The sequence below is a fragment of the Huintestinicola sp. genome (assembly GCF_051882455.1).
Taxonomy (GTDB): Bacteria; Bacillota; Clostridia; order Oscillospirales; family Ruminococcaceae; genus Huintestinicola.
Genome location: NZ_JBJERV010000014.1, coordinates 57,672 through 115,342, shown reverse-complemented (window position 1 = coordinate 115,342; position 57,671 = coordinate 57,672). Strand labels below are relative to the sequence as shown.

Sequence of the window (57,671 nt, the reverse complement as noted above, 5' to 3'; positions counted from 1 at the left end):
TCTATCAGTATCTGAAGCGCTTTGGAGTCTATCCCGTGATAGGTATGGTGGCGTCCTATCATATTGCAGACTTTATGGATATATTCCTCGTCCGCACCCAATGCAGACAGAATATCTGCGGCTATTGCAGGCCCTTCAAGCTCCTGATACTTGCCGTCCGAAGAACCGTGGAGCATTTCGGCATTATGTATACCGATATCGTGAAGCACCGCCGCCGCTTCAAGTATATCCTGCTCACGGTCGTCAAGCCCCTCACGTTCACCGATAAGGTGAGCATATGCATATACCTTCATAAAATGGTTTATCCGTTTCGGGTCTCCCCTGTCATAGCTCACAGCACTGTCAATAATATCGCATATTTTCATAAAAAAGCTCCTTTCATCTCTCAACAAATGATTTTGAGTGCATAAAATATTATCATCGACGGCTTTTTTGCAGTCATTATTGATTTGGAGGGATATTATGTCACACGAACATTACTTTTTAGGCTCGTCTACGTCCTCGGGCTTTGAAACGCCCATAGGCGAAATGCTCAAAGATACCGACAATACGGTCTATATCTTCAAGGGCACGGCAGGCAGCGGCAAATCCACCCTTATGAAAAAAATATGCGAAGCCTTTACCGACAAGCCCCAGGAAATATATCATTGCTCCGCCGACCCTTATTCCCTTGACGCAGTATACCTTCCCGAAAGCAAGGCTCTGATAATTGACGGAACTGCTCCACATTGCATCGACCCCGTTTATCCCAAGGCTGTGGAAAGCATTGTGGATCTGGGCGCATACATCGAGACCTCAAAGCTCCGCTCAGCCAAAAAGGAGATAGTCAGCCTCACCGATGAATACAGCGGCTGTCACAAACGCTGCCGTCTGTGCCTCGGGGCTGTATCGTCGGTTATAGAGGATATAGAGGTTTCTGCAAGATCGGCGCTCAACACCGAAAAGCTGTTCTCATTTACCGAGAAATTCATCAAGCGGATAATACCCAAAAAGGATATAAAGTCCGAGGGCAGGATATTCAGAAAGCAACGTGCAGCCATTACTATGAACGGATATGCTTCATATATCCCCGAAGGCGGAAGGATCTATCTTCTTACCGATGATAATATCGCTGCCGCAGCAGCATTTTTAAGCGATGCAGCAGCGAGGATAACCCGAAAGGGCTATGATGTTTTCATCAGCGAATGTTATCTCAGCGCCGACCGCTTTATTGAGCATTTAAGCATTCCCGAGCTTGATATCTCATTCATTACCTCAAACTGCATAAACAGCCTGAGCCTTGAAAGCTTTGAAAAGCATATAAGCTTCAGACGCTTTTACCGTGCCGATATCCTTACGGGCAATGCCGCTCTGAGACAGCGGATAAAATTCGGAAAAAAGGCTTGCGCCGAATTTCTGAAGGAGGCTGCCGCAGCACTTATCGATGCCAAAACTATCCATGACAAGATCGAGGAGCATTACATTGCCGCCGCTGATTTTGACGGACTGAACAGGCTTGCCTACAAGCTTATCTCGGATATCAGAAGCTTAGGCTGACTTTTCTTCCTTTACGCCCTCGGTACTCTCGGGAACAAAAAGGATTTTTATTGTCATAAGTATCAGCTTGAGGTCCAGCAGGAAGGAATACTGCTCAATGTACATCAGGTCGAGCCTCAGCTTGTCATATGGAGTGGTGTTGTACTTTCCGAGGACCTGTGCATAGCCTGTGAGACCTGCCTTCACCTTGAGCCTGTAGCGGAATTCGGGCATTACCTTTTCGTTTTCTGCGGCAAGCTCAGGGCGCTCGGGGCGGGGTCCCACAATAGACATATCCCCCTTGAGGATATTAAGTATCTGAGGCAGCTCGTCTATCCTTACCTTACGAATTATCTTTCCGACGGGAGTTATCCTGTCATCGTTTTCACCCGCAAGGCGGGCTACCCCGTCGCTTTCTGCGTCGGTCCGCATACTGCGGAACTTGTAGACCTTGAATACCCTGCCGTCCTTGGTAAGTCTTTCCTGGGTATAGAAAACCGGACCGCCATCGTAAAGCTTGATACAAATCGCAGTTATAAGCATAATGGGCAGCGTAACGATCAAACCGATAACCGATACTGCCAGATCCAGTGCCCTTTTCATAATAAGCTCCTCGGCGGACAATCCCGAATTTCTGCATACAAGAAGGGGCGTATCAAAAAGATGTATCTGCTCCGCGCCGCGGATTATAATATCCGAAAGCTTGGGAGTAATGTATGTGCGCTTGGACTGATCGAAGCATACTTTCAGGATATCGTTCTTTTTCTCGCTCGGAACATCGCAGATGATGACGGCGTCAAATTCGGTTATAAGCTCGGTGATAGTATCAAAATCCTCGTCACAGCTTACCGCACGGCATATCATGAACCTGTCCTCGCGTCTGCTCATCTTTTCGACCAGAGGAACTGCCTGTCTGCTGCCGTAGATTATCACCATTTTTCGCGGAGCATAAAGCTTTGAATATATCCTGTTGCCTGCAAGCGCCCAGATAAATATAAAAACAATATCTATAAGGGTCTTTATCAGTATCGGCAGCACATCGGCAACCGAACGCTCGATCAGACATATCTGTACGTAGGTCAGAGCGTTGATAAAAAGCACCGACAGTGACTGAGAATAAATTATATCCGATACCCTCAGAAGTCCTATTCTGAAACCGTTATATATACGTGAAAACAGAAATATCAGCAGAAGGTAGACTCCGAATATCAGCAGATTTCCCTTCCAGCCGAAATAATCTGCCTGTATTCGGGAGCTGTCAAGACTGATATTGTAATGGGTGAGCCATACATAAGCATAAGAACCTAACAGAAAGGCGATAAGCACCCCTGAGATAAGTCCCATAATAAAACGTTTATATTTGTCACGCTTTTTAACATTCATTTAAAGAGAACATTCCTTTCAAAGCCACTGCTTTTTGTCATCATACTATTATATTATTATAGCATACTGCTCCGCCAAAAGCAAGCCCTATTCCCGATTATTGCCGAAAACAGCCGAAATAAGCTCTTTTGCTCCGATGACAAGAATAAAGACAGCAAATATTTTCCCAAGCAGCTCCGAACCCATCAGCTTTGCCGCAAATGAGCCTGCTGCCGCTCCCAATATTCCCGTCAGAACAGACGGTACAAGCTCTTTGAAGCTTATTAGCCCGTTTTTTCTGTGTATAATAACCGCCAGAAGTGCTATGGGAAGAAAGAAAAGCAGATTTATTCCCTGAGTCTCCAGCTGAGACATTCCCATTACCGCCGTAAGCCATACGATCAGCACCATTCCTCCCCCAACTCCAAGAGAGGCAAGCAGTCCCGTAAGAAATGCTGCTATCCATGTAAGCGCCGTCATAGAAACAAATTCCTCACACCTGCGATTATAAGCAGCAGTCCGAATATGCCCGAGAGAAGTCTTACGGATATCCTTTTCATCAGAAAGGTCCCTATGACCGCGCCTGCAAGACCGAAGGGTATCAGTTTAACTGCGCTCATATAATCAAAGCTGCCGTTTCCGAGATAAAAAAGCGCAGATACGGCTGAAAGGGGCAGGGTCAGGGCAAGAGAGCCTGCGTGGGCTTTCTTCGGCTCAAAGCCTGCCTTTTTGAGCATTGGTACGGCAATTATCCCTCCGCCGGAACCGAAAAATCCGTTTGCAAGCCCTGTCAGAGCGCCGAGAAGTCCCATTTTTGTTTTGTCCTTCAAAAAAAATCACCTCAAGGCTATTGTTAACACGTTTGCCGAAAATATAACATTTACATTCGGCCGATTTTGCGGTATAATATATTTATCAGCAAATCAGGAAGTGATAATTTGAAAAAGATAAAATGGCTCGCCACAGGCGGAACGATATCCTGTATTTCAACCGAAAACGGTCTCTCCCCTGCCGCCGCCGATGAGCAGATGAAGGATATGCTCTTTCACATTCCCAAAACGGGAGCGGAAATTTTCCCCGAATGTATTATGAACCTCGACAGCTCGGACATATGCTGCGATGACATTCGGAAAATCGGTATCTCTGCAAATAAAGCTATAAAAGAGGGCTTTGACGGCATTGTCATCACCCACGGCACGGACACTATGGCATACACCTCGGCAATGCTTCGGAAAATGCTCTGCTTGCCTCCCATACCCGTTATCATCACAGGTGCTCAGAGACCCTTTTATGCGGGAAAATCCGACGGTAAGACAAATCTCTCCAATTCCTTTAAAGCCGCAATGAACGACCGGCTGAGCGATGTTTATCTACTGTTCGGAGACAAGCTTATCCGGGGTGATATGGCGCACAAGGAATATACACAAAGTGACAATGCCTTTATCAGCTCAGGAGGATATGCGGGTACGATAAAGGACGGAGCTATCTTGCTGAATGATATTCCTCATAATTCGGGCAGCTACACATTCAATGCCGATTTTGATGAAAATGTTATGCTCATAAAGCTCACTCCCGTGACAGACATCAGCATATTTTTCTATGCCGCAGACAGAGGTGTGCGGGGCATCGTTATTGAGGGCTACGGAACCGGCGGTATTCCTCACAGGCTCCTTGACGGTATCGCATATGCCGCAGGGAAGGGCATAAAAATAATGCTCATATCACAATGCCTTCATGAGGGCGTTGATATGAGCATTTACGAGGTGGGTGTAAGCGCCGCAAGGCTTGGCGTTATTTCCGGGGGCGAAATGACCGCAGAGGCTGCGGTAGCTGAGATGATGTTTATGCTTGGGAAAGAGCCGCTTCCATAAGGGATAAAATATATTCTCCGAATTTTTCGCCGGCAGGCAGCTCTTCGGTCAAAGTAAGCTCCCTGCGGCAAAAGGTCACATGCTCTCCCGTTTTTTGGTTTATCGCCGTTTTTTCGGTTCGTTCATAATGCAGGACTGCACCATATTTCTGCCATGACGGGAGCGCATTATAATCAATTCCGTATGAAGACAGCAGCTCTGTTTTAAAAGGAACGTCCCGCCCCTCAAGCTTTTTTGTGGCGGAAAGATAATCCATACCGTCGGAAAGCAGGGCATAATAACAGCAGGAGTCAAGAGAATTTCTCAGAAGATCGGTCTGTCTCCATGAAAAATAATCCTTGACAGCCTTTTGATTTTCCAAAGGTATCAGACGGCAGTCAAACGCTGCGGGAGCTCCCAGCTTTAAGGAGAAAAAGCCGCTTGCCTCCCCGGCCAGAACGGATATGAGCTTTCTTGTCTTGTGATTATAGGTGTTGTCGGCAGGGTGAAAAAGCAGGGATATCTCATCGCTCTGAGTATAGCCTGCAATGATATTGAAGCCGCAGTTCATAAGGTGTCTGACAGTTTCTGTCATATATCTGTAAAATCGCTCATCATAGGGCTTTTTGAAATTTCTTTCGGTTAGATTTGAAAATCCGCGACCGTCAAGTCTTGCGCATAAAAACAGCTTGGGGTCAATATAGCTGTCGAGAGCCTTTTCGCAGGCTCTCATTTTTCTGTCAAAAGCTTCAAACTCCATCGTTTTCCCTCCATTCCTCGGTAATAAAGCCGTTTTCTGTCAGCCTGACATAATAAAGCCTGTCGAAGCCCTCTAACATTGACGGTATCACAAGCTTTCTGTGAGTGGCTGCAACAGCCACATCGGGAACACGGCTTTTACCGGCTCTTTCTCTGTTTCGTGCAATGCATTTTTCTATCTCGGAGCAGAAATAATAGCCCGTTATCTCATATCCTGCCGATGAAGCCATATCAATGTATCTTTTTCTGTCCTCGGGAAGCGGATTTGTATTATCGGAAACAAAATCTCTGCCGGAAGCAATGCAGTCCTGCAGAAGCTTGTATTCCTTATTACGAGTTTTCAGCTCGTCAAGGCTAATATGCTCATATTCTCTGAAAAAGCTGTTGTAATAGCTTGTCTTGCCGCTTGCCTGCACGCCTATAAATATTACAGCCTTTGGCATTTTTCCACTTCCTTACATCTCAATTTAAAACAAGCTGCTCCCGAATATTTGCGGAAGCAGCTTGGATTTTTATCAGGATATTTTTACTATCTTTGCGAAATTCGCCATAATTTTCTTGGTGCCCACCGTATCAAAAGCGATCTCAAGCAGGTGGTCATTGCCCATAGGCTTCATCGAGACAATGGTCCCCTCGCCAAAGGTATTGTGCTTAACTCTGTCGCCCACACCATACGAAACTGCGGCGCTTTTCTTTGCCTCTTCGATTTTCTTGCTGGCAAGCTGGCTCTGAAGAGTGTAGGCGTGAACGGGAGCGGTGATGCCGTCATCGACCTTCTTGGTGGTCTTGACCGTTCCGTCAATGCGCTCGATGCAGTCCTTGTCTATCTCCTTGATGAATTTGGACTGGAAATTGCGCTGAGTAGAGCCGAATAACATTCTCTGCTGAGCGTGGGTGATGTACAGCTTTTCCTTGGCACGGGTTATGCCAACATATGCAAGACGGCGTTCTTCTTCAAGATCCTCGGGATTGTCAAGACTGCGAAGTCCCGGGAATATGCCATCCTCCATTCCTACGATGAAAACAACAGGGAACTCAAGTCCCTTTGCGGAATGCATAGTCATCATACATACGGCGTCTGCGTCTGCGGCAAGCTTATCCACATCGGTATAAAGGGAAATTTCCTCAAGGAAATCCGAAAGCTCCGCAGGCTCTCCCGATTCCTCCTTTGCCTCCATAAAGGAAACAATGTTTGATTTAAGCTCCTCGATATTCTCCAGACGTGCAAGCCCCTCGTCGCCCTGAGTCCTGAGCATTGCGCCGTAGCCTGTTTTCTCCACGACTGTATCGAAAAGCTCATCAAGAGGCTGTTCCTTTGCGGCTTCGGCAAGAGAAATGAACATATCGGCGGTCTTTACAAGTGAAGCGGATTTTTTGCTGAGGGGCGCATAAGTCTCCGAATCCTTCATGACCTCAACGGGAGGACGCTTAAGATCTATGGATATCTGCTCGATCATGGAAAGAGTGCTGTCGCCGATACCTCTCTTTGGCTCGTTTACGATTCTCTTAAATCTGAGCATATCGTTAGGGTTGTTGATAACAGAAAGATATGCAACTATATCCTTTATTTCCTTGCGGTCATAAAATCTCATACCGCCGATGACTCTGTAAGGTATAGCGCTTGCTGTAAAGGCTTTTTCAAGAGAGTTTGACTGGGCATTCATTCGGTACAAAATAGCATAGTCCTTGTATGACCTGCCGTCCTTTACTCCGTCAAGGATAATATTTGCCACATATTTTGACTCTGCCGCTTCATCGGAAGCCTTGTAAACGGTGATCTTTTCACCTTCCTTAACGTCCGTCCAGAGTGCCTTGGGCTTTCTGCCCGTATTGTTTGCAATAACTGAATTTGCAGCGTCAAGTATCACCTGTGTGGAGCGGTAATTCTGCTCAAGCTTTATTACCTTGCAGCCTTCGAACTGCTCCTCAAAGGAAAGGATATTCTCAATGGTAGCACCTCTGAATCGATAGATAGACTGATCGTCATCGCCTACAACGCACAGATTTTTATATTTATCCGCAAGCAGCGAAACAAGGCGGTACTGTGCCATATTGGTATCCTGATACTCGTCCACCATAATATATTTGTAAAGATTGCGGTAATGCTCAAGAACATCGGGCTCCTGCTCAAAAAGCTGGACGGTGAGCATAATGATATCGTCAAAATCCAGAGCGTCGGCACTGCGGAGACGGGACTGATACTCCTTATATATCTTTGAGACCGTAAGCTTCTTGTAATCCCCTGCTGCTTCCTCCTCAAACTGCTGAGGAGTGATGAGCTTATCCTTGCAGGCTGAAATAACGGCAGCCACCGCTTTTGGATGGATAGCCTTATCCGATATATCAAGAGCGTCCATACTGGTCTTGATGAGCCGCTGGCTGTCATCGCTGTCATAGATGGTAAAGCTGCTTGAATAACCCAGCTTTTCGATCTCCCTGCGGAGAATACGGACACAGGCGGAGTGGAATGTTGACGCGTTTATCCTGCTTCCCGTTTCTTCACCAAGCATATCCGAAAGTCTCTGCTTCAGCTCATTTGCCGCTTTGTTTGTAAAGGTTATGGCAAGAATATTCCATGGCTTTACGGGATCGACGGAAATAATATCCGCAAGACGTGAAACGGTCTCCTCGGAACGGTCGCCGTTATAATTCTCAAGGAAAGCCACATCATCATCTGAAAGTGCCGCATAGCTGCTTTCATCCGCATAAGCATTTCCGAAAAGTATCATATTTGCAATACGGTTTACCAGAACGGTGGTTTTTCCGCTTCCTGCGCCTGCAAGTATAAGCACAGGACCGTTCAGCGAAAAAACTGCCTCCCGCTGCATATCGTTCATACGTTCAAAATACTTGTTCAAAACGGCTCTCTTAGCCTTAATGAAATCACTCATTACCTTCAAGCTCTCCTATTTTTCAAATGCTAAAAATGTTTTTTTCTCACGCCGAAGCCCCTTAGCGCAGCAAGACAGCAAATCTGTCCTTTCAGTAAAATTCCCTCCGACGTATTTAATCTATATTATAGCACATTTTCATATTCTTAGGAATAGGAAAAACTTATTTTTAACACTTTTATAATAATTATTTTAATTTAATTTCAGTATAAAAACTGTTGTTTGCTTATTGTCTCTGCTTTGCTATTTTTTGCACAAAGCAGAGACGAGTACTTTTATCAATTATTTTTCTTGTGCATTTCCTCATATTTATGCTTCGTTGCCATTCCGCCACGGATATGCCGCTCTCTTTTATTGGTTTCCAAAATCTTTTTTGCCTCCTTATAAATTCCGGAATTTATGTGAGGCAGCTTTTCTGTGATGTCTTTATGTACGGTAGACTTGCTTATCCCGAAAGCCTTTGCAGCAGCACGTACTGTAGCTTTTCTTTCAATTATGTACTCCCCTAATATTACTGCCCTTTCCTTTTTGTCGTCAAATGAAAGTTCGCTCATAATTCTCCCCCGTTAACACTTAGAATTATGATATTTTATGCGGGGTAAGGGCGGATAATTCCATTATTTCAGAAAAGTGCGGATACAACAAAAAAGAAAATCATCTCATAAATTTTATTTGATCGGATTTATACCAAAAATTCTACAGCTGACAGCTGAATTATTCTGTTTTCAAAACTGCTTATATCTCAATGAAGAAAATTATTTTCATCGTGTGCAATCAGATTTTTATGCGATGAGTGATTTACATTTAACATTCTTTCAAACTGATATAGTTTATGGATCAACTTTAATTAGCCTCCGATTTGACCGCCATGGGCACTTTTTTGTCTGAAATTAGCTTTCGAAGCAAATCGGAAAAATAATAATTTTCGTAAAAAAGTCCGCAAGTTTTTTGTTTAATATATCAAAATGAATGTGATTGTTTTGTGAAAGAAATAGATTTTTTAAAATTATTTACAAAAAGACTTGTAATTTTGATTAAAATGTAGTTTAATAATAAGCAGTAAAGTTAAGCTAAATTAGCTTAGCTTTAAAAGCATAATATTTGGCATATAATTAGGAGGAAGAAAGTTATGAAGGCAAAGAAGATCATGTCAGTTGCAATGTGCATGGCGCTTGCATCAAGCGTATTTGCAGCATGCGGCGGCTCGGGAAACACAGGAAACAGCGGTGCGGATAACGGCGGAGAAAATGCTTCTGCTGACGGAAAGATCATGAAGTCAATCGCAGACATTGACGCAGAAGCTCTTAAAGGCACAACAGTAACGCTCTACACCCACATGGGCAACAGAGTTCTCGGCGAGGAAAAGAAGGACGAAAACGGAAATACTTACCGTGACGAGAATTATGCATATTTAAAGCACCTTGCAGAAAGATTCGAGAGCGAGTACGGAATCCACATTGATCTTCAGGTCAACTCCACAGAAGACGATATCCGTCCTCTCCTCCAGACCGCAGATCCTTCAATTGATATCTACACTTCTCCCAACTGGAGCATCGAGGAGTGGCAGCAGTACGCAGAGCCTTACTGCACTCTTGACGAGGCAAAGGAGCTTTACGGCGACTATGCTTCCACAATGTACAACGACGGTACATACATCTACGCTCTTATGCCTGCAAAGACTTATAACAACGCAGTAGTTTACAATGAGGAGACTCTCAAGAAGGTAGGCTATGACGCTGTTCCCACCACACAGGCAGAGTTTGAGACAATGTGTGCAAAGCTCAGAGAAGCAGGCATTGACCCCATTGCTATGCACAGAGTTGAGAACTGGCCTCTTGCAACACTTCAGGATTTCGCAAACTATGTTGCCGGCAGAAATGACGCATATCCTTCAATGCTCAAGAGCGATACACCCTTCAGCGACAGCGAGCCTATGGGCAAGACCATTAAAATGTATACCGACTGGAAATCCAAGGGCTTCTTCGAGGCTGATATCTACACCGACTTCGGCGTAGCAATGGACGTTGTAGGAAACGGCAAGGCAGCAATGATGCTCTTCGGCGCATGGGTAGTTCCTCAGATCCAGGGACGCTGCCCCGAGGGAACAGATCCTTCCGTTATCAAGTTTGCACCTGCACCCGACTTCGGCAACGGTCAGTATGTAATGGCAGCAGCCTGCGACAGCTACGCTATCAACAAGGGCTCTGACAATAAGGACGGCGCAAGACTCTTCATCGAGTACATCTCCGAGGACGCTCAGTATTTTGCAGACAGCGGCTTCATCGCAAATAAGAAGGGCGTAACACCTGTCGTTCCCGACCTCTACAAGATCATCGACGATGCAGTAAACGCAGGCACCTGCAAGGTCCTCTACTCCTTCGCAACCAACCAGAACTCTATGAACAATGAGGCTGTTCTTACCGAAGCAGGCCTTCTCGCAGATTACAAGTATGTCGGCAACCTCTTTGACGTTATCGACGTAACAAAGGAACCCGACTGGGCAGCATATGATGCACAGGTCGAGACTCAGAACAAGGCTTACGTTCAGGCAAGAGAAGATCTCGGCGTTAAGTGGGATGACACTCTTAACTGATCCCTTTGAAAAAGGATAAGAAAAAACAAATTATATGAAGTTCGGGCGGTATTTATTACCGCCCGAATTTATAAAGCACAGAGGTGATCGTATGAAGTCAAAGAGCAGGACCGGTTTTATAATTCTGTTTCTCGCACTGCCCCTAATCCATCTGATAATATTCTCCTACGTTCCCATCATCGGCAACTTTGTAATGAGCCTTACGAACTGGAAAGGCTTCGGAGAGTTTGAGTTCATAGGTCTCAGGAACTATCGCAAGATATTCACCAATCCCGAATATATCTCCATGTTCAAAAACTGCGGCTGGTATTTCCTTATGGCGATACCCCAGCTTATTTTCGCATTCTTCCTTGCAGTGGTGGTAAACGGAAAATTCAGAGGACTGAATATATTCAAGGGAATACTCATTATCCCCTATCTTCTGAACGGCGTTATCATCTCCACCATATTCATAATCTTCTTTAACAATAACGGTACTCTCAATACCATACTTGAGTGGCTCGGACTTAAAGCGCTGCAGCATCAGTGGCTTCAGGACTTAAAGCTTGTAAATCCCGTTATCGCATCTATAAGTATCTGGCGCTATTACGGAATGAACTTCATAATGTTCTTCGGAGCGCTGCAGTCGATACCGTCTGATCTTTATGAGGCAGCTACTCTTGACGGCTGCACGAAAATGCAGGAGATCAGATATATCTCTGTACCCTTTATCAGAAAGGTGCTTTTCATAAATATTCTTCTCAGCGTATCAGGCTCAATACAGGTATTTGAGATACCCTATATCATGCTCAATGGAAGCAACGGTACAAGCACACCTGTTATAATGATACAGCAGAGTATGTCTGAAAACAGGGCAGGCTTTGCAGCAGCTCTGTCGGTTCTGGTATTTGTAATAGTTCTCATTGTAGTGGGACTTCAGAAGCTGCTTGTTAAGGAGGAATGACATATGTCAAATGAAACTACTGTTTATAAAATAGTCAGATATGTTTTTCTTGTTCTGGCAAGCATATTTGTGTTAATACCTCTTATCCCGCTGATTTTCATGGCATTCAAAACAGGAGCGGAGTATTCTTCCACAAGTGTCCTTGAGGCACCGAAAAGCTTTCTGAATTTCTATAATTTCGCATATGCTATCCGTGTGGGAAATCTGGGAAAGGCATTTCTGAATACTGCTATTATCCTTACAATTTCCCTTGCCCTGCAGGTAACGGGAACAGCTATGGTAGCATATGTCCTCAGCCGCTTTGATTTCTTCGGAAAAAAGGTGGTAAAGATGCTTTTCACCCTGACCATGTTTATCCCCGTAGTAGCAACGCAGAACCTTATTTTCAGAATGATGTATGCGGTAAAGCTTGTTAACACCATGTGGAGCGTAATAATCCTCTACTCGGGAGTAGGCATCGTGGGAATTTACATAATGCTCAATCAGCTCGACAGCATTTCCAAGGAGATCGACGAGGCAGCACTTATTGACGGAGCCGGATTTTTCAGGACGTTCGTGCAGATAGTCTTCCCTCTTATGAAGCCTGCCTGCACCACTCTTGTTATCATCAACGGAATTGGTCTCTACAACGATTTCTATATCCCTAACCTCTATCTTAACAGGGACGTGCAGACCTTTACAGTGGCTCTTTACAAATTCTTCGGCTCTATGGCAACACCCTTCGAGATAGTATCCGCAGCGATAATTATCGGAATGATACCTATAATGATCGTTTTCATTTTCCTTCAGAAGTACATTTACAATGGCCTTGCAGGCTCAGTCAAGATGTGATGTTACTATGAAAAAAAAGCTTGATCTGAGTACCTTTATGGCGGCGATACATCTTACAGTCGTGTTAAGTGCAGTATGCTTCGGGACGATATATCTGTCTCTCAGCATACTGACTATACCGGCTCTGACTGCCGCTTTCGTTATCGGTAAGGACGTTATCTATAAGCAGTTTGATGTGCATGACGGGCTTTTGAAAAGATTTTTCAAGGAGCTGAGAGCATCGCTTGGAATGATGAAGTATTTTCCGCTCCAGCTCCTTGTTCTGCTCCAGACAGCGGGAATGTACGGTGCTGAAAAAACGGGACTGACCTATCTGTCCTATCCTATGCTCATATGCATATCCTTTGTCTGTGCGCTGATAGTGTATGTAATATCCTTTCATGTGTTTTACATGCCCAAACCCGCAGTCACCACAGTTATCATTGCTATGATGTACAGAGTGCATTATTTCATAATAGTATGGCTTCTGACACTGCTTGTCACGGTGCTTTTCGGTATAAAGCTGATGGGCATATTCCTTATTGCAGGAGCTGTTCTTATCCTCGGTACGGAGGTATGTGCATTTCTCGGGATAATGGGCTATAAAAAGCTCAGAAAAGAGCTGACCGACGAGGAGAAAAATTTTTTCGGGGAGGAAATGTTGAAAAAGCTCTGATATTTTTATATAAATGTATTTATTGTAAAATATGTGTATCATTGTGACTCGCTATTGACATGATGATTTTTTGTGTGTATAATTGAACTGAAAGTTATACCTATGGGAAAAGAGATGAGAAAAATGCCGAAAAAGCAAGTCACACTTGCCGATATTGCAAATGCCTGCGGTACAAGCAGCGTAACTGTGTCCAAGGCACTTAGCGGCAAGGACGGCGTGAGTGAGGAACTGAGGGAGCGTATCAGAGACGCTGCCAGAACAATGGGATATATTCCCCGAATGGGCAGACAGTCCGAGCTTATCGGCAACATCGGCGTGATCATTCCCGATAAGTTTCTTACATCGATCGGGACATTTTACTGGATGCTTTTTAATACCATCGTACAGCGCCTCAAGCAGGAGAATTTAAGCTGTATCCAGGAGAATATCGGATCAGATGAGGAAACAAATCTCAGCGTACCGAATATTCTCGCCAATGACAGGATCTCAGGGCTGATATCTTTAGGGCAGCTAAGTCCCGAATATGTTGAAATGCTCAGAAAGCATACGGATAATATCGTGCTGCTTGATTATCATCTTCCCGAAGCGGATATCGACTCAGTTATCTCCGATGGATTCGGCGGCGGATATAAGCTGACCTCACATCTTATCCAATGCGGACATAAGGATATCGGATTTATTGGCAACCGTCTCGCCACCTCAAGTATATTTGACAGATATATGGGCTTTGTCCGCGCTATGCTTGAGCATGGTCTCACAGTCAGAGAAGAATGGATACTTGATGACAGACGGCGTGACAACAACAATTTCGGCATAATCGAATATCCCTCTTCAATGCCCACAGCCTTTGTCTGCAACTGTGACGAGATCGCATACAAGGTGGTAAAGGATCTGAAAAATCTGGGCTACAGCGTCCCCGAGGATATCTCGGTGGCAGGCTATGATAATTACGTGTTTTCCCAGATGAGCGAGCCGCCCATTACGACCATTGATGTAGATACCCATAAAATGGCGGATAAGGCAGTGCAGCTTCTTATTGAAAGGATATGCGGCATAAGAAGCGGTCATGAGATCATCACCATAAGCGGCGAACTGATCCTCAAAGGCTCAGTGAAAAATATTTTGATCCATTGAAAAACTCCCGGCACATTCACAGAAAATGTGTCGGGAGCTTTTTATTTTTCTGCCTTTCCGGCAGCATTTGTATTTTTATTATCGAGCAAATAACATCGGCAGGAGGCTGTGAGAATATGATCTTCACCTCCTATCGGCATTAAAGGCAGCTCTGCCGTTATTGTCGAGAGTTACCGAGATCATCTTTATAAAAAACGAAAAAAAGAAAAGCGAATAGAATTATATCTCAAAACAGCGCACAAGGCGGAAAAATTAACCGCTTTGTGCATTTTTATTCTGCCGTTTCGTCAAAATTCGCTTGATAAGGGCGGTAAAATATGAAACGTAACGAACAAAAGAAAGGACTGCTGCAAAATGGGAGTAAGAATAGAAAAAGCCGAAAGCACGGTCAAAGCATTTTTAAGCGGAGAGATAGATCACCACTGCGCCCCGGGGATACGAAATGAAATTGACCTTGCCGTTGACGAGAGTCACCCCGAAAATCTTATCATAGATTTCGGCGAGGTGACATTTATGGACAGCTCGGGTATCGGACTTGTTATGGGTCGGTATCAGACTATGAAAAATATCGGCGGCAGAGTAACTCTGGAAAATACTCCTGCCCACATAAAAAAGGTGATGCGGCTGGCAGGGCTGGACAGATTTGCAAATATAATATGATGTGAAAGGATAGATGATATGTCTCAGGTAAAAAACGAAATGCGGGTCATTCTTTCCCCGAAAAGCTGCAATGAAGCGGTTGCAAGAAGCGTTGTGACGGCTTTTGTCATGCAGATGGACCCCTCGGTAAGCGAGCTTGCAGATATCAAGACCGCCGTTTCTGAGGCGGTTACGAACTCCATCGTTCACGGCTACAGAAGCTGTAACGGAAATATCGAGCTGGTGTGCAGGATACTCGAGGGAGATGTCCTGTACATAAAGGTAAAGGACAGGGGGTGTGGAATTGCAGACGTAAAGCGCGCTATGGAGCCGCTTTTCACCACTGCTCCCCAGGAGGAACGGGCAGGTCTGGGATTTGCGGTTATGGAAAGCTTTATGGACAGCGTCAGCGTTAAAAGCTCGGTGGGAAAAGGCACCTCGGTCATTATGAAAAAACGTATTTTCTCAACAAGTCTTGTAAGGACGGGGGCTGCGGAAAATGAACGCTGCTGAGATATCCGTCAGGGAAAGCAGAGACAGGCTTGTAACGGAAAATCTCGGACTTGTCCACCTATGCGCCAACCGTTTCAGAAACCGCGGCATCGAGTACGAGGAGCTTTACAGCTCAGGCTGCGTAGGGCTTGTAAAGGCAGCAAATTCCTTTGACGAAGACCGGGGCGTCAAATTTTCCACCTATGCAGTTCCCGTAATACTTGGCGAGATAAAACGAATTTTCCGTGACGGCGGAACGGTAAAGGTGAGCCGAAGCCTCAAGGAGCTGTCCTTAAAGGCTGTACGTGAAAAAAACAGCTTTATTTCCCGAAACGGCAGAGAGCCTTCCATTGCAGAGCTTGCGCTGGAAATGAACTGCTCGCCCGATGAGATAGCGGAAGCGCTGTCGGCGGCACAGCCCTGTCTGTCTCTCACAAGATACGGAGAAAGCGACGAAAGTGAGGAGCAGGATATCCCCTCCCCTTTCAGGGAATCGGACATATATGAGGGAATTGCTCTCAGGCAAGCCATGGACAGGCTTGACGCCAAGGACAGAAAGCTTATATTTCTTCGGTATTTCCGCTCATTTACCCAGAGCCGTGCCGCCGAAGCTCTGGGAATGACCCAGGTGCAGGTCTCACGTCGGGAAAAAAAGATCCTTTCGGAGCTGAGAAAGGATCTGCTTTAGTCATAAAACGGCTTCGGAACTATGATGCTCCGAAGCCGTTTTCATTTATTCTCAGCCGAGATCAACTATATCCGAAAGATCTACTCCGCTTTCAAGCTGAGATGTAACATCATCTGAGAATACCATTGTCATAACCATTTCATCATTGCAGAAAATTCCGCCTAAGCTGTCATCCTTGGAATATTCGTATGTATACTCAGCGCCGTCTTTGGTTGACCTTTCAAACTTCCAGCCAGCTTTTTTGAAATAGCTCTTAAATGTGTCAAGATATTTTGTTCCCTCATAAGAAACATATCCAACACAGACAAGCTTGTCGTTTTTATCGAAAATATAATACTTATACGGATCGGAATCCTGAACAACAAGGACCGAGTCGGCATTTACATACTTATTGAAATTTCCCTTTTTGATAACATCGCTCCGGCTCATTCCCCACTTGAGACCGTCAAGAGGAGCCATAAGCTTTGAAGAGCTGTCCGCAGAGGCTCCGCTCTTTAATACGCCGTCATTGCCGAAATCATAAACCTTTCCGTTTATCTTCAGCTTTCCCGTTCTCATCTTGCCGTCTTTGCCGAAATAATATGTCTTTCCGCTGAGCTTGACAAAGCCCGTTCTCATTTTTCCGTCCTTGCCGAAATAATATCTGCTGCCGCCTATCTTGCTCCAGCCTGTAATCATTTTTCCTTTTTTGGAAGCGTTGAAATAATACTTGTTATCCCCTATCTTCTTCCAGCCGGTAACAGCATAGCCATTTTTGTCAAAATAATACTTATTGCCGTCGATGGTCTGCCAGCCTGTAAGCTTTTTGCCTGTTTCATCGTCCTTATAGCTGTAGCCGCTTTCGGATTTTACCCAGGCTGCGGAAGCCGTTGCAGACATTGTGGGAATCGCTGAAGCTGCAAGGACTGCTGCCAGAAAAACAGAAGCTATTCTGCGCTTTATCATAGAAAACATTCTCCTTTTATTAAAAAAATCTGTATATTTATTATAGCACGGGCGGTAAAATATGTCAATAAGATTTATTTTTTTTAATCAAAGCTTAATACAATGCAAAATAATGACATTTATTCATCAAATCTGAGGTTGAATTTTGTAAAAAATAACAAATCGTATAGAAAGCTATTGACAGATATGTCGCGGCGTGATATACTCAAATCATGATATATATCACACCGTGACATATCAAGGTTCGATATGTCACAGCGAAATGTATTTTTACCGAAAGGACAGCGATCGATTTGAATTCCGGCACATATTTCATTTTCATTGTAGTATTTATCATTATCGCAATGTCCATAAGGCAGCGGCGGACAGCAGCAGCTGTTCATATGCGGCATTTGAGGAAAAAGAAAGGAAAGATCATTATGACAGAGCTTGTAAAAAAATTCATCGGCAAGGAGTGCATTATCTACACAATGAATTCCTCTACCGAACAGATCTCGGGAACTATCGGCGAGATAGACGGCGAATGGATAACCATTGAAAATATGAACGGCGGACAGGAGATAATCAATCTTGAATACGTCACACGCATAAGGGAATACCCGAGGAATAAGAACGGAAAGAAAAAATCCGTCGTTCTTGACTGAGGTATAGGAGAGGAGAATATGAAGAATGGATAAAGAAAAGCTGTTCAGATCATATCTTCCTATGACAGAGACCGCGTTTTACATTCTTCTTTCAATGAGCGAACCGAGGCACGGCTACGGCATTGCCAAATTCGTATCGGAGCTGACTCATGACCGTATAAAGCTTGGGTCGGGAACAATATACGGAACGCTGACCAAAATGCAGCGCGACGGTATAATCTCGGTTTACGATGACAGTGACAAGCGCATAATCTATGAGATAACGGATATTGGCAAAGAGCTTCTGAGAGCTGAAATGAAGCGCATCAAGCAGGTATGCGAGGATATGAGGACTATGGAGGACTATTTTAAGGAGGACAACAGCGTATGAAAAAATTCATGCCATTCTGGTTTTGGGACGTTACCGTGACAGAAAAAAAGCTGGCATCGCTTCACAGCTCGGGATATCATCTTTCAGCCTTTTCTCCCCTGTCCGGAATGTTCACCTTTGAGGAGGGTGACAAAACCGATGTGATATACCGCATATGCAGGCTGAAAAACTGCGGCGGCAAGGCTCCGAAAGGAGTTTCGGAAAACGGCTGGGTATCGGTCTGCGGCAGCAGGAATATATACATAGCCTATAATCCCGATACCGAAACAAAGAATATCCCATCATACAAATTCTGGCAGACAGCTAACAGAATTTCAATACTTCTTATCGTATTCTTATTCTGTCATTTCCTGGGATTTCTGTCGGGCTTCGGAGGCTCGGCGGTAGAGGGCGGACGTTTCGTACTAAAAAATCTGCATTTTATTTCTGCCGCTGCACTGGAGATACTCCTGCTTATACTTCTTATAAGCGGCTGGAAGGCAAACAAAAACCTTTCAAAGACAAGCGCAGACCTTGGACTTACAGGCTTTGTAAAAACTATCCCGCAGGAGAATTTCATCTATTCCAAAGAGGAAGAAAAGCAGATGCTCAAAAGCGGTCAGATGATAAAGCGCAATCCTCTCGGCTGGTTTTATGCCCCCGACAAAGCGGAGAAAATGGTAGAGGAAATGGCTCTGAAGGGCTGGAAATTCTACCGATTTGATGAAATGGGAGTCACCTTTTACTTTATCAAATCACAGCCCTGCCATATGAAATTTGTGGTTGATTATCAGGGTGAAGCCTCTGACGACTACTATCTCCAAGGCAAGGATGACGGCTGGAAGCTGGAATTTACTTCCATAATGAGGACAATGTGCTTTGTAGTATGGTCAAAGGAATATTCCGATGATGAAGAATGTCCCGAATTTTACACCGACGGCGCCACAATGCTCAAGAGGGCGCAGAGAATGGCGCTTACTCTGGGTATACCGATGATGCTTTTTGCCATATTCTCATTAGTATTCAGCGTTATTCTGAGCATAAATGAACCGGAGCTGATATGGATCGTGCCCATATATCTGCTGGTCGTCGTTGAATTTGTTTTTTTCGGCAGCAAATCGATCGGCTTCTATTTACGAATGAGAAAAAAGCATAATCAAAACAAATAACAATATTTCAGAAAGAGGTAATTTTTTATGGAAAAGAAAATTCATATCCCCAGTCTCGTTTTAATGATAATCGGTGCTGTATTTGCGCTTCTGCTCCCCATCGTAACATACCCGTGCAGTATAATAAGCCTTGTATTCAGCATAAAAAATCGTGAGACCCACAAAACAGGCTTTATTATCGCAATAAATATTATTGCCCTGATACTTGCTCTTGCAAATTCCGTTTTAGGCGTTATGCTGCAGACGGGAGCAATAGTTTTAGGCTGATAACAATTTGTTTCATAAAAGGAGAATGACTTATGAGTGATATCAACGAAAACACTAACACCACGCTGAACAAAACAGAAAGCGAAGCTTCTGCCCCGGAATATTCCTGGGGACAGCAAGCCATACCCGAGGAAGGCGAAAATCCTGTAATGCTCCGCAGGAAGATAAAAAGCGGCTACAACTGGGCAGGCTCGCTCATTATCTGGCAGCAGGTGATTGCGATGGTCATAATGATGGTCATAACCTCTGTTATGTCTGCAAGTATGGTACCGCAGATAATTGCGGAACACCCCGATTATAACACTCAGCAGCTCAGCGAAGCACTTTCAGCTCAGCTTATGTCGGGAAACGAGATGGTATACATTAACGCAGTCACAATGGTTGCTGCAAATATCATATCCCTTATCATTATATGTGTTGGAAAAAAGCAGTTTAAGCTCAAAAGCGTCCTCGGCAGGATACAGTCCCCTGCTTCATCGGTCGTACTTGCCTGTGTAGGGATACTTGGCATTCAGGGAGCATCGATTTTGATCCAGAATCTGGTGATGGGACTTACCGGATATTCGGGAATAAATGAAACCGTGACCTCCGCAATGAGCTTTTCGGACGATGTTGTAACGAATATCATGCTCTTTATTTATATGGTCATTGCAGCGCCCGTGCTTGAAGAGCTGATGTTCAGAGGAGCGGTGATGAATCTTCTCGCTCCCGTGAACCGCACCTTTGCGCTTCTTGCCTCGGCAATGTTCTTCGGACTTATGCACTGCAACTTCAATCAGATGTTCAACGGCTTCCTGCTTGGTCTCGTATTCGGATATATCGCCCTCAAGAGCGGTTCGGTCATTTCGTCTGTCATTTGTCATATGACTGCAAATCTGAATGCATTTATCATAGGCTATATCTTCGAATACAAGCTTGCCCCCTCTATCGGAGCAGAAGCGGCAGCGACCGGAGAAATGATCGTATTCGCAATTGAAATGGTCATCGGTATAATCGCTCTGGTGCTTCTTTGGAAAAAACAGGGAAAGCTTACAAACAGCGACATTATCGTTACAGATTACTCCTACACATTTGATGACAGCGAAGAAAAGAAGCTTTGCTGGCAGGCATTGTTAAAATGCCCCACCTTCTGGGTATCGGCAGTTTTATGCGTCGGAACAGCCTGCACTCTTGTAACGGCTCTGTAAAAAAAATAAAGCCTCGGGAATTTATGCTTGCCTGCATTTTCCCGAGGCATTTTTGTTATCTTATTTTCCCGAAGCGATATCGGATATGACCTTGTTGATAAGCTTGCCGTCTGCCTTGCCTTTAAGCTCAGCCATAACAGCCTTCATATATGCGCCCTTGTTTCCCGAAGCAATAAGCTCACCGAATTTTTCCTTAATGAGGGGATAAAGCTCCTCTTCGGACATCTGAGCAGGGGCAAAGCTTTTGATTATATCGTACTTGAGCCTGTATTCCTCAAGCTGGCTCTCGCACTCGGGAGGACAGGTATCCACCTGCTCCTTTGCGACCTTAAGCTCCTTTAGGATAACGCTGTCAACCAGCTCCGAGGAAATATTATCCCTTGTTCCGCCGTCTATGGCAGCTTTTTTAACAGCTGCAATAAGCGTCTGCACAGCCTCCTTTTTCATAGTATCCTTCGCTTTCATAGCGTCCTTCAGCGCATTCTGAAGCTCGGTAAATTCCATAAAAAGCACCTCTTTTGACAACAGGCAGTTACGCCTTGAATTTAAATCTGTTGATATGACTGCTGAGCACCTCAAACTGGTCTGAAAGCTCCTGAGATACCTCTGCATTCTTTTCCGCAGTAACGGAATTGTCCCTGATACTTCCGTTTATCGACTCCATTCCGTTATTTATCTGTGCAACGGACTCAGCCTGATCTGCGGCTGAAACGGCGATCCTGTCCATAATATCGGAAACCGAGGAAACCATTTCCACCACCTTGTCAAGCGACCTTGCTGTAGCGTCGGCAAGCTCTGTTCCGTTTCTGACGGACTCGATGGAATTTCCGATAAGCACACCTGTCTGAGCGGCAGCCTCGGCGGATTTGTTTGCAAGGTTCCTTACCTCGTCGGCAACAACGGCAAAGCCCTTGCCTGCGTCTCCTGCACGGGCAGCCTCAACAGCGGCGTTAAGAGCAAGGATATTGGTCTGGAAGGCAATGTCGTCAATAACGTTTATTATCTTTTCGATCTCCGAAGCTGAGGTCTCTATCTCCTTGATAGCTTCGATCATACGGCGCATATTACCGCTTCCCTGCTCGGCTGCCTCATCGGCGGAAGCAGTGAGCCTGCGGGCATTTTCAGCCTCTCTGGCATTTTCGTTTATCTTTTCATTTATCTGAGCTATGGAAGCAGTGAGCTGCTGCATAGTGCCTGCCTCGTCGGAGGTGTTCTTTGAAAGGACAGCAGTTCCGTCGGAAACATGGACCGAACATTCCTTAACGGAAAGAGCAGCCTTATGCACCTCGCTGAATGTGCCGTTAAGAGACGCTCTTATCTTGTCGAGAGCGTTTTTGATAGTCTCAAAATCACCCGTGTAGACTGTATCGGAGCAGACAAGAAGGTCACCGTCGGCAACAGCGGAGAGAACGTTTCTGATATCTGAAATATATGCGTTGAGCGACGTAATCGTATCATTTAAAGAAGAAAGAAGCACAAAGGTCTCATCGTTTCTGTCAGTAACGGGAGAGGGCGACTCAAGATCTCCTTTGGAAAGGGCTGTCAGGCGGTCGATGGCGTCGGTTATGGGCTTTGTTATCTTCTGCGCGGCACTAAGCGAAACTGCCACAGAAGCAGCGATAAATATCACAGCAATGGAAAGGGCTATCACTGCGGAAACAGTAAATGGCTTCATTATGCTGTTGTAAGGGAGCAGGATAAAGGTGTAGCAGGTATCGAAATTGTCAATATTAGACCAGCCTGCAAGATACTTATCTCCGCAAAGAGTAATGACCTTCTGACCCTGCTTAACAATTTTGTCATAGTCATAATTATTGCGGTTAAGGGTGTCCACCAGAGCAGCAAGCTCGCTGTAGCCCGTATCCTCCACAGCCTTGTCATTAAGATTATCGCCTTTATTTAAAAGCTCGCTGGAGGTCTGGGAAATAATACCGCCCGCCTCGGTAACAACAAAGCCGAAGCCGCCGTATGTATTTACATCGTCAAAGCTTGTAAAAATATCGTTGAGATAATTCTTGTTCTTGGAAACATCTGCATTGGATATGGCAGACGAATATGATATCGTAAGCAGTTCTATCTCGCTTTTGGACGAAGCGGAAACGCTGCTGTACATCATTATAAGATTAAATGCGGTAAGTGTGATTATCGCTGCAAGGACACCGATGACCGAAAGCCTTACGATACGTCCGCGTATCGTAGTTTTTTTACCGATCACAAGCGTTTTTCCGCCCGTAAATAATTTTTTTCCTTCTTTAGCCGTTTTAGATCCTGCCTTTTTTCCAAAAGCTGCTGCCATATGAAAAACCCATCTTTCCAAATAAAGTGTACGTTATTTTAACCGCAAAAAGCGACATTATATTTACTTTATTATACCATATTTGTTAACTGCTATTGTTAATTTTCTTGCGATATTTCATTTCAGTGGTATATATTTTCTGTAGTATCGACATTATCTATATAAAAATCTGCTTACATTATGTTCAAAACCACTAAGTTGAAAGGCAAATCGGATATTTTTTGCGTAAACTATAGAAATCCGGCGAAAAATGTAGTATAATAAAAATAATTATGCACCGTACAATGCTGAAAGGATGATATTATGCCTGCATATCTTGACAATGCCGCTACCACAAAGCCCTGCGAAGAAGCAGTAAGCGCCTGCATTGCGGCTATGACCGAGAATTACGGAAATCCGTCGTCTTTACATAAAGTCGGACTCAGTGCCGAGCTTGCCGTTACCGACGCAAGAAAATCCATTGCTGCCGCCCTTGTATGTCAGCCCGAATGCATCACCTTTACATCGGGTGCTACAGAGGCAAACAACACTCTTATCCTGGGTGCAGCCGAGAATTACGGCAGAAGGAAAAAGAAGATAGTTGTTTCGGCGGTGGAACATCCTTCTGTTGAGGAAACTGTCAAGCTTCTTGAAAAAAACGGCTTTGAAGCAGTCCGCATAAAGCCTCAGAGGGACGGCTCTGTGGACGCAGACGAATTTGTGGCGGCAGTTGATAACAACACCTGTCTTGCCTCCTGTATGTACGTCAACAATGAAACGGGAGCAATTATGCCCGTAAAGCGGATATTCACTCAGATAAAACGTCTTTATCCCGATTGTATCACTCATTGCGACGCTGTCCAGGCATTTATGAAGCTCCCCATCAAGACCGCCGACCTGAACGCCGACCTTATCACGGTAAGCGGTCACAAGGTACACGCTCCCAAGGGAGTGGGAGCTATGTATATTCGCAAGGGCATACGAATAGCTCCGAGAATGATAGGCGGCGGACAGGAAAAGGGTCTGCGCTCGGGTACGGAATCCGTCCCCCTTATCAGTGCATTCGGAGCGGCTGTACGTTCTCAGCTCCCCACCATCGCCACCGCATATTCCAATGCAGAGGAGCTTAGCGGCAGACTCAGAAAAAAGCTTTCCGCTCTAAATTACATCACCATCAATTCCAATGCTGAGGAGCAGTGCCCCTATATTCTTAATTTTTCCGTAAGCGGTATACGTTCGGAAATAATGCTTCATTTTCTGGAAAGCAAGAATATTTATGTCTCAAGCGGCTCAGCCTGCTCCAAAGGGGGGCACAGCAGCGTCCTCACCGCTATGGGCATTCCCGACAAGACAGCCGATTCCGCAATAAGAGTTTCACTCAGCAGAATGTCCTCCTGCGGCGAGGTGGAGGCTCTTGTCACCGCCATTCAGGAAGGATATCTCAGTCTCGCAAAAAGATGATAAAGGAATGATAATATGTCTGTTTTTCTTGTAGATTTCGAAAACGTGACCTCTGCAGGGCTTGCAGGTATCGAAAAGCTTACCGAAAGCGATACCGTTTATATCTTTTATACCCTGAGCGCCGCAAGCCTCAGCTTTGACGCTCACAGGAACGTAATGTCGTCAAAGGCAAAGGTAAACTATATCAGCGTAACGGCAGGAGCAAAAAATGCCCTCGATTTTCAGCTTGACTCTTTTCTCGGCTATCTTGCGGCGGTCAGCAGGGACAGGAAATTTTTCATAGTAAGCGCCGACAACGGCTACCTTGCAGTAAAATCCTTCTGGGAAAAGACAATGGGCATAAGCGATCTGGAAATAAAGCTGATACCGAATATCCGCCATGTTTTCAGACAGACGCTCGTTGACCCTGCAATGCTGCCGATGAAAGCAGACGAGAATATCTCTGTATCAGATACCGCTCTGTCATCCGAAGCACCGGTTCCCGAGAATAAGCCCTCTCCCCTTTCCGAAAAAGATTCCGACGAGAAGTCAGTTCCGGAAAACAAGCCTTCAGATGATATTTCAGGCGATAAAGATAATACGTCTCCCGAAGCTGTAAGAATTATGGGTATATTCAGCGCCGAGGGAATAGGCGGAGATGCGGTAAAGGCAATAATCGACCTTGCCAGATCCTCTTCGGACAAGCAGCATTTCTATACGGGTATGACAAAGAAATTCGGTATGGAAGAGGGTCTGCGCTTCTACAAGGCACTGCGCCCCGAATACTCAAATATAAGAAAGCTTTCAAAGAAAGCCGTAAGCAGCATACATAACTGATTTGAAAGGATAACATTCTCTATGAAAGAAATCATTCTGCTCAAAGAGGGCGAGATCGCACTCAAGGGCTTAAACAAAAGAAATTTTGAGGAAGCGTTCATAAAAAATCTCCGCCACCGCCTCAAGCCCCTCGGCAAATTCATCTACACACGTTCACAGTCAATGATATACTGCGAGCCTGCGGACGACAGCATAGATATGGACGAGGCTGTTTCGCGCGCTTCAAAGGTATTCGGCGCAGCAGCCATATGCCGTGCAATGATAACCGAGAAGGATTTTGAAGTCATCTGCCGTGATGTTCTCGAATACTGCGGCGAGGAGCTTTCCTGCGCGCGCACATTCAAGGTACAGGCTAAGCGTTCGGACAAACGGTTCCCAATGAGGTCACCCGAAATATGCGCCGAGCTTGGCGGACGGATACTTGACAAATTTCCCCGTCTTGAGGTGGACGTTAAAAATCCCGATGTCACCGTCAACGTGGAGATAAGGGACACAAACGCATATATCCACACAGGCAACAGAGAAGCGGCAGGCGGTATTCCCGTAGGAACATCGGGCAAGGCTATGCTCCTGCTCTCGGGCGGCATTGACAGCCCCGTTGCGGGATATATGATGGCAAAGCGGGGCATCGACATCTCGGCTATCCACTATGTTTCTCCTCCATACACTTCCGACAGAGCACGTCTCAAGGTGGAAAGGCTCTGCGAGAAGATCGCTCCCTGGTGCGGAGATACCACGTTTTACTGCGTTCCCTTCACCGAGATACAGGAGGCTCTCAGGGATAACTGCCCCGAGGAGCTGTTCACCATTATTATGCGCCGCCTTATGATGGAGATAGCCCAGCGTATCTGCGAGAAAAACGACATCACTGCCCTTATCACAGGCGAAAGCGTGGGACAGGTGGCAAGCCAGACCATGGGCGCTATCGTATGCACCGACAACGCCTGCCGTATGCCCGTTTTCCGTCCCGTTATCGGTATGGATAAGACCGAGATAATCGCCATAGCCCGTAAGATAGACACTTTTGACATATCCATCGAGCCCTACGAGGACTGCTGCACCGTTTTCACTCCCAAGCACCCCAAGACCCGTCCCACACTTGAAGAGGTCACTCAAGCACAGAACTCCTTTGATTTTGAGCCTCTTATCCAAAAAGCCGTAGAAGAGACCGAGGTAAAGCATTTCAGGATAGGATAATTTGACAGAGCTGTGTAAATAAAGTGAAATATCACCCCTATTCGTAAAAAAGTGCAGGCAGTATTTGATATATGTCACAAACTTTATGCCGTTTTCTTGACATTGAGACCGAAAAAGTGTATTATAGAATTATATAGACGTTATACAGGGGTAAATCTTCAATACGTCTGTGCCCGCCACAAAGCAGGCAGGGAGAAACTTTAAAATGGCAATGTCAAAAAGCGCTAAAAAAGCGTACAAAAAAGCCGTTAAGGCAAAGAAAAAAGCAAAACGAGGCCATTGGCTTCTTATACAAAAGGGCGACAGTGCAAAGGAAATATTGTCCAAGCTGTTTACTCAGTTTGCGGTGCTGGTGCTTATCGCCTGCGGTCTGATACTGGCAAACGAGTTCAGACTGTCATTTTCCGCAAAGCAGTTAAACGACTCGCTCAAAAGTATCTATCAGTCGGTAATAGCTCACGCTTCGGACGGACAGACTCTGGCGGGAGCGGAGGAAATGCTGAAGATAAATCCCGATACTGTAGGATATATCTGCATTGAAGGCACCGAGGTGGACTTCCCCGTTGTTCAGACGGGCAATAACGAGGATTATCTCAAAACTGCGTTTGACGGCAGCAGCAACAAGGCAGGAACGGTTTTCCTCGATTACCGAAATGTCCTCACAGCTTCAAAGAGGTCGGACAATCTTGTTCTTTACGGTCACAACCAGAAGGACAGAACGATGTTCGGCAGCCTCAAGGATTACAAGAAAAATCTTAATCACTACATTCAGCACCCGACTATTACATTCAACTCCAATTACCGTTCCGACGTTTACAAGATTTTTGCGTATTTTGTAACGGAGGTAAAGCCCGAGCAGACTTCGGACGGCGTGGTCTTTGATTATCATAATTATCTTGACCTCTCCGACAAGGCTGTATATAACGAGTTTATCGAAAATATCACCGAGCGTTCTCAGATCGTTACTTCTGTTGATGTTAAGTACGGAGACGAGTTCCTTACACTTTCCACCTGCAGCAACGAGTTTGAGCCCTCAAGATTTGTGATATTTGCAAGAAAGACCCGAAAGGGCGAGGATACTGCGGTTGACACATCGTCCGCATATCTTAACCCCAACGCAAAGGAACCCGACTGGACAGTTATATTTAAATAACATAATAAAAATATAAATTTTGAGGTAGAACAGATGAACAACAAAGAGCAAAAATCAAGAACGGTCATAATAATCGTTGCTTCAATCATACTGGTTATTTCTCTCGGTTATCTTGCATATTATCTTATTCAGGAGAAGCGTGCTGAAAACCTTAACAATGAGCTTGCCGACCGCCACACCGATACCGTAATGATAACCCAGGAGACCACCGTTCCCGAGACCACCACAGTTTCCGAAACAACTACAACAGAAGCTACAACCGTTCTCGAGCCTCTTGTGGAGCTTGACTCTATGAAAAGCTTCATTGCCGATAATCCCGACACCGCAGGCTGGATAACAGTCGGCGGAACGTCCATCAACAATGTTGTGGTACAGTGCGGCGACAATGATTATTATCTTAACCACGATTTCAACGGCAGAAGCTCCCAGCCGGGAACCGTATTTGCGGATTTCCGCTGTGTTGTAAACGACTACGGCTTCAGACAGAGCGACAACATTATCCTTTACGGTCATAATCAAGCCAACGGTACAATGTTCGGCACCCTCCAGAAGTACAAGATCACCAAGCAGAATACAAGCAAGTTTGACTTCTATCTCCAGCACCCCACGTTCACATTCTCCAATCTCTATGAGGAGTATACATATAAGATCATTGCTCTTTTCGTGTGCGAGGTCAATCCCGACCAGACAAGAGACGGTGTTGTTTTCGATTATCAGAATTATATCCGCTTCGGCTCAAAGGAGTACACCTACGAGCAGTTTATGAAGAATGTGACAGAGCGCTCCGAGATAATCACAGGCGTTGACGTACAGGAGGGCGACCAGTTTATGACCCTTTCCACCTGCAGCAACGAGTTTGAGCCTTCAAGGTTCATTGTTATCGGCAGAAAGGTCCGGGACGGCGAAAGCCCCGAGGTAGACACTTCGCTTGCCAAGCTCAACCCCGACGCCAAGGAGCCTGACTGGAATTTTATTTACGGAAACTGATCCATATAAATTATTGAGGTAATGATATATGTCAGAAGAAAAAAAGGCCACTGAAAATGAAGCGGCCGTATCGGGCTTTTTCGACAGTCTCATTGAGGATTTTATCCCCGATGACATCAAAAGCGACCCAAAGCCCGATGTAAACATAGATACCGAAAATCCCCCCAGAGATATCAGGGATTTTTCCAAGTTTTTTGAAGATGCAGCTGCATTCGGCAGCGGTTTTCAGAGCACTATCGACAAGCCCCCCGTTGAGATCTCGGACGGTCCCGAGGAGAACGTAAGCTTCTCCGAAAGCAAAGCGCCGAATACTGCGGAAGCTGAACAGCAAAAAGAGATAATCACCGAACCCGTTACAGACGAGGACGGAATGATAGTTATTTTCGATGAGGAAGCAGGAATTGACGCTACCTCTGCCAAGCTTTCCGAGGAGACTCCCGTATCCGAGAGCTTCCCCGACAACGCTTCCGATGCAAATTTTGAGCCTGACAGCAATATTTCCGATGAGAATGATGCTGCTAAAAACAATGCCGAAAAAGCAGCTTCAGTGACGAAAAACACCGGCAATGAGACGGAAACGCCCAAAGCTTCGGATAATGAAAATCAGCAAAAGCGTCCCTTCATACAAGGAATTATCCCCTGGAAGGGCGACAGTGCGGCAGAAATAATCCGAAAGATCGTTTTTATCGCCTCGACAGGAGTGTTCATCGCAGCGGGAATTATGCTTATCAGCACCCTGGTGCAGTCCGAGGAAGCTCAGGAGGAAGCGGAAAGCATTGCCGAAATGGTTACAACGACTGTAGCCACTACGATAAACGAAGCAGGCGAGGTCGAGACTATCCCCCCCACCACCGAGGAGCGTATTGAGCATAACGAAAGCGTTATGGACAGCTTTATCGAGCTTTCCGACAACGTTAAGGGATTTATTGAGATCGACGGCTGCGGAATAAGACTGCCCGTTGTTCAGGGAACGGATAACATCTATTATCTCACCCATACCTATAACGACAGGAAAAATAAGGCAGGCTCCATTTTTATGGATTACCGCTGCACCGTCAGCGAGGAGTACACTTCTCCCAACATCGTTCTCTATGGTCATAACCAGGAGGACGGCACAATGTTCGGAAATCTCAAATACTATAAAAACAATGTTGACTTTTACAAGAAAAATCCGATAGTTGTATTCAACACCGAATACGGTATCGGCGACTATATCATTTTCGGATATTTCGTAACAAATGTCTACGAAAAGCAGGATTCCGCAGGCGAGGTATTCCATTATCACGATTATATCGAAACTCTGAATAATGAGAGCACCTTTAATTGGTATATGTCTCAGGTAAATGAGAGAAACCAGATCATTCCGCCTATTGACGTAGCTTACGGGGACAAGCTCCTTGTGCTTTCCACCTGCAGCAACGAATATTCCGATTCACGATTTGTCGTTATGGCAAGAAAGGTACGTGAGGGCGAGGATATTTCGGCGATAGACTTTTCCTCTGCAAGGCTCAATCCCAATGCAAAGCAGATAGACTGGGATGCGATACTGAGCCGCAGCGAGTCCGAAACATCATCTGAGACAACAGTATCCGAAACAGTCACCGAAACGACCGTTGAGACCACTGTTGAAACTACTACAGAGCCTATTACCGAAACCACCGAAGAAACCACCACCACTCCCCGTACACTAAAAATAGACCACGAGGAAAGATCAAGACTGGGACTGGCTCCCATATACGAAAACGGAACAAAAGCTCCCTGTTATACCGATCCCACATCGGAAACATCAGAAGAAGAGACTGAAGTTCCCGAAAGCTCCGAAGGCGATACAACTACCAAGCTGTCTCTTGCTCCGATCGTTCAGAACGGCACCACCGCCCCTGTTACCGAGCAGACCACCGCTTCGGCAAGCTCCGATGGCAATTAAACTGCCGAAGAAAAAGCGCATAAAATATTTTTAAGAGGTTATATCATATGTCAATGAGCGATGAAGCAAGAGGCTCCACCCCAAGAAGGGCCTCAAAACCCAAGGTAAAAAAAAGCTTTAAGGAATCCTTTATTCCTCAGAAGGGCGACAGCTCCTCCGAGATCATAAACAAGCTTATAGTGATCTTGTCAATAATTGTGCTTATTGTATGTGCTGTAATTCTCGGAAACTACTTTTATGAGATGTACGAGGCAAAGCAAAATCACAATACCCTGAAAGTCATTTACCAGAAAGCACAGCAGTCTGTCATCACTCAGGAAGCTCCTGCTGAAACAGAAATACAACCCGAAAGCAACGGAGAGCTTGCTCCCGAGGAAAGACCTCCCCTGACAGTTCTTCCTGCCGCTCAGGAGCTGCTTACCATAAATGCGGACACAATAGGATATGTCCGTATCCCCAACTGTGTTGACGAGCCTGTGGTAAAGGGAAAGGACAATGAATACTACCTTAACCATAATTTCTATGACAACCAGAGGCAATGCGGCACCTGCTTTGCCGATTACAGAAACGTTGCAGACGGCTATGAGCGTTCGGACAACATTATCCTGTATGCCCATAATCAGAAGGACGGCACAATGTTCGGAAACCTCGACTACTACCGCTGGGACCCCGCATATTGGCTCAAGAACCCCTTCATCTACTTTAACACCAATTATTCCGAAGATACCTATGTAATAATCTCCTCCTTTGTTATAAATACAAAGCCGGAGCATGACGACAACAGACCCCTTTTCGATTATCAGAATTACATTGATTTCAATGATAATTATACCTATGAGAAGTTTATGGACGAGATCACCAAGCGAAGCACCATCATTTCAGGCGTAGACTGCAATGAGAATGACGCATATCTCACCCTTTCCACCTGCTCCACCGAATGGGACGACTCCCGTCACGTTCTTGTCGCAAGAAAGCTGAGAGACGGAGAGACCGCCGAAAACTTTGATACAACAAAATTCAGCAAAAATCCTAACCCGAAATGGCCCGCTATCTATTATAAATATAACGGCGGTACATATATAGACGAGTGATTGTCAAAGGAGATCTGCACTTGTCCTTAAAAAAGAGAGAAAAAAACAAACGAGAAAGGATAATACTATGAAAGTGAGAGCTGTCCTCAACGGAATTGCGGCATTATGCGCCATCGGAGCATTTTACACGTTCGCCTTCTGTATGGTAGACGATGCCAGCGATGCTGAAATATCCAAGGAATATTACTTTAACACCGCCACCGAGCAGACTGAGCAGGAAACAGAAGCATCTGTTTTAAAAGCGGAAATGCCGGTGAATATATCAGGCATATTGGGAAATGATAGAAACGGAGCATATCTCCCCGACAGTTCGGATAATGAAAGGGTGAGCAGCCATATAAGCAATACCCCCGGCTATCAGGCTTCCCCCGATAATTCTTCCGAAGATACCGCTCCTGCTGCAACACCAATATACACAGCACCCGAAGCAACGACCGAAGTACCTGTTTCCGCCGAGGATACTGCCGCCACAGAAAGTGCGGGAGCCGATACAGAAGCTTCCAAGGCCGAGCCCGCTGACGATACCGAATATGATATGGTCCCCGAGGATACCGACCTGGATATTGTAATATCGGAAAATACACTCGGTGAAGCTGTGATAGAAAATAACAGCGCATTTGCAGACGAGGAGCAGACTTCCCCCGATCTTCTTTCTGAGCTTGACAAGGGACCAACTCAGGAAGAAATAATGCAGAAGCTTGGTGAAATGCAGTCTGAATACAATAGCCAGACTGAGCCTGCTCCCGAAAGTACAGTAGATTTCTGGAGCAGCTACTACCCTGACGAGACCACCACAGTTTCATCAACAGGCACATATTTTGAAACTATCCCCAGCTTTTCCGAACCCGTTCCTTCGGAGACCGAGCTTACCACCACAACTCCCGAAGGCACAGAGATAGTCACCGCAAGATTTGACGGCAGCGTTCAGGAAATAAACGCATACGATCTTGTTTGTATGATAGTTTCCACAGAGATGTCACCCTCTTTCGATCAAGAGGCACTCAAGGCTCAGGCAGTTGCCGCTTATTCATATGTAAAATACCACAATGTAAACGGTCTTATCCCTTCGGTGCTTGTAAAGCACGATATTCCCGATGAAGTAAGACAAGCCGTTGACGCAGTATTCGGAAAATGCTGCTATTATAACGGAACGCCCGCCCAGACCGTTTATACCGCTTCCTCAGCGGGTACAACAGCCTCCGCGGAAAACGTGTGGGGAGGCAATCCCGTCCCCTATCTTACCAGCGTTTCAACCCCCTTTGATATTGCTTCCGACCCGAATTACGGTGTAATTACCACATTCTCCGAGAGCTATATCAGAAGTGCCTTTGAAAGCTACCTGGGAATTACCCTTTCCGACGATCCTGCAAACTGGCTTACCGTTACGGGAAGAATAGACGGAAACTATGTAAGCAGCGTTAACGTTGACGGACAGGTCACTATCTCGGGAAGAAAGATCCGTGAAAATGTCCTCAAATTCGGAATAAAGAGCTGGTGCTTTGATGTCAGCTACGCAGACGGCGAATTTACCTTTGTTACATACGGCTACGGCCACGGCGTGGGAATGAGCCAGAACGGCGCAAATATCCTTGCAAAGCAGGGCTATACCTACGATCAGATACTTCAGTATTATTTCCCGGGAATTACGATAAGCTGAGATAGAAGGATAAAAAACTATGACCGCTTATGACATTATAATGAAAAAACGCCGAGGCAGCGAGCTTTCGAACGATGAGATCGAATGGATAACAAAGGGCTTTGTCAGCGGAGATATCCCCGATTATCAGATGTCGGCGCTGCTTATGGCAATATGCTTTAACGGTATGAGCCCCGAGGAGACCTCCGCGCTTACATCAGCAATGATAAATTCGGGCGATACCTATGCTCCCTCAAAAGAACTGGGACAGATATGCATTGACAAGCACAGCACAGGCGGTATAGGAGATAAAACGACCCTCATAGCTGCACCTATCTGCGCAGCCTGCGGAGTTTACGTTCCGAAAATGTCAGGAAGAGGCTTAGGTCATACGGGCGGTACCATAGATAAGCTTGAAGCGATCCCCGGTCTCAGAACATCTCTGACACACAGCGAATTTATATCCATAATACGTGAAGCGGGATTTGCGATCTCGGGTCAGACAGGCTCACTTGTTCCCGCCGATAAAAAGATATACGCCCTCAGAAACGCTACAGCCACAGTTGACAGTATACCTCTTATCTGTTCAAGCATAATGAGCAAAAAGCTGGCAACAGGAGCTGACGGAATAGTCCTTGACGTTAAGGTCGGCGACGGCGCGTTTATGAAAAATTACGGCGATGCCGAAAAGCTTGCAGAAGCTATGATAAGAGTCGGAAAGCTCGCAGGCAGAAAATGCACAGCAGTTCTGACCAATATGGAAAAGCCCCTCGGAATGGCAGTAGGAAATGCCGTTGAAGTAGTTGAGGCGATAGAAGCCCTCAAGGGAAACTGCCCCGAAGATCTTTATGAAATATCCATCACTCTTGCAGCGGAAATGCTCTTCCTTGCAGGACTCGGCTCACCCGAAAAATGCAGAGAGCTTGCATCGGAAGCTCTTTCATCTGGAAAAGCATTAAAGTCTCTTGAAAAAATGGCAGAGCTCCAGGGCGGAGACCCAAAAGCTCTTTATGACTATACTCTCCTTGGCATCCCAACGCATACAAAAGAAGTCATATCGGACAGAGACGGCTATATTTCAGGCATATCCTGTGAAAAAACGGGACTTATCTCACTCAGCCTGGGCGCAGGACGAAAGGTCAAAGGCGGAGATATAGACCCCACAGCCGGAATAATATTTAACAAAACAGTCGGTGATTATGTTAAAAAGGGAGAGTCTCTGGGAAAGCTTGTTACCTCGTCAAGCTGTGATATCGATGCTGCTGCCGAAGAATTTATAAGATTATTCCGTTTCAGCGATGCAGCACCCGAAAAAGCCCCCTCAGTAATAAAAATAATCAGAAACTAACAAATTCGCTCCGTATACGGGGCGTTTTTGGCATATAAAGAAAGGCAATTTTATGACATATCAAAACACCTATTCACTCCCGGACGCCGAAGAACACAAGCTTCTGAGAAAGCATTATTTCCGTCTTGCGTGGATAATGATAGTTCTCGTGCTGGTATTCAGCGGACTCAATACCCTTATAATGACCATATCCTCGGGAATTATGGGCGGAAGCTTCACAGAAGAAGGTATCAAAGCAGGCAAGCAAATTCTCCGTGCCACCCCCGTAATGTACGCCATCTATTCCTATGGCTTTCCTATTGCCGCAGATATCGCCGCTTTGGGAATAGGTCTGCTTATCACCAAGGCAGATCTTAAAAGCAGGCTGAAAACTGCGGGACTGAGCGGAAAAGGCTTTCTCGGAGCAACAGCAATGACCTTCAGTGTGGCAACCATAGCAGCCTTTGTTAATTTAATTCTTATCTTTGCCCTTATGGCTGCAATGGGAAAGCTGTCAGATTTCAGCATTGAAAATACCACATCAGTAAGCATTGCTCCAAAAGGCAATCCCCTTTGGCTCGATGTGCTGATATACATCTACATCTGTCTGCTCGGACCGATACTTGAGGAGCTTATTTTCCGCGGAGTTCTTCTTGAGGGTCTGCGAAAATACGGAAATCTTTTCGGAATAATAATGTCGGCAGTTATGTTCGGACTTATGCATCAGAACATAGCACAGTGTCTGCCTGCAGTTTCAATAGGTCTTGTCTGGGGATATATTGCCGTAAAAAGCGGCTCACTGCTCCCCTCCATCTTACTTCATATACTGAATAATACAATGTCGGCAGTGCTGCTGGTGGTAATACAGTCAGTTAACATAAACGATCTCAGCAATATGGCAGCCCTGCTGAATGTGTCAGTTTCCTTGATGCTGATCTCTTCGCTTATATCGCTTTTCAGGCTTGCCTGCGTTGTGGGTTCAATAATCATCATCGTCAGATATACCTCATCTGCCCACGGAAAGCTTGTTGAAACAAACGGATATACAAAAGCCAGGACCTGGAAATATCTTTTCACGTCACTTCCCTGGCTTGTTATCATGGGTTATCTGCTTGTTACCACCGTAACATCGATATCCCACCTTGCATAAAATAATAAGGGGCATATTTCCGCCGTTCCCCCATGATACCGACGGAGATATGCCCTTATTTTTTTGCGAAAATTTCTCGCTCTATGATTATTTTTCTTTCAGGCGGTAAAAATATAAACAGACAGAAAAAATCTCCTACAAAACAAGGAAAGGATGATACTAAAATGTCTGTAAAAAGAGGAGAAATATATTATGCGGATCTCAGCCCCGTAGTCGGCTCGGAGCAGGGAGGAATAAGACCGGTCCTGATAGTCCAGAACGATGTAGGAAACCGTCACAGTCCGACAGTAATAGCCGCAGCAATTACAAGCCAGCGTGAAAAGGCAAAGCTTCCGACTCATATTGAGCTTAATGCAGACAAATGCGGACTTTCAAAGGACAGTGTGGTTCTCCTTGAGCAGATCCGTACAATAGACAAAAAAAGGCTCAAGGAACGAATGGGAGAGCTTGACACTCCCTCCATGAATGAGGTAAACAACGCTCTTTCGATCAGTTTCGGTCTTGGTACAGGCGGGGCTACATAAGGTTCCGCATAAAACAGCCGCATTTTTCGGTTACGAAAAATGCGGCTGAAACATTATACTCTTACAATGGAAGGCTTTAAGATACGGCCGTTTCTGAGATTTTTAAATCCGTGGAGAACGACCTCCTTGACAGGACCCTCCGAAGCACTGCCCTTCTTCTTGTTATCAAAGAACGCAGCCTTTCGTTCCTCTCTTGTCATGATCTTAGTGTGCTGCTCCTCATCAAAAGCATCGCCGGGCTTAGTATCAAGCAGCTCGTAAAGAGGAGTGGGATAGCTGCTGTTGTGGAAGTCTAAGAAGTAAACAAATATCTGATTGAGGGTGTCGATATCGGAGAAATCCTCGTTGTTGATCTTCTGCTGTGCAAATTCCCAGAGAGCCTGGATATGACCCCACTGAGCGCCGCTGGAAAGGAAGCTTCTGACGGTAAGTTCCTCGTTGAATACATCTGAAAGACCCTTTTTGGTAGCAGGAGTAAGATTTTGATACTTCTGAAATACCTGTGTAAGATCGCCGAATGTTGAATTATATGCCTTGATATCCTTCTGAAGCTGAGCGATCTCATTGCTCTTTGCAGATAGCTCAGCATTTCTCTCGCCCACCTGAGCAGTAAGCTCCTCAGCGTGAGACTTGAGAGACTCAGCATATTTACCGATCTCCTCGATCTGGGAATTTTTAGTATTGATAGCTTCGGAGTACTGTTCAATTTTGGCGTTAAGCTCGCCTTCCTTGCCGGATATTTCTTCAATACGTGCATTGAGCGAATTGATAGTGCTGTCTCTTTCAGCAAGAATATTTCTTGCGTTCTCAACCTCCTCAGCATAAGCATTGGCAGTCTCGGCATATTCGTTGATCTTCTGTCTGAGAATGAGCATACCCTGGAGCTGAGTGTTTATCTGAGAAATAGTACTATCCTTGCGCTCGATATCCTCCTGAGCGGCAGCAAGCTTCTGCTCGATCTCCGCAGTCTTTGAAGCAGCAGAATCAGCAGCAGCCTTATATGTATCGACCTCAGCGGAAAGCTTTTCATATCTTCCCTTGAACTCAGCAAGCTCAGTCTCAAGAGCAGCCTTCTCGGAAGCAATACCTGCGGAACGGGACTCTGCGCTGTCTTTCAGATCGGCAATAAGCTTATCCTTCTGCTCTGCGTCAGCCTTGAGCTTGTCGATCTCGGAAACATAACCAACTATCTTAACGTCCATATCAGCTATGGTCTTCTGCAGCTCAGCAGTCTTTGCGGAGGAAGCGGCAGCCATAGAATCAGCCTGCGAGGAAGCGTCCGAAAGCTTTGCCTCCAGCTCTGCCTTTTCTTTTTTGAGCGCTTCTGTCTGAGCATTCTTAGCCTTTTCGGTCTCAAGCTCGGCAGTGAGTGCAGTAACCTTTTCGGTAAGGCGCGCTATCTCGGAATTTTTCTCAGAGCCTGAGGATTCAAGCTGCTTCTTCATATCGTCTCCTGCAGCTGTAAGAGAGTCGATCTGAGCCTTGAGAGCAGTTTCGGAAGCAGTAAGCTCGGAAACCTTTGCGTCCTTTGCAGAAACAGCAGCCTTAAGCTCATCGACCTCAGAGGTAAGACGTGCGATACGGTCGGCAGAGATCTTCTCAGCGTCGCTCTCGCCCGATTTAAGCTTCTCAATAGTCTCGTTAAGCTCGGCGATCTTCTTGTCCTTGCCTTCCGCTTCAAGCTTGACAGCGGCAGATGTACCCGACAAATCATTATAATCCGAAAGAAGATTCTTGTATTTTTCCTCTGCCGATTTAGCCGACTCCTCAAGCGCCTTGATCTTATCCTCATAAGCTTTAAGCTGTTCGGAAACGTTATCATCACTCAGAAGCTTTAACAGTTCTGATTTGATATCTTTATCCTTGAGACTTTCAATCAGCAGACTGCGAAACTCAACAACATCCATCAATACACAACCACCGTTTCTAAATATAATTTTTTGTGTTCGATTACACAAATTTCTTTATAGATATTATAACACAAAAAATCAAGCTTGTCAAATAATTCTTTGTAGAATTTGTGCAGTATTTTTTGTTATATAATACATAATGTTAACGAAAAATGCAGATACGGTAAATTATGCCGATAAAAAAAGGTCTGTATCACCAAAAAACTCAGTGATACAGACCAAATAAAACTTATTCGCCGGGGCGGCTCGCAATGATAAAGCTGTCAAAAAGCTCGTTGTAGCGAATATTTCCGCTTTCCGGAATAACAACAAATCCCGCTCTCATGGAGACCTCAAATTCCTTGTCACCGCATTTTACAGTTCCGCCGTTGCTTTCAAGCACCTTCTGTGCAGCCTTCTCAGCATCGGATCTGTCAGAAAGATCGGTAATAAGAACAAACTCATCTCCTCCGACTCTGACAAGCAGCATATCCTCGCCTGCCGCCTTGTCAATGCGCCTCAGACATTCGGCTATGGCAGCGTCGCCTGCCGCACTGCCGAATGTGTCATTTATGTACATAAGATGGCACATATCAAAGCAGACCGCATATTTTCCTCTGCGCTCTTTAATAAAATCATAAAGGTGAGAAACGTCAAATCTAATCTTACTGCTCATAATTTCATTCCCCTTCCCGTCAAACAGACGATCGTTCCTGCCAAGCTTGGGAAATATCTCGGAAAATCCGCTGCTTTTGCGAAAGCTTGCGGGAGTAACGCCCCAGAGCCTCGTAAATGCACGGGTAAACACCTCGTGGGAGTTGTAGCCGTATTTCACCGCAATATCAAGCACCGTGCTGTCGGTCTCGATAAGCTCCCTCGCCGCCATAGTAATGCGCCGGCGTGAAATGTAGTCGCTTATGCCGATGTGAAACACACAGCGGAACATTTTCTGCATATTTGAAAGGCTGTAGCAGCATTTTGCGGCACATTCCTCGGGGGTGACTCCCCTGCCGAGATTTTCTTCGATATAGTCAAGGGCTTCGGACAGAATTTCAAATTTTTCCATATTTATCACCGGTAATAAATTTAATGAAAGAAGCACGTCTGCCCCTCTGATAATATAATAACATAAAGGGAAAATGATTTCTTGATGTTTTGAGCAAAAAAGGGCTGTATCATTTCCGCCGGGGTAAATGATACAGCCCGAAAATTATTCAGTCTCAGGAGGAAGTGCCGTCACAAGCATCTTTTCACCGTCGCTGTCCACTCTGATGACCGTATCGGGCTCCAGATCCTCAGCGATCATAGTGCGTGCGATAAGAGTCTCAAGCTTGCTCTGGATATATCTCTTGAGAGGTCTTGCACCGTAAACAGGGTCATAGCCCTCCTTGACAATAAGCTCCTTAGCGCTGTCAGTGACCTCAAGCTCAAGCTGCTTGTCTGCAAGACGCTGTCTGAGCTTTTCCAGCATAAGGTCGATGATAGGATATATTTCCTTCTTGGAAAGAGGCTTGTAGAATACTATCTCGTCCAGACGATTGAGGAACTCGGGACGGAAATGGGTCTTGAGCAGCTTATCGACCTGTGCCCTTGCCTCGGGAGTTATCTCGTTATTTTCGTCAATGCCGTCAAGGATATAATCCGAACCAAGGTTAGAGGTCAGGATAATAATTGTGTTCTTGAAATCCACAGTCCTGCCCTGAGAATCGGTCACACGTCCGTCATCGAGCACCTGGAGCAGAATGTTGAACACATCAGGGTGAGCCTTCTCCACCTCATCGAAAAGAACAACGGCATAAGGCTTGCGGCGCACAGCCTCGGTAAGCTGACCGCCCTCCTCGTAGCCCACATAACCCGGAGGCGCTCCGATAAGACGGCTCACAGAGTGCTTCTCCATATACTCGGTCATATCGATACGGACAATGTTCTTCTCGTCGTCAAAAAGCGCCTGAGCAAGAGCCTTTGCAAGCTCTGTCTTACCAACACCCGTAGGACCCATAAACATAAAGGAGCCTAAAGGACGATTGGGGTCCTGAATACCTGCTCTTGAGCGGAGAATAGCCTCGCTGACTTTTTCTACAGCCTCGTCCTGACCGATGACCCTCTTGTGAAGGATATCTTCCAGACGAAGAAGCTTTTCTCTTTCGCCCTCCATAAGCTTAGAAACGGGAATGCCCGTCCATCTGCCAACTATCTTAGCAATTTCCTCGTCCGTCACCTTGTCACGGAGAAGGGTGTTCTTTTCATAATCGTCAGCCACATCTTCTGCTTCTTCCAACTCTTTTTTCAGAGCAGGCAGCTTGCCGTATTTCAGCTCAGCAGCCTTGTTAAGGTCATAGCTTCTCTCAGCCTCGGCAATGTCGGCATTGGTCTTGTCAATGTCCTCACGAAGCTTCTGGAGACGGGAAATGGAGTTTTTCTCGTTTTCCCATCTTGTTTTCATGGAGTTGAACTCGTCACGCAGCTCGGAAAGCTCCTTCTGAACTTCAACAAGCTGTTCCTGAGAAAGCTTGTCCTCTTCTTTTTTGAGCGCAGTCTCGGCAATTTCCTTCTGCATTATCTTTCTGGCAATATCGTCAAGCTCCGTGGGCATCGAATTCATTTCCGTCCTTATAAGAGCACATGCCTCGTCCACAAGGTCGATAGCCTTATCGGGAAGGAATCTGTCGGAAATGTATCTGTTAGAAAGCACAGCAGCAGTAATGAGCGCGCTGTCCTGAATTTTAACGCCGTGGAATACCTCGTACCTGTCCTTCAGACCTCTGAGAATTGAAATAGTGTCCTCAACAGTAGGCTCGTCTACCTGAACAGGCTGGAAACGTCTCGCAAGCGCAGGATCCTTTTCAATGTACATTCTATACTCATTAAGAGTGGTTGCACCGATACAATGCAGCTCACCTCTTGCCAGCATAGGCTTCAGAAGGTTGCCTGCGTCCATTGCGCCGTCAGTCTTACCTGCACCAACAATGGTGTGCAGCTCATCTATGAATAGGATTATCTTTCCGTCGGATTTTTTCACCTCGTTCAGAACAGCCTTTAAACGCTCCTCAAACTCACCTCTGAACTTAGCGCCCGAAATAAGGGAACCCATATCCAGAGAGAATATCTTCCTGTCCTTAAGATTATCAGGAACATCTCCCCTGACGATACGCTGAGCAAGACCCTCTGCAATGGCAGTCTTGCCGACGCCGGGCTCGCCTATAAGCACAGGATTGTTTTTGCTCTTTCTTGACAGGATACGAATAGCGTTTCGGATCTCGCTGTCTCTGCCGATAACAGGGTCAAGCTTGTTCTGTTTAGCCAGCTCCACAAGGTCCTGACCATACTTTTTCAGTACATCATAGGTATCCTCGGGAGTATCGTTGGTAACACGCTGGTTGCCTCTTACCTCCTGCAGCGCCTTCAGGAAACCGTCCTTGTCAAGAGCGAAATCGGTGAAAAGCTGCTTGATGTCCTTATCCCCATTGTCAAAATAGGACAGCATAATATGTTCAACAGAAACATACTCGTCGCCCATACTCTTGGCAATTGCTTCCGAAGCATTAAGGAGCCTGTCCAGAGACTGGGAGATATAAACTGTGTTCATATCCCTTCCGCTGCCCGATACCTTGGGTATCTTGCCGATAATGCGCTCAACGCTGCCTGCCACAACATTAGGGTCCTTGCCCAGCTTTTTAACGAGCTGAGGTATAAGACCGTTTTCCTGCACAAGAAGTGCATAGAGCAGATGAGGCTGGTCAACATTGGTGTTGCCGTAATTCATAGCGGTGTCCTGCGCCGCCTGAATTGCTTCAATGGTTTTTTTGGTAAGCTTCTGCATATTCATAATATCATCTTCCTTTCAGATGTAATTTTATTATATAATACGGAAATGTCGGAATTTGCTAAAAAATTTAAGGAGAAAAGCCTTGACAATGGGGCTCAGATATGGTATATTATTTGTTGCAGCATTCGTATGGAAAGGACGTGTTTAAATGCCTGCGGATAAGAGCAGTTTCAAAACTATCGCCGAAAACCGAAAGGCAAGGCACGATTATTTCATACTTGAAAGCTACGAAGCCGGTATCGAGCTTGTGGGAACGGAGGTCAAGGCTATCCGTCAGGGCGGCGTAAACCTCAAGGATTCCTGGTGTACCGTTGAGGACGGAGAGCTTTGGGTAAAGGGAATGCACATTTCTCCCTATGACCACGGCAATATTTTCAACCGCGACCCTATGCGCGTAAGGCGTCTGCTGCTTCACAAAAAGGAGATAAACAAGCTTTTCGGGCAGGTCAAACAGGAAGGGCTCACACTTATCCCCATCTCCCTTTATTTCAAAGGCTCAAGGGTCAAGGTCCAGGTGGGTCTGTGCAAGGGCAAGAAGCTTCACGACAAGCGTGACGCAATGGCTGCCGAAGCCGCAAAGCGTGATATCGACAGAGCCATCAAGGAAAAGAACAGGTAATATCCGCTTCAATTAACGGGGATGTAAAGGTTTCGACGGGGACTTTGAAGCATGATAAGCGAGCAGAGGATTGTGCTGATCTCTTTAACCCGCACACGTTTTAAAATTAGACGACAACGATAATTTTGAATTAGCAGCTGCTTAATTGCTGCTCGTCTGTCTGAGAAGTACCGCGGTCTCGGAACAGGCGCCGATCAGCGGTGAACGTCATACAGAAGTGCCTGCGTCTGTATGATGTACTGCAGGCTACCGAGCATAAGAGCGTGTCTGTTTGCTCTTATGCGAGGGAATGATAATAACAGACTATGCTCGTAGAAAGTTGTGTGGATCGGTTTTCGGACACGGGTTCGATTCCCGTCATCTCCACCAATCAGTTATCGTCCAAGGGCGGTGCAGGAGTCTGTCAGATCTCTCTGACAGGCTCTTTTCCTTTTCCACAACTAATAGTATATACGGCACATATGTCGATATTGTGATGAAATCGTGACTATACAGTAAATTTTAGCACTCAGATATAGAGAGTGCTAAAATTTAATCTGTTTCTAATCTTTCTAATATTCAGAATTTAACCTCGTCCGCCGTATCCACCGTTTCAAAGGTGTAGCCCTGTCCCCTTATGTAGTCGATAACGTCCTGCAGATATTCGGGTGTCAGCTCCAGAGAATCGTGCATCAAAACCACCTCGTGGTCCGCATTTATGCTGTCGCGGATATTCTCAAGGCAGCTGTCATATGTAGCGGAAGATGAAGCATCAGCAGTAGCAGCGTTCCAGTCATAGAACGCAAATCCCCTCCTGTCCATCTCGGCAATGATATCATCGGCAGTGTCACGGTTAAAATTATTGTAGCTTCCCCCGGGGAAACGGAAGCACCACGGCTTCTGACCCGTGACCGCGTAAACCTTTCGGTAAACTCTGGCAAAATCCTTAAGCCAGCTTTCCGTTGATGAATAAATTCCGTCATAATCGTGGGACCAGCTGTGAAGCCCCACCGTGTGACCCTCGTCAGCTACCTGCCTTAAAATATTCTCCTTGCCCTCAATACACCAGCCCGTAATGAAAAATGTAGCCTTAATGTCATTTTCCCTGAGTATCTCAAGTATCTGCGGCGTGTATTTTGAAGGGCCGTCATCAAAGGTAAGATACGCAACCTTCCCCTCGGTAACGTAATACTCAGCCCTTTCGGCAGAAAGCCCGTCATAGCTCTCGCCGTCCTCAGTCATATTGTTGTAAAACCTGTCCGTCTCAATGTATCTGAGCAGCTCATTCCAACCCTCGGGAGAAACTCCCCCATCAGGGTCAACAAACTCATTAAAAAGCCTTCCGTTATCACCGCAGACAAAGGAAACGTCCTTGTAAATGAAATATTCATCGGGACTTGAGCGCACCCACATATGAAGAGACTCATTGTATCCGGAAATATCTCCCTCGGGAGCATTTTCATCTGAAAAGGGCAAAACGCTCAGAGGAATGACCATGCTTTCGGGAGAGATATCACGAAGCTCTTCACCGAGCTCAAAAAGCTTGCTGCCGTATTTTTCCGCCGAAAGGCTGTCAAGCAGCGCCCTCTCCGTAAACAGGAGATATATGTACGGCTTGCCGGCGGCTTTGACCAGCTCTCTCACCGTTTTTCCGCCGACCTCGGCAGAAAGGATATCATCGGGTCCCGCTCCGGGAACGGATATAACATTTTCCTCGGTAAGCAGCCCGCAGCTTACCGCCTTGCCGCACTCCCCGTCCCCGATAATAAGAACATCGGAAAGGTAACTGCCTTCATTTTCCTCGGTAAGAGGCGAAAATGTCACAGGAACAGAAGTCTCCTCCTCAGTAACAGTTTCAGAGACATCGGTAAGCTCCTGATAAACAGCAATATAGCTTTCCCTCTCTTCTTCTCCGCTGTCCTGACCGCAGCCGGCAAGAACAAGAGCGCAGGCGGCAGCAGCCATAATTTTTTTATTCAAACTTCTCACCTCGAAAATTTAAGATATAGTACGATATAAATTATTCCTCAATAAGCAGCTCACCGTAAAAAGCAGTAGTATCGGTACCGATATAATCATATCCCGTTGTGTCATAGGTCTGAGCCGCAGCGATCATTTTAAGTTCGTTATCAAAAACAGCAAAATTCAGTCCGTTCAGATTAGGAGTAAATCCATCATCACCCACATAGACCTGACCAATCTGCTTTTCTGCCCGCAAGCCGCCGCTAACCGCCGTAATAAAGACAGAATTATCGCAGATCGCAAGCTTTTCCTCGATAACATCATCGGAAGTCTTTTCAAAAACGACCTTTCCGCCGCTGACAACACCGATATAGCTCTGCCCGTCCAGCTTATTAAGATCGGTTTTAAATCCGAGCTTTCTCAGAAGCAGCTTAGCGGAAAGATCGAGGGAACTGCCCGCGTCTCCGTTAACACAGATAACTGTGGTATAATCGCCCTTATTTATCAGGCTCAGATACTTCTGAAAGGACTTTGCAGGGAAAATTTTGCGGTAATCCGTCCGAAGCTGCTCACTTGAATATTCCGAAGCAGCATCAAAAACCGACTCGTAAGGGAAAACGCCGTGTACCCCCTCATTTATACACATATCGTTATAGGAAAAAGTCATGAGCAGAACGGCACCGGTCAGAACAGTCCATAAACGCTTTCCGTTTTTCAGCGCAAAGCTCAAATAGCTTTTTATAGTGCCTTCCTTGACCTGTTCTTTAAAATGGGAGCCTTTCTGAACGGCAGGCTTAAATCTTATCTCTTTAAAATGGCACATCATCTCGGGAATGCTCAGAATAATAAAGATATAGATCGGCAGAGTGAAGCGCTCCAGAATGAAATGCTTAGTGATAAAGAGCCATATCAGGAAATTATAGAACAGGAAATTAGTAAAAACTCCCGCCTCTGAGCATTTGTCCTTCCAGCCCGAAAAATATGCTGCAAAGCCCAGCACCATAAACAGAAAAGGAACTATCAGAAATGCCCGTGACAAGCCAACATTAAGAAATATCGTATCCAGATACTCGGAATAACCGCTGACCACCTTTGTAAGGAGGAAGCGGAGCAGCTTATCGGAAAAAACAAATACCGGAACCGCCGCCGCTCCGACAGCCGCGTAAAGCTTTGCCGAAGGCTTGATAAGAGACATAAGGTAAACAGGGATAAATATCAGTACGGACATATGAAAAAGGGAGCCTGCCAGCGCGAGAAGAATGACCGCCCAATGCTTTTTTTCCTTGATAAAATAATAACTCAGCAGAACAATGGAAGCCGCAAGGCTCTGTCTCGTAAAATTAAGGGAATTGTAAAAAAATGTCACAGTCAGATAAAGCCAGCAGGACAGCCAAGGCATTTTGCTGTATTTAACGATCACAAACGCCACAGGGAAAAGGATCAGGAGTGCCATAATAAAATTCAGTATCAGATAATCTCCGCCGAGGAGCCTGGCGATCTCCATAATAACAGTGTATCCTATCTCAAACCTTCTGTCGGCAAATCTTTCCGGGAAGCTGAGACTGCTTGAGCAAAGCTCGTAAAAGAAGAGCCGGTAATTATAAAAATCATTGCCTATGCCATAACGGAAAACCGACATCAGAAACATATACCCGAAAACAATGCATACATATATCGTATTCTTTTTCTGAGACGGCTTTCTTATGCATAAAGGATATGCCAGTCCGAGAATGAGCGCCATAAGTATATAGTAAACCGCCATTTAAACTGTCCTTTCGTATTATCCGATACAATATGATTTAATTATACCATATCTGCGTTATTCCGTCAATGTCAATACAGCAATTTTTCTTGTCAAAAATAAACAATTTACCCATAGCAAAATGTACATCTGAAAACGTTGACACATCACCCGAATTATGATATAATAACTAAAAGCTATGCTGATATTATTATCACCTGAAACATAAAAAATATTTCTGAAAGGACGATCGCTATGAACAAGCTCAGACGAATTATCGCAGGAGTTTCCGCATTGACGCTCGCAGCTTCCTTTACAGGCTGTGCAGGCGGCTCTGATACCGCAGAGACCTCCGAGACTACAATGGAGACGACCACCGCCCTTACTGTTGAGATCAACACCGAGACTCTCTCCGAAGAGGAGCAGGGCACAATGGATAATGTTGCCGACCTCCTCCCCGATGTTGAGCTTGAGAACAAAAACATAAAGTGGTTCTCATTCTATGACCCCTTCAACGCCTCCACCTCCGGCAATACCAAATCTCTCTCCCTTGAGCTTTTCGAGTCCAAATACGGCGGCTCCATCGAATATATCCCCACCACCTGGGCACAGAGATTTACAGACCTTTCGACCAATATCCTCGGCGGCACAGGCATTGACTTTATCGCAGGCGGCGACCTTGACTCCTTCCCCAAGGGCGTTCCCAACGGTCAGTTTGAAGCCTATGACCGGTATGTTGACTTCGACTCCGAGCTTTGGAGCTCTGTAAAGGAACTTAACGACCAGTTCGAGTTAAAGGGCAAGCATTACCTTATGGCAACTCAGGCAACCGCAGGCGAGGTAGTTATCTACAACCGCCAGACCATCGAGGCACAGGGCTTCGACGACCCTGCCGAGCTTCTTGAAAAGGGTGAATGGAACTGGACAGCCTTCAAGGAGATGCTCCTTTCCTATGTAGACAATGACAGCGAGCAGTACGGTCTTGACGGCTGGTTCAATGAAAAGCCCCTTATGCTTTCGGGCGGAATAGCACCCGTTGAGCTTAAAGACGGCAAGCTTGTTGACAATCTCTTCGACCCCCGCCTTGAGAAAACGATGAATTTTATGTATGAGCTCAACCAGAACGGTCTTGTTCTTGACAAGAACCTGTTCAACTGGTCTGTTCACCCTGAGTTCATCGGTGAAGGCAAGGAGCTTTTCTACATAAGCGGAATTTACGCTCTTGAAGGCGCACCCGATATCTGGACAGTTTCCTTCGGCGACCCCGCAGACGTAATGTTCGTTCCCATTCCCAAGGCTGACGATACCGATAAATATTACCTCCCCGCAGGACTTGACGCATATATGCTCTGCAAGGGCGCACAGAATCCCGAAGGCGTTGCAAGATTTATGGAATGTATCATTGCAGCAAGCTATGACGAAAACGCAGTAGCAATTGCAGATCAGAAGCTCAAGGACGTTTACGGCTGGACCGATGAAATGGTAGAGATGAGACATAAGGTGAATGAACTCACCGCTGAAAATCCTATGTATTCCATTCATACAGGCTGCCCCACCGACCTTTACAACATTCTGGACAGCGGCGAATACGGAATACGCGCACCCTTCTACGGTCTTGACTGGCCCTCTGTAAGAGACTCTCTTGCAGACGCAGCAACCGTGCTCATTGACGAGTTCAATAAGTCTATGGACGAAATGGAATAATTCCATAACAAAATTAATTTAAAAAGGAGCTGCCGCATCTGCCGCAGCTCCTTTGCTTTATTCAAATTATAGCACATTTATTTCAATTTGTCAATAGCCAAACAAAACAAATATTTGATAAATTTTTTATATAAACAGCACATATATGCCAATTCACATATGAGCTATCCTGTCCACATAAGCCTGCATCTCTTTTTTCGACCTGACCGAATGAGTTCCCGCAATTATCTCCCTGCGCTGCACCTCGGACATAGCCGCAAATCTGGTCATCGCCTCGCTGTTCTGCGCCAGCGCCATACCGAAGCCCAGCGGAATATCCTTGCCATTCACGAAATTCATATATCACCATTCCTTTTATTACAATTTTTTCACCAATCTTTATTTATTATTCATTGACCGAAAAAGCCCTTATGTGATATACTGTTTTCGGACAATAAAAACAGTCTTATTTTCACCCGTCACATTTATTTTATTCTGAAAGGAAAATTTTACTATGAGCAAAAAAATACTCGACTGGAATAAATATATCGAAAAATCTGCGGAAACCGTCTCCGAGGGAATAGTTATGCTCAGAAATGAAAATAACGCACTTCCCCTCCCCCGGGATGAAGAGATAGCCGTATTCGGACGTATCCAGCTTCATTATTACAAAAGCGGCACAGGCTCGGGCGGACTTGTAAATGTGAGCAAGGTAGTAGGCGTGACCGACGGACTTATTGAGCGCGGCGTTAAGGTAAACGAGGAGCTGCTTGATATTTACAAAAAATGGGACGAAGAAAATCCCTTTGATATAGGAGCAGGCTGGGGACAGGAACCCTGGTCACAGATCGAAATGCCCGTGGAGGACAGCGTTGCGGCGCGTATTGCCGAAAAATGCTCCACCGCCATTGCAATAATCGGAAGGACCGCAGGAGAAGAACAGGACAACCGCAATGTAAAAGGCGCCTATCTTCTCAGCGAAGGCGAGGAGCAGATGCTCGAAACTGTAAGAAAGCACTTCAAAAAGCTTGTTGTCCTTCTGAATGTAGGCGGCATGATCGATATGAGCTTTGTAAACAAATACTCTCCCGACGCTGTTTTATACATATGGCAGGGCGGAATGGTAGGCGGACTGGGAACCGCAGACATTCTTACGGGAAAGACCGCCCCCTCGGGAAAGCTCCCCGACACCATCGCATACTCTGTTTCAGATTATCCCTCAGATAAATATTTCGGCGATACCGAAAGAAATTTCTATGCCGAGGATATTTATGTTGGCTACAGATATTTTGAGACCTTTGCCCCCGAAAAGGTAATGTACCCCTTTGGCTTCGGACTTTCATACACACAGTTTGACATTACACCTGTTGCATCTGAGATATCTGCTGACAAAGCGAAACTGACCGTTTCCGTAAAAAACATTGGAAGCACAAGCGGCAAAGAAGTAGTCCAGCTTTACGCATCAGCACCTCAGGGCAAGCTTGGCAAGCCCTCAAAGGTCCTCTGCGGATATGAAAAAACAAGACTCCTCGCCCCCTCCGAGGAGCAGGAAATAACCTTTGAGGTAAATTTCTCCGACCTTGCCTCCTATGACGACTCGGGAGCGTCGGGACACCGTTTCTGCTATGTGCTCGAAAAGGGAGAATATAAAATTTTCTGCGGAACAGATGTAAGAAGCTGTGAAGAATATCTCTCCTTTGATATTCCCGAAACAAAAGCAGTAAAGCAGGCAAAACAGGCAATGGCACCGGTGCTGCCCTTTAAACGAATGAAGCCCGTTTCCGAAAACGGAAAACTCACCATTGGTTTTGAGGACGTTCCCCTTTCTGAGATCAACGAGACCTCACGCCGCATAGACTCCCTTCCCTGTGAACTCCCATATACAGGCGACAAGGGCATAAAGCTTGCCGACGTAAGAAGCGACAAGAACGGTCTCTCGGAATTTATCGCCCAGCTTTCGGACTATGACCTGTCCTGCATTATCCGAGGAGAAGGAATGGGAAGTCCCCGTGTAACAGCAGGTACAGCCTCCGCATTCGGCGGAGTAGCTGACGGACTGACAGATAAGGGTATCCCCTGCGGCTGCTGTTCGGACGGTCCCTCGGGAATGAGACTTGACTGCGGCACCAAGGCATTCAGCCTGCCAAACGGCACCCTTATCGCTTCAACATTCAACAAAGCCCTTGTCACCGAGCTTTTCGGATTTATGGGACGTGAAATGTCCGCAAATAAGGTGGACTGCCTTTTAGGACCGGGAATGAACATTCACCGCCATCCCCTCAACGGCAGAAACTTTGAATATTTCTCCGAGGACCCCTTCCTCTCGGGAACCATCGCCGCCGCAGAGCTTATGGGACTTCACTCCGAAGGCGTAACGGGAACCATAAAGCATTTCTGCGGAAATAATCAGGAAACCAACAGACACAACATCGACTCTGCCGTTTCCGAAAGAGCCTTGAGGGAGATATATCTCAAGGGCTTTGAAATAGCAGTTCGCGACGGCGGTGCAGATTCGATCATGACAAGCTATAACGCCGTAAACGGTCTCTGGTCAGCGGGAAACTATGACCTCTGCACCACTATCCTCCGCGATGAATGGGGCTTCAAAGGCTTTGTGATGACCGACTGGTGGGCAAATATAAACGAGCGCGGCAAAGCAGTGGATAAATCAGACTTTGCTGCAATGGCAAGAGCGCAGAACGATGTTTATATGGTCTGCGCAGACGGCGGGAACAACAATGACAATACCCTCTCATCACTTGAAAACGGCACCCTCACCCGCGCTGAGCTTCAGAGAAACGCCGCAAACATCTGCTCATTCCTTCTCGGCACACACGCTATGGACAGGCTCTGCGGCACTGCCGATGAGGTCGAAATAATAAACCGTCCCGATGAAAACCGTTCGGACAGCTCCGAGGAGGTCACATTCTACAAGCTTGACGGCACTCTTGTTATCGACGGCACCAATATCCGGACCGACCGCGGCACCGACTTCATATTTGCACTTGATGTATCAGACCTGGGACTATACCGCATTACCGTTACGGGCAGCTCCGAGCTTAGCGAGCTTGCACAGATACCAGTGACCGTATTCAGTATGGGAACGCCCTGCGGCTCATTCACCTTCAACGGCACAGGAGGACTCCCCGTATCCTTTGAGTGCAGCACAAACTGCTTCTCACGCTTTACCACCATAAGAGTATATTTTGCACAAAGCGGTCTGAAGCTTCACAGCATTAGGTTTGATAAGGCATAATACAAAAAGGCTGCCCGAACCCGGACAGCCTTTAAATTTTTATCTTGAAAGCCATGCATAAGCGATATCAAGCGCCTCGTAAAGACTGCTCTTTTCGCTCTGCTTAATGATAGCCTCAACAGGATTGAGCTTCTCGTCAGTAGCCATTTTGTAGATCTTCACCTTGCTGGCAACATCCAGATCGCCGACCTTAGTTTTCTCCATAATCTGCATCATAATAACATAGGGGTCGTACATATTGCCGTAATAGATCTGGTCGCCTTTTCTCACCAGCGGATAACCCTTATAGGTAAAGAAATCTGTCTTTTTTGTTTCTGCTGCGTCACTCATAGCTGTTCCTCCTTATAAATTAGTCTAAGCCTGCAAATCTTCTTTAAAACATTATAACACAAAAATACAGAAAAATCAAGTAGTTTTTTAACATTTTTATAATTTTTTCCAAAAAGAATTTGCCGACCGAATATAATTATCATAACATATCCCAAATGCGCATTATGTCAGATCTTACCAGGTAGTAACAATTTTTTCGCCGTTCAGAAGGTGCTCTGCATTTTCGATAAGACGGTTTACATAAGCAGTCCTGCACTTGAAGCTGGTCCTGCCGTTGAGTCTGATAATGGATTTTCTGTCGGCAGAATTTATAAATTCTATCTTATCAACCCCGTACTCGTGGCTGATGGTAAGAGTAATATCCGCAGGCTCAGAGCAGTTTTCAAGATACAGCTCCTCAGCAGGCGCGCGAAGGATATACTGATAGAAATCCTTGAAATTATCTACCGTAACATCACTGTCGTCGCACTCAACCTTGAAATCGTCCATTCCGCCGCTGAGAGTGAAGAGAGTGCTGCTGCCGGCGGTCTCTATCTCAATGGTGTTGACAGAGTAGATATAGGTGCTTGTTATCATTGTCATTGAAATATCCAGCGGCATTACAGTCGCCCAGGGAAGGATACTGTAATCGAACATATAAATGATATCAATGCCGTCTGCATAGCAGTACCTGCCAAGAGCCCTGCCGTTTTCATCGAAGTATTCGTTGCCCATAAGCAGATAAAAATCTCCGCCGGTGATATCAAAGCTTACCTCACCGAAGGGGTCAGCAAGACCGTACTGCTCCATTATCTCGTCAGTGGGAGCAGCCACAGCGATCTCGGTGGCAGTAAGGTTGAAAACGCTGTTTATCACGTTGTAGGCTGTGTCGGGATTAAGGTCGAGGCTTACGGGATTTGTCATAACGTGGGTTGAGGAATTGCCGTAGACCGCGTCGGGATCGTCCTGACGGACATCGTATTCAAGCACGATATCGTAATCTATATCCTTGCGCGAGATGGTAATGCTTGTTATTTTTGCATAGTCCGTTGTATCGTCCTCGTCCTCGGGCTGCTTCTGGGTGTAAACAGTCTTTGCAAGGAAATAAAATCTGTCATTGAGGAATATGTCAACATCGGAGCTGTTGACCGCATAAACGGTTTTCTCGCCCTTGAAGGCAGCATAGCAAAGACCGCTTGAGGGAGACTCGTTTCCGATAAGCATCTCCCTGACATCCGAGCCGCCGCCGAAGGTCACAGTGACCTCCGCACGGGGGGCGTCAAGACCGTAGACGGACATATCCTCCGCATTCTCCGCTGCAACCTGCTGAGAGGTAAATGTAGCAGCGCTCGAGCAGATATCATTTACAGCGACAGCACTGTGGGGCAGCCCGATAAAATCCGAAACAAACCAGGAGTTGTCGTTGTACTTTACAACATCATACTCACCCGAGCTGTTTGAAACATGGATATTGTCTATCTGAGCGGGGTCCTTGTCATAAAGCAGCTTTGAGAGGGGGTCGGAAGCGGCGGTGGTCTCGCTGACAGCTTCCTCAGGCTCTTCCGAGCCGCCCGATACATTCAGCAGAATAACAGCGGCTGCAAGAGCGGCAAGCACCACAGCACCGATTATCAAAAGCTTAACATTGGATCTCATTTACTTGCTTCTCCTTCTGATAAATACCACAGCACCGATAATAAGAACAGCAGCGGGAACAGCAATAATAAACAGGATAAAGTATCTGTTTGCGGTACCCTGGTCCATATCGAAGCTGTCCGAGCCGAGGTCCTTGGCAACAATGGAAATACCGCTGTTCTTGCCTGCCATTGTGTTTACAACGGAAACAAAGTAATCGCCGTTGTTGAAATATGTGGTGGAAGTAAAGCTTTCGTCCAGAGTCTCCGAGGAACCGATAACAAGCACATTGCTGAATACCAGATTATTATCCTCGTCAAAGATATGCTTTCTTCCGAGAGCCATTGTGGTCTGAACGCCGTACTGTATACCGGAGGCGTCGCCGTCCTTGATAGCCTGCTGTATCTCTTCGGTCATAATGAAAGCGGTATCCTTTGTCTGAAGCAGCGGAACAGTGCTTCTTGTGTCCTTATTATCAAAAAGGAGCGTAAGGGGTCTGGACTGGAAATCTATTACAGGCAGAGTTGCCGAAGCAAGATTTGTGGAATAATCATTCTCAGCGATGTAATCTCTGATAACATAAAGGTTCTGGCTCTGGAGATTGTTAACATCACTGTCGGCAACAATGCCGTTTTCCACACGGATACCCCATTCCTCAAGGAATGTGTCGATATTGGAAGTAGTCTTCTGACTGTAATCCGCAAAATAGATAAGGCTCTTGCCAAGCTTTCCGCCATTGTCAAGGAAAGCGTAGAGCATATCAATAACGGAAGAGTCATAGTCGTTGAGAGGAGCGTTTATCACAACGATATCCGTTTCCTCGGGAATAGTTCCCGAAAGCGGATCCATTTCGCTTACCTCGTAGCCGTTAGCGGAAAGGAGGTTAAATACGTTGTCATAGGAGGTACCCGAGGTCTCGCTGTTAAATACAACAGCCTTGATGGGGTCGGGGTCGGTGACATACATGATAGCGGAGGTTATCTCCTGCTCCGCCTTTGAGGAAACGGGAACATCGTAATAGGAAAAGCTGCTGTAATCAAACTGTGACTCGGTATTGTAAAGATCCTGAATACCGAAAACCTTGATACGGCCGTTCGCCTCGTTTTCCACGATAATGCTGTACTGGCTTATCTCGCCCTTGTATGACTCCTTGTATCGCTCTGCATAGGTGGGGTCTGAAACCATATCAACGAATTTGAGATTTATATAATCGCTGTAAATGGAATATTTTTTCAGCACCTCGTAAGCCTGCTTGTAGTAAATATACGTAGCAGTCTGGAAGGTAAGCTCGTCGGAGAGACAAACTATATTGACAGGCTGATTTAAGGTCTCGAGATAATCGATAGTCTGCTGAGATATTTCGAAATTGCCGTTGGTGGTAAGGTCGATGGACATATTGACCTTGTTTGAAGCAATGTTAACAATAACGTTGACAAGCACCACTATAGCCACCACGATAATAGTAATGGCAGCGGCAATAGAGCCGTATTTCAGCTTTCTCCTGTTAAAGCCGCCCTTTTTCTTCGGAGCATTTTCTGAAACTGCCTCAGCTTCAGAAAATGTCATTGCATCGGCATTCTCATTCGCAGGAGCGGTATCAGCCTTTATTTCAGCTTCTTTTTTATTCTTAGCCATTTTATACATTCCTTTCAGTTAAAAATCCTCAGCTCCAGCGGCGGCGCTCAAGCACCCTTACCGTAAGGAAATTGAAAACAAATATTACGCTGATAAAGAATACAACGCTTGTGATATTAAGGATACCCTGAGTAAACTCGGTGTATCTGTTATAGAAGCCCACAGCCACCATTGCCTGCTTGAGCGGAGCAAAGGTAACTCTCGAAGCAAAAATGTCGATCATATACAGCAGGAAGTTGATGAGCAGGCTCACAATAGCCGCAACTATCTGTATCTCGGTAAGTGAGGAAACGAAAAGTCCGATGGAAATAAAGGAGGTCCCCACAAGCAGGAGTCCCACGAAATTGCCGATGACAGTCGCCCAGGGAAGATTTCCTGCAAGGCTGTAAAGCACCAGAACATAAGGAACGTAAATCGCCATTCCGATAATGAAAACCGTAGCCGCAGCAAAGAATTTTCCCAGAACTATCTCCGCCAGATTAACGGGAGCGGTAAGAAGTCCCTGGTCGGTCTTCTGCTTCTTCTCGTCTGACATAAGTCTCATAGTAAGAAGCGGTATAAAAAGCATTATTATCATAAATATGCCGAGAAATGCGTAGGACATATCTGTGGTGGCACCCATGATATTGTTGCCCACATAGTAGAATGCGCTTATCGCATAAAAAATAGCAAGGTAGATATATGCGATGGGCGATGTGAAAAATGCCTTCATTTCTCTTTTATAGATAGCACCCATTATTCTTCTCCTCCGTCGCTTTCACTTTCGGTCTCTTCGCTGCCGTCGGATATTTTCATACGGCTTACAGCGTCAGCTGCCATCACAGCTCCCGAGACCTGTTCCATAAGCTCTCTCTGAGTTTTTTCGTCCACAGGCTTTGCGCCCACCTTGACATCGCTGCCCATAGTGATCTTGAGGAATATGTCCTCAAGGGTCATTTCATTTGATCTAAGACCCAGCATATACCAGTTTCGCTCTGCAAGGCGTTTGAAAAGGTCACGTCTGATATCGGAATTTTCTGCGACCTCTATCTCGTAATCATAAATTCCGGGCTCTCTTTCCATCTCGGCGGTAACGTCCTCAACGCCCCTTATGCCCTTGATGAGCTTGATGACCTCTTCACGGGGACCGTCTATCCTTGCTGTGTATCTCAGATCGTCGGAAACTGCCTTGGTAAGATTTTCGGTAGTGTCGTCCGCAACTATCTCGCCCTTGTTTATGATAACGATACGGTCGCAGACAGCCTGGATCTCAGAAAGGATATGAGAGGAAAGAATGACTGTGTGCTTCTTGCCAAGCCTTTTGATAAGATTTCTGATATCAAGTATCTGCTTGGGGTCGAGACCTACCGTAGGCTCGTCGAGAATAAGTATCTTCGGGTTTCCGATAAGCGCCTGAGCCATGCCCACACGCTGTCTGTAGCCCTTTGAAAGGTGCTTGATAAGCCTGTTATAAACGTCTGTTATCTTAACAAGCTTGCACACATCGTCAATGTGCGCCTCTCTCGGTATCCTGCACTTTTTCAGATCGTAAACGAAATTAAGATACTCCTTAACGGACATATCGGGATAAAGAGGAGGGATCTCGGGAAGATATCCTATCTCTTTTTTTGCGGCGGTGGGATTGTCCAGAATATCAATGCCGTTAATAAGAACCTCTCCGTCTGTGGAGGAAATGTAGCCTGTAAGGATATTCATAGTGGTGGATTTTCCCGCTCCGTTGGGTCCCAGGAAGCCCAGTATCTCGCCGTCGTTTACGGTAAAGGAAATGTTGTCCACAGCCTTTTTTGCGCCGTACTGCTTGGTAAGGTTTTTGACCTCTATCATTTTTCAGATCATTCCTTTCTGAGAGCTTTGCCTTTTCATTCAAAAGCCGAGGCAGCAGAAACGCCGCCCCGAAATTGAAAAATCATCAGTATTATATAAATTTTACCGCGTTAATGTGAAAGTCACGTGATAATACAGCGTAAGCGGTGAAAAATGATAATTTTCGATCGCTGTGCGCTGTATTTCATAAATTATTTCTCAAGCTTTGCGATCGCGGCTTTAACTCTTTCGATGGTAACATCTTTACCCAGAACAGCCGCAAGCTCGATTCCGCCGCCGGGGGTAAGGGGCTTGCCCGAAAGCGCAACTCTCAGAGGCCAGAGCATAAAGCCGTTCTTGACTCCCTGCTTTTCGATCTCCGCAAATGCAGCGGCGTGGATATTCTCCTCGTTCCACTCGTCAACGCCTTCAAGAACGGGAAGAAGCATTTTCAAAGCCTCAAGACCCGTCTCGGGATCGGTCTTCATCTTCTTGTTGAAGTAAAGCTCCTCGCTGTACTCGGGCATTTCGTCAATGAAATCCACCTTTTCGGGGATATCGGTGAAAAGCTCGGTTCGGGGCTGGAGAGTATTGATAAGCACGTCGATGTCGATGTCCTCGCGCTTGCAGGTCTGACGGATATAGGGAAGCGCCAGAGCCTTGAACTCATCGTGGGAAAGACGTCTCAGATGCTCGGCATTTATTGCCTTCATCTTCACGATATCAAACACTGCGGGAGACTTGGAAAGTCCGCTTATGTCAAACTCCTCCACAAGCTCGGAAAGGGAGAATATCTCGTTCTCGCCCTTGGGAGCCCAGCCCAGAAGTGCAATATAGTTAATGATCGCGGGAACATAGAAGCCCTTTTCAACAAAGT

52 protein-coding genes and 1 other RNA gene (2 of these 53 cut by a window edge) are annotated in these 57,671 nt (G+C 45.8%); 30 read left to right on the top strand and 23 right to left on the bottom strand.

The window, feature by feature from the left end; all coding sequences use genetic code 11:
• Positions 1 to 365 carry the 5' portion of an HD domain-containing protein gene (locus ACI4J0_RS02370; RefSeq protein WP_439764211.1) on the bottom strand. The gene continues 142 nt to the left of window position 1, outside the view, so the window shows 365 of its 507 coding nt (coding positions 1-365); its start codon is at positions 363 to 365; its stop codon lies off the left edge, out of view.
• Between the two features lie 97 nt (positions 366 to 462).
• Here ACI4J0_RS02370 and ACI4J0_RS02365 point away from each other — a divergent pair, with 97 nt between their 5' ends.
• A complete protein-coding gene (locus tag ACI4J0_RS02365; RefSeq protein WP_439764210.1) occupies positions 463 to 1,536 on the top strand; it encodes a hypothetical protein in 1,074 nt (357 codons plus the stop codon).
• Here the strand turns inward: ACI4J0_RS02365 and ACI4J0_RS02360 are convergent.
• From ACI4J0_RS02360 to ACI4J0_RS02350, 3 genes are all read right to left on the bottom strand, one after another.
• On the bottom strand, positions 1,528 to 2,898 hold the full coding sequence (locus ACI4J0_RS02360; protein ID WP_439764209.1) for a sugar transferase: 1,371 nt from the start codon (positions 2,896 to 2,898) through the stop codon (positions 1,528 to 1,530). The two genes, ACI4J0_RS02365 and ACI4J0_RS02360, sit on opposite strands and share 9 nt — an antisense overlap.
• A gap of 87 nt (positions 2,899 to 2,985) precedes the next feature.
• Positions 2,986 to 3,357, bottom strand: coding sequence for a TSUP family transporter (locus ACI4J0_RS02355; protein ID WP_439764208.1), 372 nt, complete (start codon positions 3,355 to 3,357; stop codon positions 2,986 to 2,988).
• Complete coding sequence (locus tag ACI4J0_RS02350; protein ID WP_439764207.1) at positions 3,354 to 3,707, bottom strand: TSUP family transporter; 354 nt, start codon at positions 3,705 to 3,707, stop codon at positions 3,354 to 3,356. Before ACI4J0_RS02350 ends, ACI4J0_RS02355 begins: the two co-directional genes overlap by 4 nt.
• 108 nt (positions 3,708 to 3,815) lie before the next feature.
• Here ACI4J0_RS02350 and ACI4J0_RS02345 point away from each other — a divergent pair, with 108 nt between their 5' ends.
• Positions 3,816 to 4,748 (top strand): asparaginase, encoded by a 933-nt coding sequence (locus tag ACI4J0_RS02345; RefSeq protein ID WP_439764206.1) that lies wholly within the window; start codon positions 3,816 to 3,818, stop codon positions 4,746 to 4,748.
• Here the strand turns inward: ACI4J0_RS02345 and ACI4J0_RS02340 are convergent.
• The 4 genes from ACI4J0_RS02340 to spoIIID all read right to left on the bottom strand — a co-directional run bounded on the left by ACI4J0_RS02340 (position 4,720) and on the right by spoIIID (position 8,931).
• Positions 4,720 to 5,487, bottom strand: a complete 768-nt coding sequence (locus ACI4J0_RS02340; RefSeq protein ID WP_439764205.1) for a tRNA(His) guanylyltransferase Thg1 family protein — start codon at positions 5,485 to 5,487, stop codon at positions 4,720 to 4,722. The two genes, ACI4J0_RS02345 and ACI4J0_RS02340, sit on opposite strands and share 29 nt — an antisense overlap.
• A complete protein-coding gene (locus ACI4J0_RS02335; RefSeq protein WP_439764204.1) occupies positions 5,477 to 5,929 on the bottom strand; it encodes an AAA family ATPase in 453 nt (150 codons plus the stop codon). Before ACI4J0_RS02335 ends, ACI4J0_RS02340 begins: the two co-directional genes overlap by 11 nt.
• A 72-nt stretch (positions 5,930 to 6,001) precedes the next feature.
• Positions 6,002 to 8,377 (bottom strand): ATP-dependent helicase, encoded by a 2,376-nt coding sequence (locus ACI4J0_RS02330; RefSeq protein WP_439764203.1) that lies wholly within the window; start codon positions 8,375 to 8,377, stop codon positions 6,002 to 6,004.
• Positions 8,378 to 8,655: 278 nt separating this feature from the next.
• Positions 8,656 to 8,931, bottom strand: coding sequence for a sporulation transcriptional regulator SpoIIID (gene spoIIID / locus ACI4J0_RS02325; protein WP_439764202.1), 276 nt, complete (start codon positions 8,929 to 8,931; stop codon positions 8,656 to 8,658).
• Positions 8,932 to 9,506: 575 nt separating this feature from the next.
• Here spoIIID and ACI4J0_RS02320 point away from each other — a divergent pair.
• From ACI4J0_RS02320 to ACI4J0_RS02285, 8 genes are all read left to right on the top strand, one after another.
• The gene (locus tag ACI4J0_RS02320) at positions 9,507 to 10,970 is read left to right on the top strand and encodes an ABC transporter substrate-binding protein (RefSeq protein ID WP_439764201.1); all 1,464 of its coding nucleotides are present in this window, start codon (positions 9,507 to 9,509) and stop codon (positions 10,968 to 10,970) included.
• A gap of 91 nt (positions 10,971 to 11,061) precedes the next feature.
• The gene (locus ACI4J0_RS02315; protein WP_439764200.1) at positions 11,062 to 11,913 is read left to right on the top strand and encodes a carbohydrate ABC transporter permease; all 852 of its coding nucleotides are present in this window, start codon (positions 11,062 to 11,064) and stop codon (positions 11,911 to 11,913) included.
• Positions 11,914 to 11,916: 3 nt separating this feature from the next.
• The gene (locus ACI4J0_RS02310; protein ID WP_439764199.1) at positions 11,917 to 12,744 is read left to right on the top strand and encodes a carbohydrate ABC transporter permease; all 828 of its coding nucleotides are present in this window, start codon (positions 11,917 to 11,919) and stop codon (positions 12,742 to 12,744) included.
• A 7-nt stretch (positions 12,745 to 12,751) separates the two neighbouring features.
• Positions 12,752 to 13,399 (top strand): hypothetical protein, encoded by a 648-nt coding sequence (locus tag ACI4J0_RS02305; RefSeq protein ID WP_439764198.1) that lies wholly within the window; start codon positions 12,752 to 12,754, stop codon positions 13,397 to 13,399.
• A 102-nt stretch (positions 13,400 to 13,501) separates the two neighbouring features.
• Positions 13,502 to 14,533: a LacI family DNA-binding transcriptional regulator gene (locus ACI4J0_RS02300; protein WP_439764197.1), complete on the top strand. Its 1,032-nt coding sequence runs from the start codon at positions 13,502 to 13,504 to the stop codon at positions 14,531 to 14,533.
• Positions 14,534 to 14,887: 354 nt separating this feature from the next.
• On the top strand, positions 14,888 to 15,193 hold the full coding sequence (locus ACI4J0_RS02295) for an STAS domain-containing protein (protein ID WP_439764196.1): 306 nt from the start codon (positions 14,888 to 14,890) through the stop codon (positions 15,191 to 15,193).
• Between the two features lie 18 nt (positions 15,194 to 15,211).
• On the top strand, positions 15,212 to 15,685 hold the full coding sequence (gene spoIIAB / locus ACI4J0_RS02290) for an anti-sigma F factor (protein ID WP_439764195.1): 474 nt from the start codon (positions 15,212 to 15,214) through the stop codon (positions 15,683 to 15,685).
• Entirely contained in the window at positions 15,672 to 16,352 is a 681-nt protein-coding gene (locus tag ACI4J0_RS02285) for a sigma-70 family RNA polymerase sigma factor (RefSeq protein WP_439764194.1), read from the top strand. The genes spoIIAB and ACI4J0_RS02285 overlap by 14 nt, the downstream gene beginning before the upstream one ends.
• A gap of 51 nt (positions 16,353 to 16,403) precedes the next feature.
• Here the strand turns inward: ACI4J0_RS02285 and ACI4J0_RS02280 are convergent, their stop codons facing one another.
• The gene (locus tag ACI4J0_RS02280; protein WP_439764193.1) at positions 16,404 to 17,297 is read right to left on the bottom strand and encodes an N-acetylmuramoyl-L-alanine amidase family protein; all 894 of its coding nucleotides are present in this window, start codon (positions 17,295 to 17,297) and stop codon (positions 16,404 to 16,406) included.
• A 419-nt stretch (positions 17,298 to 17,716) separates the two neighbouring features.
• Between ACI4J0_RS02280 and ACI4J0_RS02275 the strand changes: the two genes are divergently transcribed.
• Genes ACI4J0_RS02275 through ACI4J0_RS02255 form a run of 5 tightly spaced genes read left to right on the top strand, consistent with a single transcriptional unit; the run spans position 17,717 to position 20,913 of the window.
• Complete coding sequence (locus tag ACI4J0_RS02275) at positions 17,717 to 17,941, top strand: DUF6897 domain-containing protein (protein WP_439764192.1); 225 nt, start codon at positions 17,717 to 17,719, stop codon at positions 17,939 to 17,941.
• Positions 17,942 to 17,966: 25 nt separating this feature from the next.
• Complete coding sequence (locus tag ACI4J0_RS02270; protein WP_439764191.1) at positions 17,967 to 18,311, top strand: PadR family transcriptional regulator; 345 nt, start codon at positions 17,967 to 17,969, stop codon at positions 18,309 to 18,311.
• A complete protein-coding gene (locus ACI4J0_RS02265) occupies positions 18,308 to 19,459 on the top strand; it encodes a DUF2812 domain-containing protein (protein ID WP_439764190.1) in 1,152 nt (383 codons plus the stop codon). The genes ACI4J0_RS02270 and ACI4J0_RS02265 overlap by 4 nt, the downstream gene beginning before the upstream one ends.
• A gap of 27 nt (positions 19,460 to 19,486) precedes the next feature.
• Positions 19,487 to 19,726, top strand: a complete 240-nt coding sequence (locus tag ACI4J0_RS02260; protein WP_439764189.1) for a hypothetical protein — start codon at positions 19,487 to 19,489, stop codon at positions 19,724 to 19,726.
• 32 nt (positions 19,727 to 19,758) lie between these two features.
• On the top strand, positions 19,759 to 20,913 hold the full coding sequence (locus ACI4J0_RS02255; protein WP_439764188.1) for a lysostaphin resistance A-like protein: 1,155 nt from the start codon (positions 19,759 to 19,761) through the stop codon (positions 20,911 to 20,913).
• Between the two features lie 60 nt (positions 20,914 to 20,973).
• Here ACI4J0_RS02255 and ACI4J0_RS02250 read toward each other — a convergent pair whose 3' ends face one another.
• Together ACI4J0_RS02250 and ACI4J0_RS02245 are read right to left on the bottom strand one after the other, a co-directional pair.
• Positions 20,974 to 21,417 carry a GatB/YqeY domain-containing protein gene (locus ACI4J0_RS02250; RefSeq protein ID WP_439764187.1) on the bottom strand — a complete coding sequence of 148 codons (444 nt, stop codon included), beginning with the start codon at positions 21,415 to 21,417 and terminating at the stop codon, positions 20,974 to 20,976.
• Between the two features lie 28 nt (positions 21,418 to 21,445).
• Positions 21,446 to 23,128 (bottom strand): methyl-accepting chemotaxis protein, encoded by a 1,683-nt coding sequence (locus tag ACI4J0_RS02245; RefSeq protein WP_439764186.1) that lies wholly within the window; start codon positions 23,126 to 23,128, stop codon positions 21,446 to 21,448.
• Positions 23,129 to 23,512: 384 nt separating this feature from the next.
• Between ACI4J0_RS02245 and ACI4J0_RS02240 the strand changes: the two genes are divergently transcribed.
• The 11 genes from ACI4J0_RS02240 (at position 23,513) to ACI4J0_RS02190 (ending at position 36,457) form a co-directional block, all read left to right on the top strand.
• The gene (locus ACI4J0_RS02240) at positions 23,513 to 24,649 is read left to right on the top strand and encodes a cysteine desulfurase family protein (protein ID WP_439764185.1); all 1,137 of its coding nucleotides are present in this window, start codon (positions 23,513 to 23,515) and stop codon (positions 24,647 to 24,649) included.
• Positions 24,650 to 24,664: 15 nt separating this feature from the next.
• Complete coding sequence (locus ACI4J0_RS02235) at positions 24,665 to 25,465, top strand: PIN domain-containing protein (RefSeq protein ID WP_439764184.1); 801 nt, start codon at positions 24,665 to 24,667, stop codon at positions 25,463 to 25,465.
• Positions 25,466 to 25,486: 21 nt separating this feature from the next.
• Positions 25,487 to 26,662, top strand: coding sequence for a tRNA uracil 4-sulfurtransferase ThiI (thiI, locus tag ACI4J0_RS02230; RefSeq protein ID WP_439764183.1), 1,176 nt, complete (start codon positions 25,487 to 25,489; stop codon positions 26,660 to 26,662).
• A gap of 205 nt (positions 26,663 to 26,867) precedes the next feature.
• Positions 26,868 to 27,815 (top strand): class B sortase, encoded by a 948-nt coding sequence (gene srtB / locus ACI4J0_RS02225; RefSeq protein ID WP_439764182.1) that lies wholly within the window; start codon positions 26,868 to 26,870, stop codon positions 27,813 to 27,815.
• 33 nt (positions 27,816 to 27,848) lie between these two features.
• Positions 27,849 to 28,802 carry a class B sortase gene (locus tag ACI4J0_RS02220; RefSeq protein ID WP_439764181.1) on the top strand — a complete coding sequence of 318 codons (954 nt, stop codon included), beginning with the start codon at positions 27,849 to 27,851 and terminating at the stop codon, positions 28,800 to 28,802.
• 28 nt (positions 28,803 to 28,830) lie between these two features.
• Positions 28,831 to 30,729, top strand: coding sequence for a sortase domain-containing protein (locus ACI4J0_RS02215; RefSeq protein ID WP_439764180.1), 1,899 nt, complete (start codon positions 28,831 to 28,833; stop codon positions 30,727 to 30,729).
• Positions 30,730 to 30,776: 47 nt separating this feature from the next.
• Positions 30,777 to 31,820: a class B sortase gene (locus ACI4J0_RS02210; RefSeq protein ID WP_439764179.1), complete on the top strand. Its 1,044-nt coding sequence runs from the start codon at positions 30,777 to 30,779 to the stop codon at positions 31,818 to 31,820.
• 67 nt (positions 31,821 to 31,887) lie between these two features.
• On the top strand, positions 31,888 to 33,477 hold the full coding sequence (locus tag ACI4J0_RS02205) for a SpoIID/LytB domain-containing protein (protein WP_439764178.1): 1,590 nt from the start codon (positions 31,888 to 31,890) through the stop codon (positions 33,475 to 33,477).
• Positions 33,478 to 33,496: 19 nt separating this feature from the next.
• The gene (locus ACI4J0_RS02200) at positions 33,497 to 34,804 is read left to right on the top strand and encodes a thymidine phosphorylase (RefSeq protein ID WP_439764177.1); all 1,308 of its coding nucleotides are present in this window, start codon (positions 33,497 to 33,499) and stop codon (positions 34,802 to 34,804) included.
• A gap of 52 nt (positions 34,805 to 34,856) precedes the next feature.
• Positions 34,857 to 35,933 carry a lysostaphin resistance A-like protein gene (locus ACI4J0_RS02195; RefSeq protein ID WP_439764176.1) on the top strand — a complete coding sequence of 359 codons (1,077 nt, stop codon included), beginning with the start codon at positions 34,857 to 34,859 and terminating at the stop codon, positions 35,931 to 35,933.
• A gap of 164 nt (positions 35,934 to 36,097) precedes the next feature.
• The gene (locus ACI4J0_RS02190) at positions 36,098 to 36,457 is read left to right on the top strand and encodes a type II toxin-antitoxin system PemK/MazF family toxin (RefSeq protein ID WP_439764175.1); all 360 of its coding nucleotides are present in this window, start codon (positions 36,098 to 36,100) and stop codon (positions 36,455 to 36,457) included.
• A 53-nt stretch (positions 36,458 to 36,510) separates the two neighbouring features.
• Here ACI4J0_RS02190 and ACI4J0_RS02185 read toward each other — a convergent pair whose 3' ends face one another.
• From ACI4J0_RS02185 to clpB, 3 genes are all read right to left on the bottom strand, one after another.
• Positions 36,511 to 38,367 carry a hypothetical protein gene (locus ACI4J0_RS02185; RefSeq protein WP_439764174.1) on the bottom strand — a complete coding sequence of 619 codons (1,857 nt, stop codon included), beginning with the start codon at positions 38,365 to 38,367 and terminating at the stop codon, positions 36,511 to 36,513.
• A 229-nt stretch (positions 38,368 to 38,596) separates the two neighbouring features.
• Positions 38,597 to 39,412 (bottom strand): helix-turn-helix domain-containing protein, encoded by an 816-nt coding sequence (locus tag ACI4J0_RS02180; protein WP_439764173.1) that lies wholly within the window; start codon positions 39,410 to 39,412, stop codon positions 38,597 to 38,599.
• Positions 39,413 to 39,556: 144 nt separating this feature from the next.
• Complete coding sequence (clpB, locus tag ACI4J0_RS02175) at positions 39,557 to 42,172, bottom strand: ATP-dependent chaperone ClpB (RefSeq protein WP_439764172.1); 2,616 nt, start codon at positions 42,170 to 42,172, stop codon at positions 39,557 to 39,559.
• 148 nt (positions 42,173 to 42,320) lie between these two features.
• Between clpB and smpB the strand changes: the two genes are divergently transcribed.
• Both smpB and ssrA read left to right on the top strand, forming a co-directional pair.
• The gene (smpB, locus tag ACI4J0_RS02170) at positions 42,321 to 42,791 is read left to right on the top strand and encodes an SsrA-binding protein SmpB (RefSeq protein WP_432649866.1); all 471 of its coding nucleotides are present in this window, start codon (positions 42,321 to 42,323) and stop codon (positions 42,789 to 42,791) included.
• Positions 42,792 to 42,808: 17 nt separating this feature from the next.
• Positions 42,809 to 43,160, top strand: a transfer-messenger RNA (tmRNA) gene (ssrA, locus tag ACI4J0_RS02165).
• 189 nt (positions 43,161 to 43,349) lie between these two features.
• Here the strand turns inward: ssrA and ACI4J0_RS02160 are convergent.
• Entirely contained in the window at positions 43,350 to 44,750 is a 1,401-nt protein-coding gene (locus tag ACI4J0_RS02160; RefSeq protein WP_439764171.1) for a polysaccharide deacetylase family protein, read from the bottom strand.
• A 40-nt stretch (positions 44,751 to 44,790) separates the two neighbouring features.
• Positions 44,791 to 46,494 carry an EpsG family protein gene (locus ACI4J0_RS02155; protein WP_439764170.1) on the bottom strand — a complete coding sequence of 568 codons (1,704 nt, stop codon included), beginning with the start codon at positions 46,492 to 46,494 and terminating at the stop codon, positions 44,791 to 44,793.
• A 234-nt stretch (positions 46,495 to 46,728) separates the two neighbouring features.
• On the opposite strand from ACI4J0_RS02155, the gene ACI4J0_RS02150 reads away from it, so the two are divergent.
• A complete protein-coding gene (locus tag ACI4J0_RS02150; RefSeq protein WP_439764169.1) occupies positions 46,729 to 48,177 on the top strand; it encodes an extracellular solute-binding protein in 1,449 nt (482 codons plus the stop codon).
• Positions 48,178 to 48,330: 153 nt separating this feature from the next.
• On the opposite strand, the gene ACI4J0_RS02145 is transcribed toward ACI4J0_RS02150, so the two are convergent.
• Complete coding sequence (locus ACI4J0_RS02145) at positions 48,331 to 48,516, bottom strand: hypothetical protein (RefSeq protein WP_439764168.1); 186 nt, start codon at positions 48,514 to 48,516, stop codon at positions 48,331 to 48,333.
• Positions 48,517 to 48,670: 154 nt separating this feature from the next.
• On the opposite strand from ACI4J0_RS02145, the gene ACI4J0_RS02140 reads away from it, so the two are divergent.
• Entirely contained in the window at positions 48,671 to 51,412 is a 2,742-nt protein-coding gene (locus ACI4J0_RS02140) for a glycoside hydrolase family 3 protein (protein WP_439764167.1), read from the top strand.
• 39 nt (positions 51,413 to 51,451) lie between these two features.
• Here ACI4J0_RS02140 and ACI4J0_RS02135 read toward each other — a convergent pair whose 3' ends face one another.
• From ACI4J0_RS02135 to gltX, 6 genes are all read right to left on the bottom strand, one after another.
• A complete protein-coding gene (locus tag ACI4J0_RS02135) occupies positions 51,452 to 51,742 on the bottom strand; it encodes a hypothetical protein (RefSeq protein ID WP_432651204.1) in 291 nt (96 codons plus the stop codon).
• Between the two features lie 174 nt (positions 51,743 to 51,916).
• Complete coding sequence (locus ACI4J0_RS02130; protein ID WP_439764166.1) at positions 51,917 to 53,377, bottom strand: DUF4340 domain-containing protein; 1,461 nt, start codon at positions 53,375 to 53,377, stop codon at positions 51,917 to 51,919.
• On the bottom strand, positions 53,378 to 54,991 hold the full coding sequence (locus ACI4J0_RS02125) for a Gldg family protein (RefSeq protein WP_439764165.1): 1,614 nt from the start codon (positions 54,989 to 54,991) through the stop codon (positions 53,378 to 53,380).
• Between the two features lie 28 nt (positions 54,992 to 55,019).
• Positions 55,020 to 55,727, bottom strand: a complete 708-nt coding sequence (locus ACI4J0_RS02120) for an ABC transporter permease (RefSeq protein WP_439764164.1) — start codon at positions 55,725 to 55,727, stop codon at positions 55,020 to 55,022.
• Positions 55,727 to 56,815, bottom strand: coding sequence for an ABC transporter ATP-binding protein (locus ACI4J0_RS02115; protein ID WP_439764163.1), 1,089 nt, complete (start codon positions 56,813 to 56,815; stop codon positions 55,727 to 55,729). The genes ACI4J0_RS02120 and ACI4J0_RS02115 overlap by 1 nt, the downstream gene beginning before the upstream one ends.
• Before the next feature lie 191 nt (positions 56,816 to 57,006).
• Positions 57,007 to 57,671: the end of a glutamate--tRNA ligase gene (gene gltX, locus ACI4J0_RS02110; RefSeq protein WP_439764162.1), read on the bottom strand. Its footprint extends 799 nt past the window's final position; the window shows 665 of its 1,464 coding nt (coding positions 800-1,464); its start codon lies off the right edge, out of view; its stop codon occupies positions 57,007 to 57,009.

What these genes read in the sequence shown, in the direction of transcription:
- ACI4J0_RS02365 (WP_439764210.1), top strand. Translation starts at nt 463, where the DNA reads ATGTCACACGAACATTACTTTTTAGGCTCGTCTACGTCCTCGGGCTTT.
- ACI4J0_RS02360 (WP_439764209.1), bottom strand. Translation starts at nt 2,898, where the DNA reads ATGAATGTTAAAAAGCGTGACAAATATAAACGTTTTATTATGGGACTT.
- ACI4J0_RS02355 (WP_439764208.1), bottom strand. Translation starts at nt 3,357, where the DNA reads ATGACGGCGCTTACATGGATAGCAGCATTTCTTACGGGACTGCTTGCC.
- ACI4J0_RS02340 (WP_439764205.1), bottom strand. Translation starts at nt 5,487, where the DNA reads ATGGAGTTTGAAGCTTTTGACAGAAAAATGAGAGCCTGCGAAAAGGCT.
- ACI4J0_RS02335 (WP_439764204.1), bottom strand. Translation starts at nt 5,929, where the DNA reads ATGCCAAAGGCTGTAATATTTATAGGCGTGCAGGCAAGCGGCAAGACA.
- ACI4J0_RS02330 (WP_439764203.1), bottom strand. Translation starts at nt 8,377, where the DNA reads ATGAGTGATTTCATTAAGGCTAAGAGAGCCGTTTTGAACAAGTATTTT.
- spoIIID (WP_439764202.1), bottom strand. Translation starts at nt 8,931, where the DNA reads ATGAGCGAACTTTCATTTGACGACAAAAAGGAAAGGGCAGTAATATTA.
- ACI4J0_RS02320 (WP_439764201.1), top strand. Translation starts at nt 9,507, where the DNA reads ATGAAGGCAAAGAAGATCATGTCAGTTGCAATGTGCATGGCGCTTGCA.
- ACI4J0_RS02315 (WP_439764200.1), top strand. Translation starts at nt 11,062, where the DNA reads ATGAAGTCAAAGAGCAGGACCGGTTTTATAATTCTGTTTCTCGCACTG.
- ACI4J0_RS02310 (WP_439764199.1), top strand. Translation starts at nt 11,917, where the DNA reads ATGTCAAATGAAACTACTGTTTATAAAATAGTCAGATATGTTTTTCTT.
- ACI4J0_RS02305 (WP_439764198.1), top strand. Translation starts at nt 12,752, where the DNA reads ATGAAAAAAAAGCTTGATCTGAGTACCTTTATGGCGGCGATACATCTT.
- ACI4J0_RS02300 (WP_439764197.1), top strand. Translation starts at nt 13,502, where the DNA reads ATGGGAAAAGAGATGAGAAAAATGCCGAAAAAGCAAGTCACACTTGCC.
- ACI4J0_RS02295 (WP_439764196.1), top strand. Translation starts at nt 14,888, where the DNA reads ATGGGAGTAAGAATAGAAAAAGCCGAAAGCACGGTCAAAGCATTTTTA.
- spoIIAB (WP_439764195.1), top strand. Translation starts at nt 15,212, where the DNA reads ATGTCTCAGGTAAAAAACGAAATGCGGGTCATTCTTTCCCCGAAAAGC.
- ACI4J0_RS02285 (WP_439764194.1), top strand. Translation starts at nt 15,672, where the DNA reads ATGAACGCTGCTGAGATATCCGTCAGGGAAAGCAGAGACAGGCTTGTA.
- ACI4J0_RS02280 (WP_439764193.1), bottom strand. Translation starts at nt 17,297, where the DNA reads ATGATAAAGCGCAGAATAGCTTCTGTTTTTCTGGCAGCAGTCCTTGCA.
- ACI4J0_RS02275 (WP_439764192.1), top strand. Translation starts at nt 17,717, where the DNA reads ATGACAGAGCTTGTAAAAAAATTCATCGGCAAGGAGTGCATTATCTAC.
- ACI4J0_RS02270 (WP_439764191.1), top strand. Translation starts at nt 17,967, where the DNA reads ATGGATAAAGAAAAGCTGTTCAGATCATATCTTCCTATGACAGAGACC.
- ACI4J0_RS02265 (WP_439764190.1), top strand. Translation starts at nt 18,308, where the DNA reads ATGAAAAAATTCATGCCATTCTGGTTTTGGGACGTTACCGTGACAGAA.
- ACI4J0_RS02260 (WP_439764189.1), top strand. Translation starts at nt 19,487, where the DNA reads ATGGAAAAGAAAATTCATATCCCCAGTCTCGTTTTAATGATAATCGGT.
- ACI4J0_RS02255 (WP_439764188.1), top strand. Translation starts at nt 19,759, where the DNA reads ATGAGTGATATCAACGAAAACACTAACACCACGCTGAACAAAACAGAA.
- ACI4J0_RS02250 (WP_439764187.1), bottom strand. Translation starts at nt 21,417, where the DNA reads ATGGAATTTACCGAGCTTCAGAATGCGCTGAAGGACGCTATGAAAGCG.
- ACI4J0_RS02240 (WP_439764185.1), top strand. Translation starts at nt 23,513, where the DNA reads ATGCCTGCATATCTTGACAATGCCGCTACCACAAAGCCCTGCGAAGAA.
- ACI4J0_RS02235 (WP_439764184.1), top strand. Translation starts at nt 24,665, where the DNA reads ATGTCTGTTTTTCTTGTAGATTTCGAAAACGTGACCTCTGCAGGGCTT.
- thiI (WP_439764183.1), top strand. Translation starts at nt 25,487, where the DNA reads ATGAAAGAAATCATTCTGCTCAAAGAGGGCGAGATCGCACTCAAGGGC.
- srtB (WP_439764182.1), top strand. Translation starts at nt 26,868, where the DNA reads ATGGCAATGTCAAAAAGCGCTAAAAAAGCGTACAAAAAAGCCGTTAAG.
- ACI4J0_RS02220 (WP_439764181.1), top strand. Translation starts at nt 27,849, where the DNA reads ATGAACAACAAAGAGCAAAAATCAAGAACGGTCATAATAATCGTTGCT.
- ACI4J0_RS02215 (WP_439764180.1), top strand. Translation starts at nt 28,831, where the DNA reads ATGTCAGAAGAAAAAAAGGCCACTGAAAATGAAGCGGCCGTATCGGGC.
- ACI4J0_RS02210 (WP_439764179.1), top strand. Translation starts at nt 30,777, where the DNA reads ATGTCAATGAGCGATGAAGCAAGAGGCTCCACCCCAAGAAGGGCCTCA.
- ACI4J0_RS02205 (WP_439764178.1), top strand. Translation starts at nt 31,888, where the DNA reads ATGAAAGTGAGAGCTGTCCTCAACGGAATTGCGGCATTATGCGCCATC.
- ACI4J0_RS02200 (WP_439764177.1), top strand. Translation starts at nt 33,497, where the DNA reads ATGACCGCTTATGACATTATAATGAAAAAACGCCGAGGCAGCGAGCTT.
- ACI4J0_RS02195 (WP_439764176.1), top strand. Translation starts at nt 34,857, where the DNA reads ATGACATATCAAAACACCTATTCACTCCCGGACGCCGAAGAACACAAG.
- ACI4J0_RS02190 (WP_439764175.1), top strand. Translation starts at nt 36,098, where the DNA reads ATGTCTGTAAAAAGAGGAGAAATATATTATGCGGATCTCAGCCCCGTA.
- ACI4J0_RS02180 (WP_439764173.1), bottom strand. Translation starts at nt 39,412, where the DNA reads ATGGAAAAATTTGAAATTCTGTCCGAAGCCCTTGACTATATCGAAGAA.
- clpB (WP_439764172.1), bottom strand. Translation starts at nt 42,172, where the DNA reads ATGAATATGCAGAAGCTTACCAAAAAAACCATTGAAGCAATTCAGGCG.
- smpB (WP_432649866.1), top strand. Translation starts at nt 42,321, where the DNA reads ATGCCTGCGGATAAGAGCAGTTTCAAAACTATCGCCGAAAACCGAAAG.
- ACI4J0_RS02155 (WP_439764170.1), bottom strand. Translation starts at nt 46,494, where the DNA reads ATGGCGGTTTACTATATACTTATGGCGCTCATTCTCGGACTGGCATAT.
- ACI4J0_RS02150 (WP_439764169.1), top strand. Translation starts at nt 46,729, where the DNA reads ATGAACAAGCTCAGACGAATTATCGCAGGAGTTTCCGCATTGACGCTC.
- ACI4J0_RS02145 (WP_439764168.1), bottom strand. Translation starts at nt 48,516, where the DNA reads ATGAATTTCGTGAATGGCAAGGATATTCCGCTGGGCTTCGGTATGGCG.
- ACI4J0_RS02140 (WP_439764167.1), top strand. Translation starts at nt 48,671, where the DNA reads ATGAGCAAAAAAATACTCGACTGGAATAAATATATCGAAAAATCTGCG.
- ACI4J0_RS02135 (WP_432651204.1), bottom strand. Translation starts at nt 51,742, where the DNA reads ATGAGTGACGCAGCAGAAACAAAAAAGACAGATTTCTTTACCTATAAG.
- ACI4J0_RS02130 (WP_439764166.1), bottom strand. Translation starts at nt 53,377, where the DNA reads ATGAGATCCAATGTTAAGCTTTTGATAATCGGTGCTGTGGTGCTTGCC.
- ACI4J0_RS02125 (WP_439764165.1), bottom strand. Translation starts at nt 54,991, where the DNA reads ATGGCTAAGAATAAAAAAGAAGCTGAAATAAAGGCTGATACCGCTCCT.
- ACI4J0_RS02120 (WP_439764164.1), bottom strand. Translation starts at nt 55,727, where the DNA reads ATGGGTGCTATCTATAAAAGAGAAATGAAGGCATTTTTCACATCGCCC.
- ACI4J0_RS02115 (WP_439764163.1), bottom strand. Translation starts at nt 56,815, where the DNA reads ATGATAGAGGTCAAAAACCTTACCAAGCAGTACGGCGCAAAAAAGGCT.